The organism is Nakamurella aerolata, assembly GCF_013002705.1.
Classification (GTDB): domain Bacteria; phylum Actinomycetota; class Actinomycetes; order Mycobacteriales; family Nakamurellaceae; genus Nakamurella; species Nakamurella aerolata.
The window spans coordinates 172269-229939 of sequence record NZ_JABEND010000006.1 but is presented as its reverse complement, the minus strand read 5'-3'; the positions used below and the strand labels follow the sequence as shown (position 1 = coordinate 229939).

Sequence of the window (57671 nt, the reverse complement as noted above, 5' to 3'; positions counted from 1 at the left end):
GGTTCGTCATCCACGGCAACCCCAGCGAGTGGTAGTAGTCGCCGGCGATCAGCGTTCTCGAGTTCATCACGGTGAGACCGAAGATCGAATGGAACGGGATCGGCGCCATCAGCAGGCCGAGCCGGAACAGTGCCGGATAGCGGCGCGGCGCCGGGTCGACGCCGATCACCTGCCAGTAGTACAGATAGCCCACCAGCAGCAGGTGCAGGTTCATCGCCAGATGCCCGCCGTGGGTGGAGATCAGGAACCCGAACAGGCCGGTGAAGTAGATCGCGTAGAACGACCCGACAAACAGCGGGACGGCAAACCCCGGATGGCTGACGAACCGCACCACCCGGCTGTGCAGCAGTCGCAGCAACGCCTCCCGAAGACCGGGTACTCCGGTCCGTCCGGCCGGGGGAAGCACGCGCAGCGCCAACGTCAACGGGCCGCCCAGCACCAGCAGAATCGGAACCAGCATCCCGATCGACATGTGCAGGATCATGTGCAGCGAGAACTGGCTCAGCGCATAGCGATCCAGCCCGGACGAGGTGACCAGCAGCAACAACCCGGTGCCGCACAACCATGCGGTGGTGCGCTTGCCGGACCAGTGCACCCCGCGTCGTGCCAGCATCCGAACCCCGCGCAGGTAGAGCACCGCCGCCAGCACCGCGCCGCCGCCCAACAGCAGATCGAACCGCCAGTACCACAACAGCTTCCACAGTGTCGGCGGGCCGAACAGATCGAACCCGAGGATGCTCTGCGCCGCTGTCAGTTGGTGACCGGGGCCGGGTGGAACGATGACGCCGAGCGCGGCCGAGGCCCCGAAGGCGACCGCCAACAGGGCAACCTCGACAAGGCCGGCCCGCAGCGACCCGGCACGGCTGCGCGGCGGCGACCCCGGCGCACCGTGAAACCGCTTGCGTACCACCAGCAGTGCCGCCATGGCGACCACCGTCAGCCCGACGGTGAGCAGCAACAGCCGCCCATATGCCGACCGGAGCGGGCTGGTGCCCGACAGCCGCACCAGGGCCAACACCAGCCCGGACCCGGCCACCACCAGCGCTGCCACCGTCGCGGCGCTGCGGTACCGGCGCCACAGCGCCGCCATGACGGCGTCGGGCCCGGCCGCCGTGCCGTCGTCATGCGCCGGAGCGGTGCGGTAGGTGGACGCCGGGAGCCCTCGGTAGAGGATCGTCAGCACCGCCGCGAGCCCGCCCAGCCACACCGCGGCCGAGACCGTGTGCAGCAACGTGGCGTCGATGGCGTAGTCGCGGTTCCACGGGTCGGCGTTGTTGCCGATGAAGGCCCTCGGCACCAGCGCCCCGACCGCCGCCACCAGCATGACGACCCGCGCCGGTTCGCTGCCGCTGCCCAGCGACAGCAGCGCCACCATGGCGGCAAGACCCAGGCTGATCAGATAGCCGGTCTGAGCGCTGGCGAGATTGCCGAGTTCCGCGGCCATCCCCGGCCCCGACGGCTGCGGCAGACCACCCAGCAGCGCGATGCCGCCGGCCCGCTGCCCCCACACGTTGATCAGCAACAGCGCCGAACACGCCGCCCAACCGACCGCGGTCGCCCCGGCTGCGCGGCAGGCCCGCCGGATCGCCGGCGTCGCCGCGCCGGAATGCCGCGGCGGCAACCACAGCACGCCGACGCACAGCCAACCCACCGTCAGGGCTGCGGTCAGGTCGAAACCGAGCCGCACCAGGGCCAGCGTCAGCGCGCCGGCAGCGCCGTCGGTGGCTGCGCCAACGGACGCCCCGGCCCAGGCGCCCGCGGCCAACGCGGCGCCCCAGGCCAGTGCCGCGGCGGCGAGCACCGCAAGCAGCACCGACCAGCGACCACCTGGCCCCGTCCCGCCGGTGAGTGGTGTGCTGCCGGAGCTGCCGGCGTCGGCGGAACTCCCGGAGCCGACGCTGCTGAGATCGGCGACCCCTGGCTCGGAACCTCCGCTGGTGTGGCTGGCGAGGGTGGGGGTGCTGGGGGTTGGAGCGCTGGAGTGTCGAGCCTTGGAGGTTCGAAAGGTGCGAGTCACAGCCACCTCCCATCGGCTTGAACGTCAGCGGACCGGACTGTACCCCGCAGGCCGGTGCCATTTCGAGGCGGCGTCGGCCCGAAAGGTGTTGACAGCAAATGATTCCGGTGATCGATGTCGATACTGCTGGGGGCTACTGCTGCCGCGACTGCTGCGGCACCGGGCTCGGCACGGCGCCGGATGCGCTCGCCCGGACGACGCCGCGACGGGCCGCGGCCGCCGCGCCGGTGCCGCGCGCGGGACCGCCCCCGGCTCGGCGGGCCCGGCAACGACGCCGAGCGGCTCGGGAACTCGCCTGCGGCGCCGCCCGACTACCTGCCCGGTCGGCACAGCGGAAGTGGGTGCGGACCGGCGATGCGGTGCGCCCTGATCGATAGCCGAGCAACCGAAACATGAACACCGGTACCTGAAACACCGGTACCCGAGACCACCGATACCGAAATGAGGATCATGGCGTGAAGCGGCGCACTGTGCTGGCCCTGGCGTTGGTAGCTGTGCTGGGCGTGACCGCGGCCTGCGGTACCGACGACAGCAGTGCGACGGGATCCACCAGCGCCGCCCCGGCCACGTCGGGCCCTGGCAGCACGACGGCGAGCTCCGGCGGTACCGAAACCGGCCTCTCCGCCGGCCCGGGAAGCTCGGCCGGCGCGGGAAGCTCCGCCGGCGCGGCGAGTTCGGCGGGCCCGGCGAGTTCCGCCGGCGCGGCGAGTTCGGCCGGCGCGGCGAGTTCGGCCGGTTCCGGCGTCGCCGCGCCTGCCGGTTATCCGATGACGATCGAGAACTGCGGCCGCAGCGTCACCTTCTCGGCGGCGCCGCAACGGGTGCTGATCATGAACGGCAACTCCATGGCCGAGGCGCAGACCATGGTGCTGCTCGGGCTCGAGTCCGCGGTGTTCGCCAACGCCCAGCACTACGCGGTGAGTGACGCACCGGACATCTCGAGCAAGATCCAGGCGCTGCCGGACGGAGGCCTTACCCCGAACAAGAACCGCGACATCCCCGCCGAGCAGGTGCTCGCCGCCAAGCCCGATCTGGTGCTGGGCACATCTGCCGCCGCCTTCGACGCCAAGTTCGGCTTCGCCACCCGCGATCAGCTGGCCGCCGCCGGCATCAACAGCCTGATCAACCCGGCCAAGTGCGCGGCCGGAAACCCGGCCGCAAGCGCCGCCGAGAAGCAGGCCTACGCCGAACGGACGATCAGCAGCTCGTACCAGCTGATCACCCTGCTGGGCAACGTGTTTCAGGTACCCGACCGGGCCGCCGAGGTGATCGCCCACCTCCAAGAACCGGCTTGCCGCAGTGGCGGACAAGGTGAAGGGCCTGCCCACCAAGAACGTGCTGATCGCCTATCCCGGCATGTCGATGATGAACAGCAACGGGCTGCCGGCGGTGATGACCGGCAAGCTCTACGACGACATCCTCGCCGCCGCGGGGGCCCGCAACGTGTTCGCGGGCGCCGACACCGAGATGACCAGCAAACTGAACGCCGAGCAGTTCGCCGCCGCGGACGTGCAGCTGCTGGCCATCGGGCTGTTCACCGCGGACGACGATCTGAAAGACCTGGCCGGGCAACTGTTCTCGACATACCCACGCTGGCCCGCTGCCAGCGGGAACCAGTTCGTCCCGGTGGCCGACAGCGTTTACTTCGGCCCGCTCAACTACCTGGCGGTGGAGAAGATCGCGAAAGCCGTACACCCGGACGCCGACTGGTGACCTCGACGGTGCCGACGACCGTGGGAGCCGGTGACCCGGCGGCCCAGCCGCCGGCACCGCGGCGCCGCCCCCGGCGACCGGCGCTGCCCGCCGTCATCGTGCTGGTCGCGGTGCTGCTGGCGGCGATGGTGGCGGCCACCGCGATCGGCTCTGTTCCGTTGTCGCCGGGCACCGTGCTCGGCGTGCTGTTCGACCGGCTCACCCGGCGGCCGGCAGCCGACCCGCTGGCCGACCAGATCATCTGGGACATCAGGTTTCCCCGGGTGCTGGCCGGGGCGCTCGCCGGAGCCGGGCTGGCCGCAGCGGGGGTCTGCCTGCAGGCGTTGGTGCGCAATCCGCTGGCCGATCCGTACCTGCTGGGGGTGTCGTCGGGCGCGTCGTTGGGAGCGGTGCTGATGCCGGTCGCGGCACCGGCGGCACTGGCCGGCCTCGGGGTGACAGGGGCCGCGTTCGGCACCGCCTGCCTCACCGTCGTAGTGGTCTTCCTGCTGGCGCAGCGCGGCGGCCGGATGGCCGACCGGCGCCTCATTCTGGCCGGGGTGGCGGTGGCCTACCTGGCCAATGCCGTCACCTCGTTCGTGCAGTTGTCGATTGCCCCGGGCCAGCTGCAGGGCATCATGTTCTGGCTGATGGGAAGCCTGGCCGGGGTGCAGTGGACGGCGCTAGCGACGATGACACCGCTGGTGCTGTCCGGCATCGCGGTGCTGCTGCTGTCGGTGCGCGGACTGAACGGGATCGCGGCCGGCGACGACACGGCTTTCGGGCTGGGCATCAACGTGCACTGGTTCCGGATCCGGTTGCTGTTGGCCGGATCGCTGCTGACCGCCGCCGTGGTGTCGGCCGCCGGTGGCATCGGCTTTGTCGGGCTGGTGATTCCGCACGTCGCCAGGCTGCTGGTGGGCGGCGACCACCGGCGACTGCTACCGGTGGCGCTGCTGCTCGGCGCCGCCTTCATGGTGCTGGTCGATCTCGGGGCCCGCACCCTCGCCGCGCCCAGTGAGCTGCCGATCGGCATCATCACCGCGGTGGTCGGCGCGCCGTACTTCCTGTATCTGTTGCGCCGCAAGGAGATCGGATGAGAGCGGGGGAACCGGCGGCGCTGCGCCTCGACGGTATCGAGGTGACCTGTGAGGGCAGGCAGTTGTTGCGGCAGGTCGGGCTGTCCGTCGGTCGGGGCGAGGTGGTCGGGCTGCTCGGGCCGAACGGTGCCGGCAAGTCGACACTGCTGCGGGTGTTGTACCGGTCGCTGCGGCCGGGCGCCGGGTCGGTGCGGCTGACCGGCGACCCTGCCGCCACCGAGCCCGCTACCGACCCAGCCACCACCGACCCAGCCACCACCGACGGCGCCACCGCTGACGGCCAGCGCTCGGCCGATCTGCTGCGGCTGCCGCTGCGCCGGGTCGCGGCCCTGCGGGCCATCGTGCCGCAGCTGCCCGAGCACCCGGCATCGATGACGGTGCTGGAAACCGTTGCCACCGGACGTATCTCGATGGGCAGCCGGTTCGGTGGCCGGGCCGGAGCGGACGCCGAAGCGGCGGCAGCGACGCTGCGGCGGGTCGGACTAGACTGGGCGGTCGACCGGCAGGTCGGATCGCTGTCCGGCGGTGAGCGGCAGAAGGTGTTCATCGCCAGGGCGCTGTGTCAGGGTGCGCCGTTCCTCATCCTGGACGAGCCCACCAATCACCTTGACGTGCGATCGGCGCTGGAGGTGATGGAGCTGCTGTCCGAACTTGATGTCGGGGTGTTGGCCGCACTGCACGACCTCGACCATGCCGCCGCCTACTGCGACCGGGTGGTGGTGCTCGCCTACGGCGCCGTGGTGGCTCAAGGCGCGCCGGCGCAGGTGTTGTCGGATGCCCTGATCCGCAGGGTGTTCGGGGTGCGCGCGCAACTGCCGCCGCATCCGCTGACGGGAAGGCTGGCCGTCCAGCTGGCTCCAGTGGCCCGCGACTCGGGGCCGGACCAACCGGCAGGCGATGACCCGGCAAAAGCCCCAACGGCAACAGTTGGTACCGCAACAGCCGATACCGCAACCAGCGACACTGTGCCATCCCACCCGGCGACCTCCCACCCAGTGCCGTCCCACCCGGCGACCTCCCACCCGGCGAGAACCGCCACGGCGACGAGGATGTCGGTATGACGATCGACGTCACCGGCTCGACGCCAACCGGCGCCGGTTCGACACCACCGCAGACCGACGGCGCCACCAGCGATCCGCCGCCGCCGGCCGACCGGCGGGTGCGGCTGGCCGTCACCGGCATGACCTGCACGGCGTGCGCGGCCCGGCTGGAGCGCAAACTCGGCAAGGTGCCGGGCGTGCGGGCCTCGGTCAACTACGCCACCGGCACCGCCACCCTTGACGCGCCCGCCGAAGTACCCGACCAGCGACTGCTCGACACGGTGGCCGCCACCGGCTACGGGGCGACGGTCGCGGCACCGGGCGCGGTGGATCAGCGGTCGGTGGCCGACCGGCGCCACGCGAAGTCGTTGCTGCGCAGGCTGTTGGTGGCGCTGGTGTTGTTCTTCCCGGTGGCCGATCTGTCGCTGGTGGTGGCCCTGGTGCCCGGCGCCCGATTCCCGGGCTGGCAGTGGGTGCTGCTCGGTCTGAGCCTTCCCATCGTGACCTGGTGTGCGTGGCCGTTCCACCGGGCGGCGCTGAAGAACGGCGCACGGCTGACCGGCACCATGGACACCCTGGTATCGCTCGGGGTAGCGGTGGCGGCGGTGTGGTCGCTGGTCACGGCGTTCACCATGGACCCGAACGTGCCGGTGCCCAACGGGTTCTGGGGCGCGTTGACCCATAGCGGATCGATCTACATGGAGACCGCGGCCGGCATCACGGTGTTCGTGCTGGCCGGGCGGTACCTCGAGGCCTGGGCCAGAGCCAGGGCCGGCGACGCCGTGCGCCGGCTGTCCGAGCTGGCCACCCGCGAGGTGCGGGTGCTGCTGCCGAACGGGCAGCTGATGGAGATCCCGTCCCGAGAAGTCAAGCAGGGCCAGCGGTTCGTCTGCCTGCCGGGCGAGCGGGTGGGCACCGACGGGGTGGTACGCGATGGCACCGCCGGGGTCGACACCTCGGCGATGACGGGTGAGCACGTGCCGCGGCCGCTGCGCCCGGGTGACGACATCACCGGTGGCAGCCTGGTGGTTGACGGTCGGCTGGTGATCGAGGCCACCGCCGTCGGGTCGGACACCAGACTGGCCGCGATGATCGACCTGGTCGAGCAGGGGCAGGCCCGCAAAAGCGCCACCCAGCGGATGGTGGACCGGGTGTCTGCGGTGTTCGTGCCGGTGATCCTGGTGATCGCCGCTGCGACGCTCGCCGGCTGGTTGATCGCGGGAGAGCCGTTCAGCTGCGGGATGACGGCGGCGCTGGGAGTGCTGGTGATCGCCTGCCCGTGCGCGCTCGGGTTGGCGACCCCGGTGGCGCTGCTCGCCGCCGCCGGCCGCGGCGCCGTCAGCGGGCTGTTCGTCCGCGGACAGGACAGCCTGGAGACCGGGCGTCAGGTCGACACCGTTGTGCTGGACAAGACCGGCACGGTGACCAGCGGCCGGCTCACCGTTGTCGGTCAGGCCGAAACGGCCGACGCCCCAGGCGATTGGCTGCTGCTGGCCGCCGCGGCCGAGTCGGGATCGGAGCACAGCATCGCCGCGGCGGTGCTGGCCGCCACCGCCGAGCAGCACCCCGACGCGGAGCTGGCCGCTGCCACCGAGTTCCGCACCGTCGCCGGCCGCGGCATCAGTGCCGTGGTGGACGGGCACCAGGTGCTGGTCGGCTCGCCCGGCAGCATGGGCACCCGGTTGCCCGACGAGCTGCTGGAGGCGCTGACCCGGTACCAGGAAAGGGGTTTGACCACCTCGACCGTCTCCGTCGACGGCCGGGTGTGCGGCCTGCTGGCGTTGCAGGATTCGGTGCTGGACTCCGCGGCGCCCACCGTCGCCGCGCTGCAGGAGCAGGGCGTCCAGGTGCTGCTGGTGACCGGAGATCACCGCCGCGCCGCCGAGCGAGTGGCCAAGGCGATCGGGATCACCGACGTGCACGCCGGCGTCGGCCCCGAGCAGAAGGTGCAGCTGATCGGCGAGCTGCAGGCCGCCGGCCGCACGGTCGCGATGGTCGGCGACGGCATCAACGACGCTCCGGCGCTGGCCGCCGCCGACCTCGGTGTCGCGATCGGCACCGGCACCGATGTCGCCATCGACGCCGCCGACGTTGTGCTGCTGCGCGACGACCTGAACGGGGTTGTCGACACCCTGGTGCTGTCCGATCGCACCGTTGCCACCATTCGGCAGAACCTGTGGTGGGCCTTCGGCTACAACGTGGCCGCCGTGCCGGTGGCGGTGGCCGGATTCGCCAACCCACTGCTGGCCAGCGCGGCGATGGCGTTGTCGTCATTCCTGGTGGTGTTCAACAGTTTGCGGCTGCGCAAACTGCCGCTGCCCAGCGACAGCAGCCCGGCCAGGCCCGGCGTACCGGCGGCGCCCAGCGTTCCGGCGGCGCCGGCGCCGGTCTAGCGTCATGCCCGCCGGGTGAGCGCGGTGTCCGCGTCCTGACCCAGCATCCCCAGCGGCACCGAGCCGGCGCCGGTGGCGGGCCCGTCGTCGCGCTGACCGCGGTACCACTGCCAGCAGATCACCACGACGACGAGCAGCACCGGAAGCTGGCCGCCGACCCAGGCGATGACCCCGCCGAGCCGTTGGTCGGCCATCACCGACGGTCGCCAGCCGAGCTCCAGCGACCGGTAGAAGTCCGCCGCCAGCAACCGGTCAGAGCTCATCACGACGATCCCGAAGACGGTGTGGAACGGCATGATCAGCAGCAGCGCACCGAGCCGGGGGAGCACACCGGGGCGGCGGGGCAGCAGATCGACACCGAGCAGCGCGTTGTAAAAGAGGTAGCCGGTGGCCAGGAAGAACAGGTTCATCCCGAGGTGGCCCCAGTGGTACCGCAGAAAGGGATCGAGCACCGACGTCAGGTACAGCCCGTACAGCGCCAGCACATAGACGGCCGCGGCCACCAAGGGCTGCGACAGCCACCGCAGCACCCGGGAGCCGGCCAGCCAACCCAGCCAGCGGCGCGGGCCGCTCACCGGGCCGGGGCTCGGCCGAGAAGTCCTGGTGGCCAACCGGATCGGCTGGCCGCAAACCAGCAGAATCGGGGCGACCATGCTGAGCAGCATGTGCACCGCCATGTGCACGCTGAACAAGGCGCTACCGTAGGCCGAGGCACCGGAACTGGTGGACAGCAACCACACCGCGCAGCCGGCGAGGAAGCTCGCCGTCCGGCCCGCCGGCCAGCTCCGACCCGAGGTTCGGAGCCGCCGCACCGACACCAGGTACCAGCCGGCGGCAACGATCGCGGCCGACCCAAGTACCAGATCGAACCGCCAGAGCGTCGCCAGCGTGATCAGCGAGAAAGGCTTCGGTAGGTCGTAACCGATCAGCAACTCGTCGATGCTGGCGCCCGGATCGACGCTGGACGGCGCCGGCCGGGCGGCTGCCACCGCCGACGCGGCCACCGCCGCCAGCAGCAGCGCGGTCTGCGTCAGCAGTAACGCTCGGCCCGAGAATCGTGTTGCGGCAGCGGATCTCGACTCGGAGCGGCCATCCGGTCGCCGCAGCCACCACGCCAAGCCGCCGACACCGGCCGCCACCACCAGTCCCAGCCCGAGCCAGACCGCCCAGCGGTACTGCGCGCCCGTCGGGTCACGACCGGGCGCCAGCACGGCGATCAGCACCAGCCCGCTGACGGTGGCGGCGCCGGACGCGACCGCCGCGACCGTACCCACCCGGCGCGTCAGCGTCGCATCGAGAGCGCGGCCGGTGGCGGTGAGCTGCCGGAACGCGGCCCACAGCACCCCGATCCAGCAGCCGGCGGCCAGCACCTGCACGGTCGCCGCCGTCGTCCCCAGATCGTGCCCCGGCCCCTCGCCGGGGTTGCCGACCACCACCGACGCCACCAGCGCCAGCGCCGCCACCGCCAGCAGTCCGACCAACGCCGACCAGCCCAGCACGATGCGGGTGCCGACAGCGACTACCGCCGCCAGCAGCGCGGTGAGTAACCATGCCTTCGGCTGCTCGGAGGCCTGCACCGCCACCACCAACGATCCGCCGTCGGCGACCCGGCGGAGCGACAAACCGGATCCGGTCGCCGCGGTGAGCGGCACCATCGCCAGCGCGGTCACCGTCCAGCCCACCGACCACCGGCGCGCGCTGTCCAGCGCCCGGAAACCGTCCACCGACACTGTTGTCGCCGTTGCCGGCGCCGCCACGAACGCGGCATACAACAGCAGGCCGAGCGTCATCCCGCCGCCGGCGGCGGCGAGCGTCCGGACCGCGGCCGCGGCGCCGAGGGTGGCCGACCCCGGATCCGACAGGCCCACCGCGCGGAAGGCGTCGGTGGCGCCGGTCAGCACGAACAGCCAGCCGGTCGCCACTGCCAGGGCCGTCAGCGCAGCCAGTACCACCCATCGGCCTGCGCGCACCTGACGTCCGTCCTCTCTTGGCCCGGTTCGGCCGCTGTCGCTGCGTGTTTGCCCAGGGTGTTTGCCCGGTCGCGGTGTTTGCCCGGCCGCGTCCCGGGCCATGCTCGGGGTTGCCCGCGCCGCTGGCACGTGCCGTTGCTGGCGGCCCGGCGTCCAGCCAAGGTAGTCGCTGGACCTGAGGTGGCGGTTCCGGACCATCGGGGCTGCCCCGCCGCTGCTCGGGGACCGGCGGCGCGGCCGCATGGGCGGTGACGGCAGACTGAGCGGATGGAGATCACCGCGCTGAACCTGCACCCGGTCAAGAGCACGGCCATCCGCCCGGTGCGGGTGGCCGAGGTCGGCACCGCCGGGCTGGTGGGCGACCGGGAGTGGATGGTGGTGGATGACGCCGGCCAGGCGATCACCGCGCGGGAGTTGCCGACGCTGATGCGCATCGTCGCCGACACCCCGCAGACCGATCCGGACTGCCAGGTGCCGCTGCGGCTGTCGGCGCCCGGCATCGAAACCCTCGAGCTTGCCGCCGCCGCCGCGGCCGAACCGCTCACCGTGCGAATGTTCACCAGGCCGACCTGGCAGGCGCTGCGCGTCGCCGACGCCGCCGATGCCTGGCTCGGAGAAGTGTTGCAGCGCACCGATGTGCACCTGGTGCACTGCCATCGACCGGAGCAGCGGGAACTCGGACCCGAGCACAGCCGGCCCGGCGATCACGCGGCGTTCCAGGACGGCTACCCGGTGACGGTGATCGGCGCCGCATCGGTGCGGCAACTGGACGACTGGGTGGCCGAGCGCCGGCTGGAACTCGGCGAGGCCGAGTCGCCCGGCACCGGATCCATTCTCCCGCAACGCTTCCGGGCGAACATCGTGGTGTCAGGTGCGGAACCGTTCGACGAGGACGACTGGACCATGCTGCAGATCGGCGAGGTTCGGCTGCGCGGGGTGAAGAGCGTTGACCGCTGCGTAATGACCACCATCGACCCGACCACCCTGCAGAAGGGCAAGGAACCGATCCGCACCCTGGCCAGGTACCGGCGCTGGGACGGAAAGACGTGGATCGCACGGCATCTGATCCCTGACCGGCTCGGGCGGCTCAGCGTCGGCGATCGAGTGGAGGTGACCGAACGCGCTGCCGGTGCGGTGAGCGTCGGCTGACGCCGGCGCTCTGCACCGGCGCCGGGTCGGAGCCGGAACCGGGTGCTGCTCAGCGTCCGCCGTCCGGCCCCCTGGCGAGCCTGGCCTGCAGTGCCAGCCGGCTGGTCATCGCCTCGGGAGACATCGGCCGGCCGAAGTAAAACCCCTGGGCCCGTTCGCATCCCAGATCGAACAGCACCTCGGCCTGTTCGCGCTCCTCGACGCCCTCCACCACCGCCCGGCAGCCGACCGAATGGATCAGCTGCAACACGGCACCGACGAACACCCGCTGCCGGGGATCGTCGGTCACCTCGGTGATCAGCGAGCGGTCGACCTTCACGGTGTCGACCGGGAGCTGGCGTAGATAGGCGATCGATGAATAGCCGGTGCCGAAATCGTCGATCTCGAGGCTGACGCCCAATTCCTCGATGCCCTTCAGGGCCAACAATCCGGCGACATCCTGGCTCATCAGCGCGGTTTCCGAGATCTCAAGGGCGAGCCGGTTGGTCGGCACGCCGAACCGTTCAAGGTTGTCCCGCAGGTACTCCGACAGGCCCGGCCGGCGCAGCTCCACCGGCGATACGTTCAGGTAGACCCGGAAATCGTCATCGTCGAGCAGCGACTGCCACTCGCTCACCTGCTTGATCGCCGCCTCGGCCACCCAGTAGCCCAGATCCACCACCAGCCCGGAATCTTCCGCCACCGGGATGAAGTCGTCCGGCATGATCAGCCCGCGGTGTGGATGGTGCCAGCGCACCAGCGCCTCGACGGCAACGGTACGGCCGCTCGCCAGGTCGACGATCGGTTGGTACACCAGGCGCAACTCGCTGCTGCGAATGGCGCTGCCCAGCTCGGACACCACCCGCAGCCGCCGCTGCACCATGCTGTGCATCGATTCCTGATACACCATGGCACGGCCGCGGCCCGAGGTCTTGGCTTCGTACATCGCGGTATCGGCGTCGCGGAGCAGCATGTCGGTGGTCTCGCCGGCCGCGCCCACCCTGATGCCGATGCTGGCCAGCGCCCACACCGATCGACCGTGCACCAGCAGCGGTTCCTTGAGCGACTCCAGCGCGGCGGCCGCCACCTCTTCGGCCTGCTCGGCGGTGGTATCGGGGATCACCAGCGCGAATTCGTCGCCACCCAGCCGGGCTACCGTGTCCATCGGTCGCGCCACCGTGCTGAGCCGGCGCGCCACCTCGACCAACACCGCGTCACCCGCGGTGTGCCCGAGGCTGTCGTTGATGGTCTTGAACCCGTCGAGGTCGAGCAGCAGCACCGCGGGGAAGCGGGCGCCGCGTTCGCCCCAGGCCAGCGCCTGCGCAATCCGGTCGCCGACCAGCGAACGATTCGCCAAGCCCGTCAACGGATCTCGCAATGCCAGCCGTTCCAGCTCGGACTGGGCCTGCCGCAGCATCTGGGTCCGTTCGGCCACCCGGCTCTCCAGATCGCCGTACACCTCCTGCAGTTCCTCGGCGAGCATGTTGATGCCGGTGATCACCGCGTCCAGCTCGTCGTGCGCATGCGAGGGTTCCAGTCTGGCATCGAGCCGCCCGGTGGCCAGGTCGACGATGAGCTGCAGCACCTGCGCCATGCGCTGATCGGTGGCCTCGGTGTCTGCGGTGCCCGAAGTGCTTGCGGTGCCCGAAGTGCCTGCGGTGCTTTCGGTGTCGGGGCTGCCCTGGGTGTCGGGGGCGGTTGGGATGCCGGCAGTACCGGCAAATCCGGACGGTGCGGATGTGCCGGACGACGCGCGCTTGCGCCGGGGTTTCGGTGTTTCGGGCTGGTGGGTTTCGGGCTGGTGGGGTTCGGGCTGGTGGGGTTCGGGCTGTTGCGGTGCTGGCTGCTCGGCGTCGGGTTGCCGTTGGTCCGGCCGCTCGGCGTCGGGTGGTTCGGTGGCCGGCGGCTTGACCATTCGCCGCTTGGCCGCCGGCTGCTTCGGGATCTTCGGCTCGGCATCCGGTTGCGGCACGTCGGCCCGGCCGGCCCGATCGTGCTTCACGGCGCCCTTTTTCCGGGTGCGGCGGGGCTGATCAGAGCTCATCGGGTTCTCGTAACCAGCGCAGGGCAGCCGCCTCGTCGTCGAAATACCTGGTGGGCAGCGGCAGGTCGGTGAGACCGATGGCGAAGTTCGCTATCACCCGGTCCACCGGGCTGCGGCCCAGCAGGGCGATCTTGTTCGCCGCGGTCTGCGCGGCCCACTCGGCGTAGGTACCGCGGCCGATGCGGTGAATGCCGGCGAGGCTCACCAGCAGCGGCAGCCGCCGGTCGCCGGCGAGGTCGGATGCCTTGGCCACCGCCAACCTGGCCAGCTCCGCGGTGATCTCCTGTTGGCTCGGCCAGACGCAGTGCAGCACACCTGTGTCGTCCAGCCAGATCCGAACGCCCGCGTCCGCCAGCTGTTGGGTTGCCGACACCGCTACCGGCCGGCCGATGGCGGCGTTCACGGCGCGCTCGGGCGGCTCACCCGAAATGTTGTGCGCCACAGCCGATTCGTTTCCATAGCCGTCCGGACCCACCCGCTGGCCCAGCTGCTGAGCCACCGGTCTGCCCGGTTACCGATGCGCGTCCGGTCACCATTTGCCGGCGCTTCCCCCGCCGCCACCGCCGCCGCCGAAGCTGCCGCCGCCGCCGCGCGACCACGATCCGCCGCCACCGCCGCCGAATCCGCCGCCACCACCCCAGCCGCCGCCGCGGCTGCGGCCACTGCCCATCGAGCTGCCGATGACCCAGCCGAGCCAGCCGGCGCCGACGGACCCGCTGCGGCCGCGGCGGTAGCCGCGGGCATAGCCGTCGTCGTAGGAGCCGCCGCCACCGCCGAAGCCGCCACCGCCGTAGCGTTGGTCCCATTCCTGTTGCCGGCGTTGCCGTTCGGCCTCCTGCCTGGCCCGCTCCGCTTCGCGTTTGCGGGCGTCCTCCAGGGCGGTGAGCTGGTTGTCGGCGTTGGCCTGGGCGGCGCGCAGGTCTTTGTCGATGGTCGTCAACTGCAGCACGCCGGTGTCGGCGTCGAGCTGGCCTTCGCGGACCTGGTTCTCCAGCTGGTCTATGCGCAGTGCGATGCCGTCCGGGACGGTGGCGCTGGCCGTTGCCTTGAGCTCGCCGATCCGCCGCAGCGTGCCCTGCACCCGGTCGGCGCGGCTGCGAACCCGGTCGACCAGCCGGGCCCAGGCGACGGTCCAGTCGCGGCCCTGCGCGATGACCGTGATGCGCTCCTCGATCGACGAAACATCGGCCTGGATCTTGGTGATCTCCTTGGCCGCCGCGTACGGATCATCAACGCTGCCAACGGCATTCAGCTCGGCGTTGGCGGTGGTGAGGTCGTTCGCCAGCGTTTGGCGGACCTGCAACTCGGCATTGCTCACCGGGGTAGGCAGCGAAGGGGCTGTCAGCTTGGTGCCAGCTGCCTGATTGCTGCCGCCGCCCTGCGAGTCGCCGGCCCGGGAGTCGGCGGCCTGCGAGTCGCCGCCCTGCGAGTCGGTGGCTGCACCCGCTGCGGCCGCGGTGTCCGGCGCCGGTGTCGGAGCGTCCGACTGGGCGCCGTTACCGGCGGTGATCAGTTGGGCCTGGTTCACCCTGGCCCGCAGCGACGACACCGCGATGCCGTTCTCGGCCGCCTGGGCCTGCTTGCGGCGCTGCTGCTCCGCCTGCTCGGCCTTGGTCCTGCGGCTGTCCCGCAGCCGCGTCGCGCCGCTGTATCCCAGCAGCGCCACTCCGGCCCCGCCGAACACAAGCCAACCGGTGTAAGACTTCTCGCCGGGATCGGACGGAATGTCGGAGGTGGGCGCGGTGCCGCGCATCGCCTGCCCGACCATCTCGACCCCGTCGAGCAGACCCTTGCCGAAGTCGCCGGCCCTGAACCCGGCGGACATAGCGCCGCGGATGGCGTCCGCCGAGCTGCACGCGTTCACCGCCGAACCGCACTGCACCATGGAATCGCGTGCCGTCGGGGCGACGGCGAGGATAACCGCATCGGGCTGCCAGCCGGACCCGGTCCAGCCGACGCGGCTGCCCTGATCGCGCATCCACTGCTCGATCATGCTGCGGTTCGGGTCGCCGGAATAGCTGGCCGTCACCACGTACAGCCGTACTGCCTCCGGCAGATCCGCTGCGGCGTCCTCGATCTGGCGCTCGTCGCTACGGGAGAGCACACCGGCGTCGTCGACGATGCTGACCTGGGTACTGGTGACGGTGCCCGCGGCCGGCGCCGCCGGGTGGGGTTCGGCGTGCGGTGCCGAGATCACCGAGACACCCGCGGTCGGCGCCGCGGCCGCCGGCCCGGCGACCAGCAGCGGCACCACCGCGGCCACCCCGGCGGCAGCGGCGGCCACCGTCATCCTGGCAGCGGTACCGCGCCACCCGCGCGTGCCGCAGATGCCGGGTGCACCGGCCCGCGACGGCGCACCCGACCGGTCGCCGACAGCGGTCGGTCGCGACGCCTGACCGGGAAACTCCATGCGGAAAGGGTAGGCGACCGATGCGGGTCAACAGACTGTTTGCCGCGGGCAGTTTGACCGCACGCGAGTCGCAGCGGCCATCGAGCCCGGCCCCGGCAACCCGATCGGGTGAGCAGGTTTCGGACGGTGAACGAGTCCGCCGTCGTGTCGATCGCGCGGGTGCTCAGGGCTGGGTCGGCGCCGGTTCGGCACGGCTGGAGACCTGGTCGGGCACCGGCTATGTGCTGTTCCGGGGGCTGGGCGGTTCCGGGGGCTGGGCTGGTTCAGCGGCTGGGCGGTTTCGGGGGCGGGCTGGTTCAGGGGGTGGGCTCGACCGGGCGCTGCGGTGCAGGGTCGGCGGTGGCATCCGGAATGTCGCTGTCGGCCGGCCGGCCGGAGCGTTCGGCGTGGCAGCGCGGGCAGACACCGAACAACTCGATCTCGTGGTTGATGTCGGTGAAGCCGTGCTCCTCGGCCACCGCCCTGGCCCAGCGCTCGACGCCGGGCGCCTCGACCTCTTCGGTGCTGCCGCAGATCCGGCACACCAGGTGATGGTGGTGCTGGCTGTCGGCGCACTGCCGGTACAGCACCTCGGTGCCCTTGCGGACGGTGTCGAGGTCGCCGGAGCCGGCCAGATCCTGCACCGCGCGATAGACGGTGGCCAGGCCGATCCCCGAGCCCTGGGCGCGCAGCGTGGCGTGCAGCTCCTGCGCCGAGATGAACTCGTCGGTGCCGGTCAACGCCTGCAGGATCTCCGCGCGCTGGTTGGTGTTGCGTCGTCTGGTCGTCACGGCCCGTCCTTCCCCTCGCCGTCGAGGGTACTGCGACGGCCGCCCGCGTCGCGTTCGGCCGAGCTCGGCAGGGGTTGGGTGGGTGCGCCGGCCCTGCGCACGCGACACTGAGCGGGTGAAGACGTTGCTGAGCGGGCGCGGCGGGCCGGTCGGGTCGGCGGCGCTGGGTTGCGTGCTGGTGCTGCTGGCGTCCGGGTGCGGCTCGCGGTCGGATTCGGGAACGAGCGGGGCGGCCGGCACCACCGTCGTCGGTACCGTCACCCGCACGTCCGCGCCGATCACCATCACCCAGACGGTGGACGCTGGTTCTGAGGGCGCGGCTGGTTCTATGGGCGCTGAGTCTGTGGGCGCGGCTGGTTCCGCGCGAGTGGCGGGCGCTGGGTCGAGCGCCACCGCCGCCCAGGGCGCCACTGCCGCCCAGAGCGCCACGGCCCCGAGCACGACGCTGCCCGAGTCGGAAACCGGCACCTGCCCGTACCTGCCGGACGACGAACTGATCCTGATGACCGGCCAGCGCAACGGCCCCACCAAAGTGATCAAGACCGGTCTGGCCGCGCCCGGCGGCGAGGCGCCGATCTGCGTCTTCTACCGCACCAACGGCGACTGGATGGCCACCGTCCGACCGTTCCAGACGCCGTCGCCGGCGAGCGCGGTGGCCGCCGTTGACGCCCGGATCCCGCCGAAGTCGTCGTCCCCGGGCGACCGGCCGGCGGGCTGGGCCGGCGGCTACCAGCGGCTGCCGGACGGCGCCGACGAGTGGCCGGACGCCCGCTCGGTGTACGGGGTGAGCAAGGGCGGCCACGCGGTGATCGCCTGGACCAACCGCGATCAGACCATCAAGGCCCGGCGCATCGTCGAGGCCAGCATCGCCGCGCTGAAGTGGTGAGGCTGGGATTCATCAAACGCTGCAGCAGTGGCGCCTGGCGGGTGGATTCGGGCTGAGATCGCGCACTGATGCAGCAGGTGATGAATCCGGCTGGCTGACGGCCGGCTCAGGGCGGGGCGGGGCGGGCGTCGCGGCGGAAATTCAGCGGCGAAACACGGCGGAAATTCAGCGGCGGAAATTCAGCACTGCCGACAGAACCGGCCGATTTTCTGGCGCACCGGGCCAGTCGGGCACGGGATTGTCGGCCCAGCTGAATCCGCGGCTGTTGAAGCCCGCGGCGGCAGCGGTCGCCGAGGCGTCACGAGGCCCGACGCGGGCGTGCGGGCAGGCTCTCGACCTGCGTCGATGCGACCTTGGCCGCCGGACGTGCCAGGATTGAGGGGTGAGCCCGACATCTGCCACCCTGCACACCAACCGCGGCGACATCGTCATCGAGCTGTTTGGAAATCACGCTCCCAAGACGGTGGCCAACTTCGTCGGCCTGGCCGACGGCACTCGCCCCTACTCCACCACCAACGCCTCCGGCGGCACCTCGGGGCCGTTCTACGACGGCGTGATCTTCCACCGGGTGATCGACGGCTTCATGATCCAGGGCGGCGACCCGACCGGCACCGGTCGCGGCGGCCCCGGCTACGAGTTCGCCGACGAGTTCCACCCCGAACTGAGCTTCGACCGCCCGTACCTGCTGGCGATGGCCAACGCCGGGCCGGGCACCAACGGCTCGCAGTTCTTCATCACCACCGGGAAGACCCCGCACCTGAACTTCAAGCACACCATCTTCGGCGAGGTGAAAGACCCGGCAAGCAAAGAGGTGGTCGACAGCATCTCGTCAACCCCGACGGACCGGTTCGACCGGCCGGAGGACGACGTAGTGATCAACTCGATCTCCGTCACCGATCCGGACTCCCCGGCCGCCGACCAGTAACACCCGCCCGTCGCCTGCCGCCGGACCTCGCGCCGGCAGGGCGGACGGGGCCAGCCCGAGAGGATCCCCGTGACCACACCGCCGTACCCGCCAGGTTCACCGACACCACAGGGTGGGAACGAGCGGCAACAGAGTGGTTACGGCGGCTATGCACCCTCGGGCGGCGGCTGGCCGTCCGGCTACGGCGCGCAGGACGCCCGAGGCGCGCAGCCACTGGCCGGGCAACAGGTGTGCAGCTGGCACCCGGACCGACCCACCGGGCTGCAGTGCAGCCGCTGCGGCCGGCCCGCGTGTCCGTCGTGCCTGACCCACGGCAGCGTCGGCCAGCAGTGCCGGCAGTGTGTCGCCGAGCAGCAGCCGGCGGCGGCCAGAACCATCTCCGGTTCGAAACTCGGTGAGCAGCCACTGGTTTCGTACGTGCTGATCGGCATCAACGTTGTGGTGTTCATCATCACCGCACTGCAGGTGCGCAGGCTGTCGCTGTCGCTGTCGGACGGCAGCGCGTTCTTCTCGTCGCAGCTGTTCGACGCCGGCGCGCTGATCCCGATCAACGTCGGGGCCGGCGAGTACTGGCGAGTCTGGACCAGCGGGTTCCTGCATCTCGGCGTCGCGCACATCGCGATGAACATGCTCTCGCTGTTCTTCATCGGGCCGCCGCTGGAACGGGTGCTCGGCCGCTGGCGCTTCCTCGCCGTTTACCTGCTGTCGCTGCTGGGCGGATCGGCGCTGGCCATGGTGGCGTCTGCCCCGGTGTCGGTGTCGGCCGGTGCGTCCGGCGCCATCTTCGGCATCCTCGGCGGTCTGGCTGTTGCCTTCAAACGCATGAAGGCCAACATGCAGCAGATCCTGATGGTGCTGGTGCTCAACATCATCTTCAGCTTCTCCATCGCCGGGATCTCATGGCAGGCGCATATCGGCGGCCTGATCGTCGGTGCGGCCGCCACCGCCGCCATGGTCTACGGGCCGCCCGAGCGCCGTAAGCAGCTGCAGATCGGTGCCTGTGTCGGCCTTTTGGTGGTGTGCGCTGCCATCATCGGCGTCCGCGGAGCCAGCCTGCCCGACGGCAAATGCGTTTACCAGGACGGCCTCTCCGGCACCGGCCTGTACTGCCCCCGGCTGTGACGCCGCCCACCCTTGGGGAGATTCGCGCTTGCCTTTGAGCGCGCTCGAAGCTCTAGCGTTTCGGGCATGGCCACCGACGAGCTGATGCGCAAGGCACTGGATGCCATCGGCGAACCCGACAGTCCACTGGTGAAAGAGGTCTTCGACCGGCTACTCGCCACCGAGCCGCCGGACGGGCCGATGACGGTGCAGCAGCTCGCCGAGCTGCTGGACGTCTCGCCGCACACCCTGCGCTACTACGAGCGGATCGGCCTGGTCGAGGTCGACCGGGACGCTTCCGGGTACCGCAGTTACCGTCCGGAAGCGGTGCGGCGCATCGTCTTTCTGACCCGCATGCGGCTGTCCGGGATGCCGATCCGCGACCTGCAGCACTACGTGCAGCTGGTCGATGCCGGCGACGACACCGTGCCGGAACGGCTGGACATGCTGCTGGAGCACCGGGACACCATCCGCCGGCAGATCCGCGAGCTCACCCTGTCGCTGGCCGCCACCGAATACAAGATCGCCACCTACGGAGGTAGCACCGCGCCATGACAACCACCGACCTGACCGTTCCCCGCCGCCGCATCGCCGACCTCGACGTCTCGGCTGTCGGGCTCGGTTGCATGGGCATGAACTTCGGCTACGGCGCCACCGCCGCCGACGAGGCCGAGGCGATTGCCACCCTGAACGACGCCATCGACATCGGCGTCAACTTTCTCGACACCGCGGACATGTACGCCGCCGGCGCCAACGAGACGTTGCTCGCCCGGGTGCTGGCCGATCGGCGCGACCAGGTGGTGCTCGCCACCAAGGTCGGCATCACCCTGGGCGACGACGGATATCCGAACGGCACCAACGGTTCTGCCGAGTACGTGCGGGCGAGCATCGACGGCTCGTTGCGGCGGCTGGGGGTCGACACCGTCGACCTGTACTACCTGCACCGGGTCGACCCGCAGGTACCGGTGGAGGAAACCATCGGCGCGATGGTCGAACTGGTTGCCGCCGGGAAGGTGCGCCGGCTCGGGATCTCCGAAGCATCGGCCGGCACGCTGCGGCGGGCCAGCGCCGTGCATCCGATCGCCGCACTGCAGTCGGAGTGGTCGATCTTCAGCCGGGACATCGAGGATTCGGTGGTGCCGGCCGCGCGCGAACTGGGCATCGCGATCGTGCCGTACAGCCCGCTGGGCCGCGGCCTGCTCACCGGGTCGGCCGCCGCCGCTGCGCCCGGCGACAACGATTTCCGCACCACCCTGCCGCGGTGGCAGGGCGAGAACCTGACGGCGAATCTCGCTCTGGTGCAACGCATCAGGGAAATCGCCGACGCTCTTGACGCCACCGCCGGCCAGGTGGCCCTTGCCTGGCTGCTGGCCCAGGGCGACGACGTGATCCCGATCCCGGGCACCAAGCGGCGCCGCTACCTGCGGGAGAACGCCGCAGCCACCGCGCTGAACCTACCCGCCGACGCGCTTGCCGAGTTGTCGGCGATGCGTGCCGCCGGCGACCGGTATCCGGATATGGACTGGGTGGCCGGCGAGACCATCGCCGCGCCTTCGGCGTGAGACGGCGTGATCCGGCCGGGTGACCGCCGGGTCGCGGGGTTCACGGTGCATGGCTGCTGACGATGCGGACCTTCGGGTCGGCGGCGAGCCGCACCAGAGCCCGCTCCGTCTCGATGCGGGCAGCGCGGTCGTGCTGGGTGGCTTCCACAAACGCGGCAACCGCCGCTGGTGGCGTTGCGCCACGAAGTTGATCCTGATGGAACACGGCGTCACCCACGTGCAGCTGCGCCGGCCGGCCTGGTAGCTCCACCAGCACCCCGCTGTGTCCGGCGGCGTGGCCAGGCAGGTCCACCAGCCGCAGTGGCGCATCGAGCCCTATCGGGTGCCAGGTCGGCAGGCCGCGCCACTCCGCGCCCGGCGTCGGGCCCGGTGCCCATCGGATGCCGTGTTCCCATTGCGCGGCAACGCCTGTCAATCGTTCGTCTTGCGCTCGCTGCGGCTCACCGGTTGTTGGCGAGCCGGTCACTGCCGAGCCGGTCACTGCCGAACGGAGCAGCGGATGGGCGTGCACCCGGGCACCGGGAAAGTCGGCGAGACCACCGACGTGATCACGATGCTGGTGGGTGAGCACGATGTCCGTCACCCCCGCCGGATCGAGACCCAGAGCGGGCAGTCGGCGCACCAGCGTCTCGTCCGGGGCCAGATCGGGTTTGGCCATGCGCAGCCAGTCGGCGCCCAGCCGTCCGACCGGGTCGGCAATGTCGGCAAGGCCGATGCCGGTGTCAACAGCGACGATGCGCTCGCCCAGGTCGAGAACCCAGCAGCGACAGATGAAATGGCTGCTGCCCCAGTCGCCGTCGCCGGGTCGAAGGGTGCCGGCGTTGACCTCGAAGAGTTGCATGAAGCGCACGGTAGGGCTTCAGGTCGACCTGAAGTCAACATGGTTGGTGCGCGCCCGTGCTGGCACAATCCGGTGCTGTGTACACCGTTGGGGAAGCCGCCGAACAACTCGGCGTCCGGTCTCATGTGTTGCGGCATTGGGAAGACGTCGGTGTGCTGGTACCGCAGCGCAGCGTTTCCGGGCACCGCCGGTACGACGACGGCGCGGTCGCCAGAGGCCGCGTCGTGCAGCGCTGCCAGGCGGTCGGCATGACGCTGGAGCAGATCCGGCAGTTGCTGGACGGCGACCGCCGCTCGCGCCGGACGCTGGTCGACGCGAAACGGGCGCAGCTGCACGAACAGCAGCAGCAGATCGGCGCCGCCATCGCGTTCTTGGACCACACCCTGCAGTGCCGGCACCGACTGATCGACAATTGTCCGGAGTGTCGGGACTTCGCCGGGTTGTCCAGCGGCTCCGGCTGACCGAACTCGATGCGGGGGACGCGCCGCGAAAGCCGTTGCGGTTGAACCGGGCTCGCGGATCGGTGAGGGTGGACGGCATGAGGATCACCGATACCAGCGATCTGTGGTGGAAGAGCGCGGTGCTGTACTGCCTCGACGTCGAGACCTACTACGACGCCAACGGTGACGGCATCGGCGACCTGCAGGGACTCGGCCGGCGCATCGACTATCTGGCCGAGCTCGGCATCAACTGTCTGTGGCTGATGCCGTTCTACCCGAGTCCGGACCGCGACGACGGTTACGACATCAAGGACTACCTCGGGGTCGACCCGCGACTGGGCGATGTGGGACGGATGGTCGAGGTGCTGCGGCTGGCGCATGACCGTGGCATCAAGGTGATTGCCGACCTGGTGGTGAATCACACCTCCGACAAGCACCCGTGGTTCATCGCCTCCCGACGCAGCGCGGACCCGGAGACCAACCCGTACCGCGACTACTACATCTGGCGGTCGGACGAGCCCGGCGACACCTCGGACCAGGTGGTGTTTCCCGACCAGGAGGACTCGATCTGGGAGTTCGACGAGCGCACCGGCGAGTGGTACCTGCACCACTTCTACAAGCACCAGCCCGACCTGAATCTGGACAACCCGGCGGTGGTGGAGGAGATTCTGCGCAGCGTCGGTTTCTGGCTGCAGCTCGGCTTCGACGGCTTCCGGGTGGACGGGGTGCCGTTCATGGCACAAACGGCAAAAGAGATAGGGTCCAACGAGTTTGTGGTCGATCCGCACGATTTCATGCGGAAGCTGCGCACCTTCCTGTCCCGCCGCAAGGGCGATGCGATGATGCTCGGCGAGGTCAACCTGCCTTATGCCGAGCAACTGGACTTCTTCGGCGGCGACAATGCCGACGAGCTGCACATGCAGTTCGACTTCCTGACTATGCAGAACACCTATCTGGCGCTGGCCCGGCAGGACGTGCGGCCGCTGGTGAAGGTGCTGCAGCAGCGGCCGGCACTGGAGGACTCGTGTCAGTGGGCACTGTTCCTGCGCAATCACGACGAGCTCACCCTCGACCGGTTGACCGACAAGCAGCGCCAGGAGGTGTTCGACGCATTCGGCCCCGACCCCGAGATGCAGATCTACGACAGGGGGCTGAAACGCCGGCTGCCGCCGATGCTGTCCGGCGACCCACGCCGGGTGAAAATGGCGTACTCGCTGCTGTTTTCGCTGCCGGGAACGCCGACGCTGTACTTCGGCGAAGAGATCGGCATGGGTGAAGATCTCGCCGCCGACGGCCGGATGGCGGTGCGCACCCCCATGCAGTGGTCGCCGGGCAAGGACGGCGGCTTCTCCACCGCTGCCGCTGGCAAGCTGGTGCAGCGGGTGGTGCCGGGAGCCTACGGCCCTGAGCACGTCAGCGTCGCCGCGCAGCTGCACGACCCCGACTCGCTGCTGAGCTGGATCCGCCGGCTGATCGACCTCCGGCACGCCTGCCCGGAACTGGGCTGGGGTGAGTTCACCGTGATCGAGCACGACGGTGGGAACGGCGTGCTGGCGCACCGGCTGGACACCGGGACATCGGCAGTGCTTGCGCTGCACAACTTTTCGTCCGACCCGGTGACGGTGACCGTCCCCGTCGACCCGCTGATGCCGGACGGGGAGCGACCCGGAGCCGACCAGGACGCAGCGCCGGTGATCAACGACCTGCTGGACCATGCCGTGCTGCACCCCGATGACGACGGCAACCTTGAGGTTGGGTTGGATGGCTACGGGGTGCGCTGGTTCCGCCTGCGCCGCCCCGGTGATCTGGCCATTCCCTGAGTCTTCGCGGGCCTGAGTAACGCCGGCCGGCTCCGACTCGTTGCTGGAACCGTCGCCGAGGGGAGCTAAAACGCTGGCGCTGCCGGCGGGGCATCCGCTAGCTTTGTCGACGTTCGTGTTGCCTGCGCAAGGAGCGCCCGTGGAGCTGTGAGGTCGCGACCCCATCGAGTTGGGTCGCCACGTGATCGCTGTTCGATCCGACCCCTCGGGAGACCTCATGCCCTCACATTCCTCATCCCCGCGTACCCGCACCCACCCCGTCGACGGTGACCAGCACCCGGCGAACGCTGCGGTGGTCTGCTCCCGGCTCAGCTTTGCCTGGCCGGACGGAACCAGCCTGCTCGATCAGCTCGACGTCAGCTTCGACACCGGACGCAGCGCGCTGATCGGGCCCAACGGATCCGGCAAAACCACGCTGCTGCAACTGATCTCGGGCGAGCTGATGCCTACCTCGGGGTCGGTGACGGTGGCCGGCGGCTTCGGCGTCGTCCGCACGTTGCCGCAGCATCTGCCCCGCACCGACGACGTCACGGTGGCCGACCTGATGGGCGTCACCGAGGTGCTGGCCGCCATCGCCAGGGTGGAGCACGGGCGGGCCGGCGAGCGGCTTGCCGACGATCTCGAGCTGATCGGTGACGACTGGGACATCGCCGGCCGGGCCGTTGCCGAACTGCACCGACTCGGACTGCGCGAACCGAACGTGTTGCGGCGCACCATGAACACGCTGTCCGGCGGGCAGGCGGTGCTGGCCGGGCTGGCTCGGCTGCTGCTGCGTCCCGGCGCCGTGACACTGCTGGACGAGCCCACCAACAACCTGGACCTGGCGACCAGACAGCGGCTGTACGCCGCGGTCGACTCCTGGCCGGGGGTGCTGATACTGGTCTCGCACGACAGGGAGCTGCTGGAACACGTCGACCGGATCGTCGAACTCAGCCCGCACCTGCCCGGCTTGCGCGACAGCAGCATCCGCTCGTTCGGCGGCACCTTCAGCCAATACACCGAGCTGCTGGCCGCCGAGCAGCAGGCCGCCGACCGCGACGTCCGCGACGCGGATGCGGTGCTGCGCAAGGAGAAACAGCAACTGATCGACACCAGGGCCAAGCTGGACCGCAGGGCCCGCACAGCCCGCCGGGCCGAGGCCGAGAAACGCGTGCCGAAGATCGTCGCGCACGGCCGACGAATGCAGGCCCAGCAGTCGGCCGGCAAGCTGCGCATCGAGGCCGAGCAGAAGGTCGCGGCAGCGCAGCAGGGCTACGACGAGGCCGAGCTGGCCGCGCGGGAGCCGGACCGCATCCGGATCAGCCTGCCCGACACCGCGATTCCGGCCGGCCGCACCGTGCTGACCATGCGGGATGCCCGCTGGATCCCGGACCGGGCCGATCGGCCCGACGCCGGAGCGGGGGACGGCGATAGTGGGACGGCCCGCCCGCGCGCCGCGTCCGGCCGGGTCGCCGACCTGGTGATCCGCGGACCGGAGCGGGTGGCGCTGCTCGGCGCCAACGGCACCGGTAAGACCACCCTGCTGCGTCATCTGGTGGCAGCCGGCAACGGGAGCAACGGCGCGAGCGTGGCCGACCGTGCCGACACCGCCGGCACTGCCGGCCGTGCCGACCCTGCCGCCGCCGACGCGGCCGGTTCTGCCGGCTCTGCCGGCTCTGCCGGCACTGTCGGCACTGTCGAGAGCGCTGGCACCGCCGGCCTACCGCTGGAACCGGCTGTGCTGCAACGGATCAGCATCGGCGCCCCGGTCGGGTACCTGCCGCAGCGGCTGGACCTGCTCGACGACAGCTTCTCGGTGCTGGACAACGTCAGGGCCGTCAACCCGCAGGCCGGCCCGCAGCAGGTGCGGGCGCAGCTGGCCAGGTTCCTGATCGGCAAACGCCAGGTGGATCAACTGGCCGGCGGGCTCTCCGGCGGCGAACGGTTCCGGGTCACCTTGGCCCGGTTACTGCTCGCCGACCCGGCGCCCGGGCTGTTGCTCCTGGACGAGCCGACCAACAACCTCGACCTGACCAGCGTCACCGCGCTGGTGGATGCATTGGCCGGCTATCAGGGTGCGCTGCTGGTGGCCAGCCACGACCGGCCGTTCCTTGCCGACATCGGTGTCGAGCGGCAGTGGCAGCACACGGTGGACGGATGGGTCGATACCGCGGTGTGAGCGCGCGGATACTCTGGGGCGCATGGCGAACTGGATCGAGCTCGACGGTGTGGTCAACATGCGTGACGTCGGTGGCATCCCGACCACCGACGGCGGCGCGATCCTGCCGGGACGGCTGCTGCGGTCGGACAACCTGCAATCGCTGACCCCGGCCGACATCGCGGAGCTACGCGCCAGGGATCTCACCGACGTGATCGACATGCGGTCCGGCGTCGAGGTACGGAGCGAAGGTCCTGGGCCGCTGGTCGGCGCCGACGGGGTGCGGTTCCACCACCGCTCGGTATTCGTGGAGAAGCCGGACGTGTTCGCCGCCGGTGCCGATGGTGCCGACGGGGTTGGCAGCGCCGTCGGTGGGGACAGCGCCCGTGGTGCTGACGGTGCTGAAAGTGCTGACAGTGCCGGCGGTGCTCACAGTGCTGGCAGGCGGGAGAGTGGCGACGGGGACGTCGATCCGGTGCCAGGCTCCAGCGCGGGACCGGGCGGCCCTGAGCCGATCCGCACCGAACTTGACCATCCCGACGGCGACGGCCGCAACCCGGCGCAGACCGCGCCGCCGGAAGCGCTGCCGTGGGTGGGGAAGTCGGCCAGCGTCGCGCACGAACACGAATCCACCGCGCACTACCTGTCGTACCTGGCCGACCGGCCGGATTCCATCGTCGGGGCGCTGCGCGACATCGCGACCGCCCCGGGCGCCGCGTTGGTGCACTGCGCTGCCGGCAAGGACCGCACCGGAACCGTTGTCGCGCTGGCACTGTTGGTCGCCGGCGCCGACCCGGCCGCGGTGGTCGAGGACTACGCGGCGTCGTCGGAGCGGGTGCAGGGCATCGTCGATCGGCTGATGAGCACCAAGACCTACGCCGACAACCTGCGTGACCGGCCGCTGGAATCCCACCTGTCCCTCCCGGAGACCATGCAGGGGTTGCTGGACGAGGTGGACCGGGCCGGCGGGGTCGAAGCCTTCCTGGCGCCCTACGGTTGGACCGCCGACGACTCGGAAGCGTTGCGGCGCAAGCTGCGCGGCTGACGGCCGGCGGGCATGCGCCAACAGCAGCGACTGGAGCGGGCCGTCGCCTCCCAGCACGGTCGCTGCCTGTGGTGCGGCCGCCCGTTCGGTGAGTTGATCGCCGCCACCACCGATCACCTGGTGCCGCGCGCCAAGGGCGGACCCAGCATCGCCGAGAACGAGGTGGCAGCCTGCCGGCGCTGCAACGCTCGTCGTGGGCACCAAGGCCCGGCGCAGTGGGCGGAACAGGCGCGCGAGCTCTACGGCACTGCGCCCGAGGTGCGAAAGTTGTTGCTGCGACTGGCGGATCGGCTGGACGACGTCGGCGGTTCGCGGCGCGCCAGGACGTATCTCGATGCTCAGCTGCGGCGCTGCTGACCGGCAGCGTCGTCGAAGCGGCATTGCCGGCAGATGTCGCGAATCGGGGTCCGGTGGCCTTTTCGGGGCCGATGTCGGGGGTGTGAGGCGACGCGACCCGGATTCACGACATGGGCGGTGCGGCACCCTGCGGCTGGCGTTGGCGGGCTGCGAGCCGGCCGGCTGGGCTTTGGTGGGTTGGGCTCTGGCGGTGCTCCGTGAGGCGGAGCGTTGCCGGCGGCTGTCGTGAATCGGGGTCTGGTGGCCTTTTCGGGTCCGATGTCGGGGGGGGTGGGGGCGACGCGACCCGGATTGACGACATTGCGGTGAGTGCGGCAGCCCGGGGCTGGGTTGGCCGGGCTGCGAGCCGGCCGGCTGGGCTCTGCGGTGGGTGCGGCAGCCCGGGGCTGGGTTTGGCGGGCTGCGAGCCGGCCGGCTGTGCTCTCTGGTGGGTTGGGCACTGGCGGTGCTCCGTGAGGCGGAGCATTGCCGGCAGATGTCGCGAATCGGGGTCCGGTGGCCTTTTCGGGGCCGATGTCGGGGGTGTGAGGGCGACGCGACCCGGATTCACGACATGGGCGGTGCGGCAACTGCCGGCGCCAGTCGGAGCTGCGGGCCGAGCGCTGTTCAGCGCGGCCCGGGGAACCACTCGTGCAGGGCCGCGGCGACGTCGTCGGTGCGGGTACCCAGCTCGGTCGCCGAGAACACCAGCAAGGTGTCGTCCACCAGGTCGATGTGCAGCAGCGCCGAGCGGGTGCCCAGCCGGGTGTGCGCGACCTCGTCGATGCGCCGCACCTGGTGCCAGGGGATGTGCTGCGGGCCGGACCAGCCGGTCACCGTGAGGCCGGTGGCATCCACCGCCAGCCGGTGCCGCCAGCGCCGCGCCCACATCGCCAGCGCGATACCGGCGCCGGCCATCAGCACCGCGACGGCGCGATCACGAGCAGACGGCGTGAGGATCGCCCAGACCACCGCAACCGCAAGCACCGCGCAGCCGAGCGCGAGCAACCACGGACGGACACCCCAGCGCATTCCGCTGCGCGGCATCGCGCCGGGCGGCTGGGCGGCCGGGTCAGGGATGGTCACAGCGCGTCCCGGGGGCGTTATCCACAGCGGTAGTCCACAGTGGGGATGAATGACATCGATGTGTTTCGGTGTCCAGCAGGCGACCGGCGGATGACCGGCAGGCGAACTGCTCGGATACCGACGGGGCGTTCAGCGCCCCGTTGAGCAGCCGGGTCAGCGCCACCGCATGGTCATCAGCAGGCCGATCACCATCAGGCCGAACCCGACCAAGAAGTTCCAGCCCTGGAGGGTGTTCATCACCGGGATGTCCTGGCCCCACAGGTAGTAGATGACGATCCACAGCAGCCCGAGGATCATCAGCCCGAGCATGACGCCGATGTACAGCGGACTGGACGGGCCGGCGACCTTGACCCGGCTGGTCTGTGCTGCTGCGGAGCTGGTCGATCCGGAGCGGGCCGCCACCGAGCCGGCGGAACTACCAGCGGGCTTCTTCCGAACCTTGGACTTGGGCACCGGGTCCTCCGTACTGGCCGCGTGCGGCGGCTGTCTGCTGTTGCCCCGGCGATGGCCCGGGCCGACGGCGCTGCCGCCTTGGGTCGGTGACCATGGTAAGTGCCGCACCCATGGACGTGCGACCAGCATCGCTCGCTGCACCGCCGAGCTACCGCGCCGCAGACCCCTGGGGCGCCGCGGAGCAGGACCGCCGGACGGCTGGAGCGCCGGCTGGCATCGGCAACGCTGGCCGCTGCGTCGCTGGAGGGCAGCAACCACAGGATCTCCGCAACGCGGCGCCGCTGGATCGTCCGGCCGCCGGGTCGCCGGGGTGAGCCGCCGGGGCGAATCACCGCACCGCACGACTGCAGGGCCGGGCCGCGGCGCCGTGTCCGGTAACGGCCTCGATGGGTCACAATGTGCGAGAGCGTGTGTCGACAGGCCAAGGGGGTGCGATGAACGACCAGGACCAGGACGGCGAGCGTTGCGCGCTGCTCGCGCGGGCGATGGCCGAGCGCGCCGAACAGCGCCGGCAGGATCGCGGCGCCGCGCGGACCCGCGCCGCCGACACCCAAGGCGAACACGGCGACGACGCGGAAGCCCGTACCGGCAGCTGGTCGGGCAGCGGCGCTGCCCCAGGGTCCGCGCCGGGCTCCGCCGACACCCGCCCGCTCACCGGCTCCGAACCGCTGGCCGACACCCGCCCGCTCACCGACTCCCGCCCGCTGGCCGGCTCCGAACCGCTGGCGGGCTCCGAACCGCTGGCCGGCTCCCGCCCGCTGGCCGACTCCGAACCGCCCACCGCAACGTTGCCGGCCGTCGGCGGGGACCATGCCAACGAAGGGGACATCAACGGTGGCACCGCCGACCGGGACGCCGAGTATGCCGCGGTGATCGCCGGGGTGAAATCGGCCGACCGCGAGAGCGCCGTCGGCACGGCGGGCAGCGGCGCGGCGTCGTCCGGCGGGGGCGTTGTCGCCAGCGGGGTTGCCACCAGCGGCGTTGCCGCCAGCGGGGTTGGCACCAGCGATGACGACACCCGCGCCGGCGCCGGCGAGCACCAGGCAACGACAGCTCCCGATGCCGATCCGGAGGGCACCCCGGATTCGGCCGCAGGCACCGGCAGCGACGAACCCCCGCTGCCCCCGCGCAGCGGCCGCGCCGGCCGGTCCGGTGGCGGCGGGGTGGGGCGGATGCTCACCCGCACAGCCGGCGAAATTCTGGTGACGCTCGGCGTGGTGATGCTGCTGCTAGTGGTCTACGAGCTGTGGATCACCGACATCTTCACCGCCCGCAAGCAGGCGCAGGCGACCCAGGTGCTTGAGGAGAAGTGGGCGGCGGCCGAGCCGAACGTCGTCACCGTGACCCGCAGCGCCGGTACCGGCGGGACGACCGACGCCGGGCCGCCGCCGGCCAAGCAGTTGGAGACCGACGCCAGCAAACGCACCAAGAAATACGACACACTCACCGGCGAGGGCTTTGCCAAGCTATACATTCCCAGCTTCGGCGCCGACGAGGTGTACACCCTGATCGAGGGCACCAACGACGACGACCTCGCCACCGGCCCCGGCCACTACGCCGACAGCCAGTATCCGGGCCAGCCAGGCAATTTCGCCGTCGCCGGGCACCGGGTGACGCACGGCGCCCCGTTCAACGACGCCGGCGAGCTGCGCTCCTGCGACGCGCTGGTGGTGGAGACCCAGGACGACTGGTTCGTCTACCGGGTGCTGCCGATGCAGGACGAGGCGGCGAACTGGAACCCGGCCGCCCGCCCCGAATGTGCCGACGTCAAGAAGCAAACCGGTTCGTACGCAGGGGTTTTCGGTCGGCAGATCGTGTTGCCGCAGGCGATCGAGCAGACCTATCCGATCCCGGGGGTGCAGAGCATGACGATCCCGCCGAACGCCGAGCGGCTGATCACCCTGACCACCTGCCACCCGCAGTTCTCCGACCGCGAGCGGATGATCATCCACGGCGTGCTGACCAAGAGCTACTCCAAGGCGGCCGGGTTCCTGCCGCCGGAACTGGGAGCGTGAGCGCATGTACGGATGGCTCTGGCGGCACCTGCCCGGCAACACCGCGGCGCGCATCGGCGAGTGCCTCGTGCTGTTTCTCGCGGTGGTCGCGTTGCTGTTCTTCGTGATCTTCCCGTGGGTGGAACCGTTGCTGCCGTTCAACAATGTCGACGTCAGCCAGTAGTCGGCCGACCGGCCGTTAGCCGGCGATCGCGGCCAGCTGGCAGCATAGGGCCATGGCCCGCGTGCTCGTCATCGACAACTACGACTCGTTCGTCTACAACCTGGTGCAGTACCTCGGCCAGCTCGGCGCCGAGACCGTGGTCTGGCGCAACGACGACCGCTCGCCCGCCGATGTCGCCGCCGGGGTGATCGACGAGGTCGGTGCCGACGGCGTCCTGCTCTCGCCCGGCCCCGGCACCCCCGCAGAGGCCGGGTCGATGGCGGCCGTCATCGAGTGGGCGGCGCAGCGCCGGCTCCCGACGCTGGGGGTGTGTCTCGGGCACCAGGCCATCGCGGAGGTCTACGGCGGGGTGGTGCACCGCGCCGACCAGCTCCTGCACGGCCGGACCTCACAGATCAGCCACGACGACGCCGGGGTGTTCGCCGGGCTGCCGGATCCGTTGACTGTCACCAGGTATCACTCGCTCGCCGTGCAGGACGGCACCGTGCCCGACGAGCTGGAGATCACCGCCCGCACCGTTGCCGACGGCACCCCGGGTACCGACGCGCCGGGCGTGATCATGGGGTTGCGGCACCGGTCGCTGCCGCTGCAGAGCGTGCAGTTCCATCCGGAATCCGTGCTGACCCAGGCCGGCCACGCGCTACTGGCCAACTGGCTGGTGGAGTTGGGTGACGCCGCGGCGCCGAGCCGGGTGGCGCCGCTGGCGCAGGACGTCGAGCGGCTGCGGCTGCGCGCCGGCTGATCCACTGTTCCGCCCGACCCGCCGACCCGCCGGCCGGCCGGCGGCGGGTGGCTGCGCTGGCCCGCGCTGGCCAGGGCTCGCCCGCGCTGGCCGGCTGGCGTCACAGCTGAGTTCGCACCTCACAGCCGGATTGGTTAACCAACTGAGCTGTGTTGCGAAAACTCGGCTGTGAGGCGCCGACGGGTCCACCCGCGCCGCCGAAACTGACCGGCCGAAACTGACCGGCCGAAACTGACCGGCTGCAGCTGGCCGGCCGAAGCTGACCGGCCGAAACTGACCGGCCGAAACTGACCATAGCCAGGGTCAACACCGTCGGTTACTCTTTCTCGGGGTCGGGGACACCCATTCGAGTGAAACAGGACGGTTCTATGGCTACCCGCGTCACCCATCGTCAGCAGCAGGGTCCCCACAACTCCGGTAGCCGCAAGCCGGGCAGCCCGGGTTCTCGTCATGGCGTGCAGCGCCGGCGCCGCACCCGGCTGCTGCCGGCGGCGCTGGCCGCAGTGACGGCGGTCGCCGTCTGCCAGCCGCTGGTCTCCGCCGCCGGCGTCGGGGCGCCGGCCGCCGGGTTCCGAGCCGCGACGACCGATGCCTGCGCCGCGATGACCATGCCGGTGTACGAACGGGTCAACCCGACAACAGCGGCGTCACTGTTCACGGTGTGGGAGAGCGAGGCGCGCACCGCCGACACCAAGTACGGCTACTCGGACGACCGCGGCGTGCCGTTCACCGCCACCCGGCTGGCGGCGCCGGGGCTGACGCCGGTCTACCGCATGTACAACCCGAGCCAGGTCGACTTCATGTGGGTGGCCGGCGACGCCGCCAGGGACGAGGCGGCCGCGCAGGGGTACCGGGAGCAGGGACCGATGTCGCGGATGTACGCCCTCACCGCGCCGACGTCGTGCGCGCAACCGGTGCGGCAGTTCGTCAAGCACGCGAACAACAGGACCAAGCACCGGCTGGCGGTGTCGGCCGCCGAGCGCGAGCAGCTGACGGCCGACGGTTGGACCGAGTCGGGGGTGGCCTTCTACGCGCCGACCCAGCAGCAGGCCGCCAACGAGAGCAGCCGGTTCACCATCGCGGTGTACCCGGACACCCAGATGGAGACCGGCACCACCGACCCGCGCTTCAAGGGGCGCACGAACTGGTTGCTGAACAACAGGTCTGCGCTGAACCTGAAGTTTGTGATGCACACCGGTGACGTCGTCAACTGGGGTTGGGTGGTGCCGTCGCAGTACCAGGTGGCCAGCGACGCAATGCGCCCGCTGGAGGCCGCCGGCGTCCCGTACGCCCTGACGCTCGGCAACCACGACACCAGAGCCGTTGGCTGGAACGGGATCCCGGGCAGCCGCGGTTACGGCGGCGCCGCTTACGTCGGCAACCCCGAGTGCAAGGAACGCTTCCCGGCGTCGGAATGCGTGACCAGCAAACTGTTGCGGCACACCGAAGAATTCAACAAGGTCTTCACCGCCGAGCGGTTCGGCGCGGTGGCCGGCAGCTACGAGCCCGGCAAGGTTGACAACACCTACTCGCGATTCTCGGCTGCCGGCAAGGACTTTATGGTGCTGACGCTGGAGGCGTGGCCGCGTCCGCAGGTGGTCGACTGGGCCAAGCAGGTGGTCGCCGACCATCCCAACGACAATGTGCTGGTTCAGGTTCACGCCTACCTCGAACCGAACGGCAGTATCGGCCTGGGCAACGACAACTACGGTGCCATGACGCCGAAGTACTTGCAGGACAACCTGATCAGCAAGTACAAGAACATCAAGGCAGTGTTCTCCGGGCACGTCGGCAGCGCGGCGCACCGCACCGACACTTATGAGCAGGGCAACAAGGTGGTCTCGTACCTGAACAACCAGACCGACGTGACGGGCAACCCGGTCAGCCTGATCACCATCGACGTGGCCGCCGGCACCATGAGCCGCCGCATCGCCGATCCGGCCAAGGGCGCCGACCTCGATCAGTACGCCACCTTCGACTCCGGGATCACCTTCCAGTAGCCCGGTCAGCACCGACGGCACGGTCAGCACCGGCAGCACTGCGCCAGCCAGCACTCGGCCGCCATCGGCCGGCAACAGGCCAGCGACCGGCCGGCGCCGGCACGGGCCGGAACCGTCGTCCTGGGAACGCGAAGAGCCCGCTCGCACCGGCACCATCATGTGATGGTGGGGCGAGCGGGCTCTTGCCCTGCACCGGCGATCACGGCCAACGGGACATGGTCACCGGCAACGGCGGCTCAGCTGGAACGGGCGGTTCCGAGCGTCACCTCAACAGTTTGCGCAGAACCGTTGCGGTCAAAGGTGATGTTCACCTTGCCGCCGGGGACCTGCGAACGGATCGCGGCGATCAACGCGTCGGACGAGTCGATCGGGATGTCACCGATCTTCGTCACCACATCGCCTTCCTGCAGGCCGGCCTGCTGCGCGGCGCCACCGTCGGTGGTCCCGCGGATCACCGCCCCGGTGGACGGCGAGGTGCGGTCGGCGCTGTTGTCGGAGACCGTGGCGCCGAGCACCGCGCGGTTGGCGTAACCGTTCTCGATGATCTCGTTGGCGATGCGCTTGGCCTGGTCGATCGGGATCGCGAAACCGACCCCGATGTTGCCGGCCTGCGACGCGCTGGACTGTCCCGGCATGCCGGCGATCGCCGAGTTGATGCCGATCACCTGACCGGACATGTTGACCAGTGGGCCACCGGAGTTGCCGGGGTTGATGGCGGCGTCGGTCTGGATCGCGTTCAGTACGGTGCCGTCGCTCTGCACGGCCTGGTTCGAGCTGTTCGGGTCCTGCTGCTGCCCGTTGGGATCCTGCTGGCCGTAAGGGTTCTGCTGGCCGAACGGGTTTTGCTGCTGCGGGGTCTGCTGCTCGGCGGCGGCCGTCCTCACCGGGCGATTGAGCGCCGACACGATGCCGGTGGTGACGGTGGAGGTCAGCCCCAGCGGCGAGCCGATCGCCACCACCTGCTGGCCGACGGCCAGATCAGCCGACGACCCGAGCGCGGCCGGCGTCAGGTTGGAAACACCCTCGGCCTGCAGCACGGCGAGATCGTCGGTGGCGTCGCCACCGATCAGCTTGGCGGTGGCGGTGGTGCCGTCGCTGAACTGCACGGTGATCTTTTCGCTACCGGCGACGACGTGGTTGTTGGTGAGGATCTTGCCGTCCGCCGACAGGATGACGCCGGAGCCCTCACCCTCACCCTCGTTGGTCACCGACATGATCGAGACCACCGACGGCAGCAGCTTTTTCGCCACCGCCTGCACGTCGGCGCTGGCCGGCGGGGCGGACGGGGTGAGCGCCACCGGGTTCTGCGGGCTGCTCTGCGTCAGCGACGAGTCCTGGACGGCGGCCGTGGTGCTCGGCGAGCCGACCTGCGAGCCGAGGTAGCCGGCCCCGAACGCGGCGGCCAGCGCCAACACGGTGACGCCGCCGATCGCCGCGACCTTGCCGCGCTTGCGCGGCGGCTCGGCCACCGCGGTGCTGCTGCCGTAGCCGGAGCTCTGGTAGCCGGTGTACTGCCGGTAACCGGACGGGCCGGTCTGGCTGTGCTGCTGGGCCCCGAACGCCGTCCAGTCGTTGTATCCGCGGGACGCCGAGTCCTGCCGGTAGCCGGCCCGGTCAGCTGCCGGGTAGCTGGCGGTGTGCGGCGGGGTCTGCTCGTACCCGCTGCCCTGCTGGCCGTATCCGGTGCCGAGGCCGGCGCGGTCCGGGCGATCGGTGGAGGCGCCACCCGCGTCGGGAACGGGTGGCGCCGACGTGGCAGCCGACGATCCCGCTGGGGACGCCGACTGAGTCTGTTGGGTATCTGGAGTATCAGCCGCCGACTCTGAGGTTTCTGGCCGCGGGCTGGTGGGGGTGGGTGAGGTCGATGGGGTGGATGCTGACGGGGAAGACTGGTGCGCGTCCGAACCCTCGGACTCCCAGTCGCGGGGCGGTGTCTGACTCATAGCTACCAACATGGACCGTCATCGTGGGAACGCGCTGAGTTGGCAGTGAGCCCGGTTCGAGAATCGGTACAGGTTCGGCTGTGCAATTTCCGGCCAACCTGTGAACCAGCTGTATGCCGGTCCCGGGACGGGCGGGACCGCCCAGTCGCGCCGGTGGTGCAGTGATCGTCCTGCGCGGAGGGCTGTCCACCAGCACGCTGGTGATCCGGCGCAACCGCTGATCAGCCGCCCGGTCGGCCGATGCCGCCGCCGTTCCCGTTGCCATTCCCGTTCCCGTTCCCGTTGCCGTTACCGGGGCCCGGCCGCGGGCCCTGGTTGCCGCCGGCGGGAGGCTGGGCGGCCGGCGGCTGGGTGGTGGGCTGAACGGGCGGCTGGGTGGGCCGGGTCGGCTGGGCCGGCGGGTTGGTGGGCTGGGTGGCCGGAGGCTGGGTGGCCGGAGGTTGGGTGGCCGGCGGCTGGACCGGCGGCGGGGGTTGGGGCTTGGGGGCCGCGTCGTAGTAGCCACAACTGATGGTCTGGTTGACCCGGATGGTGGCGCTCTGGGTTGGCACGCAGTCCCGCACCTGGAAATCGACGGTGGGGTCGGAGTTGCCGTTCGCCGTCCAGTTGATCTGGGTGCGCAGCCCCAGCCCGGCCAGCTCCGCCGCGAACGCGTCCTTGTTCTTACCGACGTACGGCGGGATGGTGATGCTGGGGGCCACCCCGACCGTCAGCGAAGGACGGGCGAGGATCCCGAACGCGGTGCCGGCGGCCGGGCCCTGCCCGATCACGTTGCCCCAGCCGGCGTCGTCGTTGGTCTCCTGCTCCTTGATCTCGACGGTGTCGGGGCTGCCCTGCCAACCAGAGGCGGTGAGCTGCTGGATGGCGGCGTCGCTGGACAGGCCCTGATTGCTGACGTTCGGCATCTTGAACTGGCTCTGGTCCGAGGTCTGCAGCTGCAGCACGGTGCCCTCGGGCACCTTCTGGCCGGCCTGCCGGTCCACCAGCTTGATGACGGTGTCCTTGCGCTCCGTCGACGGCACGCTCTGTGCGACCGCCTTCAGCTTCAACTTGTCCAGCTCAGCCTGCACATCGGAGAGCGGCTTGCCGACCAGGTCGCCGGGAATGGCCACCAGGTTGGGGCCGCCGGACACCACGACGGTGACCGTCGAGCCGGTCTTCAGCTGGGCGCCGGTGGCCGGGTCCTGCCGGATGACCTTGTCCTTGGCCACCGTGCCCGACGCCTCGGTCTGCACCTTCATCTGCAGGTTCGCGTCGGTCAGCGTGGTCTTGGCCTCGGCCTGGGAGAAACCGGTCAGGTTCGGCACCGCGACCATCGGCACCCCGGTGCCGACGGTGATGGTCACCGCCGAGTCGGGCTGCACCGGCTGGTGCGGTGACGGGTTCTGGTCGATCACCTTGCCCTTGTCGGCGTCGCTGGACTGCTGCTGCTGAACCGGGCTGGCCAACTTGAGCTTCATCGAGGTGAGCTCGGCCCTGGCCTGCTCCTCCGTCATCCCGGCCAGCGCCGGCACCGCCACGTTCTGCGGCTTCGGCTTTTGCGAGGTGATCTTGACGGTCAGGAAGATGGCGCCGGCCAGCAGCGCAAGGCACAGCGCGCCGATGCCGACATAACCCCAGACCTTCTTGGCCCGTGACGACTCGCGCTCGTCGTCGTCCCAGCGCTGCGGGGCGATCCGCTGCGGCGGCGCCAGGATCGGCGGGGTGCCGTCGTTGCCCGAGCCAGAGCCGCCGTTACCGGCTCCGGCGCCACCGGCGGCGACCGCGGTGGGCGTGGCGCCGAGCAGCTCGGTGCGTTCGGCGTCGTCCATCACCCGCGGCGCCTGCACGGCCTGGCCGGACAGCGCCCGCACCAGATCGGCGCGCATCTCGGCGGCAGTCTGGTAGCGGTTCAGCGGGTTCTTGTTGAGGGCCTTCAGGGTGATCGCGTCCAGCTCGCGGGGCAGCCCTGGACGCAGCGCCGACGGCGGCTTCGGGTCTTCCCGTACGTGCTGGTAGGCCACCGCGACGGGGGAGTCACCGGTGAACGGCGGCTGCCCGGTGAGCAGCTCGTACAGCACGCAGCCGGTGGAGTAGACGTCGCTGCGGGCGTCCACCGGTTCGCCGCGGGCCTGCTCCGGCGAAAGGTACTGGGCGGTGCCGATGACGGCGGCGGTGGCCGTCATGGTGGATTGACCGTCGGCCACGGCGCGGGCGATGCCGAAGTCCATCACCTTCACCGCGCCGGCGCGGGTCAGCATGATGTTCGCGGGCTTGACGTCGCGGTGCACGATGCCGTGCCGGTGCGAGAAATCCAGCGCGGCGCAGACGTCGGCGATGATCTCCATCGCCCGGCGCGGCTCCAGCGGACCCTCGCGTTTGAGCAGGTCGCGCAGCGTCTCGCCGTCGACGTACTCCATCACGATGTACGGCACCGAGCTGGGCGGCGAGTTCGGGTCTTTGGTGTCGGTGGGACCGGTGGTCTCGCCGGTGTCGTAGACCGCGACGATGGCTGGGTGGTTCAGCGAAGCGGCGTTCTGCGCCTCGCGCCGGAACCTGGTCTGGAACGACGGGTCGCGGGCCAGGTCGGCGCGCAGCACCTTGATCGCGACGTCGCGGCCCAGCCGCAGGTCGCGACCGCGGTGTACCTCGGACATGCCGCCGAAGCCCAGGGTGTCACCGACCTGGTAGCGGCCGCCGAAGAGTTGTCCGGTCATCGCCTTCCTCGCCTTGGAGCACTGCGGCACGGCCGTCCGTCACCCACGGGTGACCAGGCCGGACCGCGCGGAGCCGCAACGGGCCCGCGGTGCTGTTGTTGGGCCCATTGTCGCAGGTTCGGTGATCCCACCAGGTCGCTTGCTGACCGAACGTGACCAATGCGGTACCTAGCTGCGGCGGTCAGGGCGGATGACGCGGTCGGGGCGAACATCCTGATGGTGCAGCCAACCGACGCCGTGCCGCCGCTGCACGTCCGGTCGTAGCGTACTGGCGCGCGGAAGGCGGGACGGGCACAAGCGGTGGTCCGGTGCTTGGTCTGGTCGGACATCTGATTCCGCACCTCAATTCCAGGGCTGGGTGGCCAGCAGCAGCATCGCCAGGGCGGCGAGCGCGACGATCAGCAGGGTGAGCAGCCAGCTCACCGCCGAGTGCCGCTGCGGTTTCGGGGCGACCAGGACGTCGATCGCCGAGTAGCCGGCGCCCGCGCGCTGCTGCGCCTCGCGCACCGCGACCGCCGCCTCGGCGGCCTGGGTGGCGTGCAGCGTGGGGGCGCCGTGCTGGGCCGGGGCCGCCATGCCGCGCCCGGCCCGGACCGCCGAGACGGCGGTGGCCAGCGAGGCGCCGTCGTCGAAGCGCTGCTGCGGGTCTTTGGCGAGCATCCGCATCACCAGGTCCGTCACCGGCGGGGGAATGTCCGCGGGCAACGGCGGCGGCGGGTTGTTGACCTGCTGCATGGCAACGGCGATCGGCGTCTCGGCGTTGAACGGGCGCTTACCGGCCAGGCATTCGTAGGCCACAACGCCCAGCGCGTACACGTCGGAGGCGGGCACCGCCTCGTGCCCGGCGGCCTGCTCCGGCGACAGATACTGCGCGGTGCCCATCACCATGCCGCCCTTGGTGATCGGAACCTGGAAGGCGACCTTGGCGATGCCGAAGTCGGTGATCTTGACCTGACCGGCCGGGGTCACCATCAGGTTGCCCGGCTTGATGTCGCGGTGCACCAGCTGGTGGTTGTGCGCCACCTGCAGTGCCCTGCCGGTCTGCTCGATGACGTCGAGCACCCGGGGGACGGCGATCCGCGGCTGCCGGGCCAGCACCGCGCTGAGCGGTTCGCCGCTCACCAACTCCATCACCAGGAACGCGGTGTCCTCGGGGCCGCCGGCGATGGAGGCGACCTCGCCGTAGTCGTACACCGCGGCGATACCGGGATGGTTGAGCGCCGCGGTGATCCTGGCCTCGGTGCGGAACCGGTCGACGAACTCGGGGTCGGAGGTGAGCTCGGACTTGAGGATCTTCACCGCGACGGTGCGCGCCAGCCGCTGGTCCTCGGCGCGCCACACCTCGCCCATCCCGCCCTCGGCGATCCGCGAGGTGAGCCGGTACCGATCGGACAGCAGCAGTCCAGGGGTCAGTGCCATGCCGTCACCTCCGCACCGTGCAGCGGCCACCTATGGCGTTCGGTGGCACCCGCTCGCGCGGGGCTCAGACGGTGCTCCGCGAGGCGGAGCATTGCCGGAGCGGGGCCGATGCGCGCGGGGCTTTGACGGTGCTCCGCGAGACGGAGCATTGCCAGAGGCGCGCGCGACCAGCCGTCAGCTCGCGCGAAACGCGCGGCATCGGTGCAGGTCAGAGCGTTGCGACGGGCGTCGGGCACGATCATCCACCCCCCAGTGCTGCGGCGATGACGGCGTGCCCCACCGGCCCGGCGACGCTGGCGCCGGTGGCCGAGAGCCCGCGGTCGCCGCCGTTGGCGACGAAAACCGCCACCGCGATCTGCGGGTCGGTGGCCGGCGCGAACGCGACGTACCAGGCGTGCGGCGGGGTGGTCTTCGGGTTGCTGCCGTGTTCGGCGGTGCCGGTCTTGGAGGCGATGTCGTACTGCGCGAACTGCTGCTGCCCGAGGGAGGATTGCAGGCTCTTCTCGGACTCCCGCATCATGTCGCGGATCTGCCCGGCGATCTCGGTGGGCACCGCCTGGCCCATTGACGTCGGCTCGGTGGACGACAGCAGCGACAGGTCCGGTTTGGTCACCCGCGACACCAGGTACGGCTGCATCCGCTGCCCGGCGTTGGCGATGCTGGCGACCACCTCGGCGTTCTGCATCGGGCTGAACGCCACGTCACGCTGGCCGATGCCGGACTGGGCGACGGCGGCCTGGTCGGGCATGTCGCCGACCCTGGACGCCGCGCCGGGCAGCCCGGCGATGCTGGCCGACTCGCCGACCCCGAACGACGCCGCCTGCTCCTTCAGCTTCGCCGCGCCGACCTTCATCGCGACCTCGGCGAACGCGGTGTTGCAGGAGTGGGCGAGCGCCTGGGTCAGCGTCACGTCGCTGCCGCCGCGGTTAGCGCAGGTCTCGCCGCCGTAGTTGGACAGCGTGGCGCCGCCGGTGCCGGGCAGGGTGATCCGGTTGACGCCGGTGACGGCGCTGTTCGGGGTGAACCCGTTCTGCAGCGCGGCCGCCGACACCACCAACTTGAAGGTCGACCCCGGCGGGTACACCGACTCGATGGCCCGGTTCACCGTCGGGTCGGGCGCGGTGGTGGTGAGTGCCTCACGGAGCTTGTTGTAGGCCTCCCGCTGGGTGTCGGTGGAGTGACTGGCCAGCGGGTTCGGATTGAACGACGGGCTGGTCACCATCGCCAGCACCGCCCCGGTCTTCGGCTGCAGCGCCACCACGGCGCCGGTGAGGTTCTTGGACGCCAGCTGGTCGTAGGCCACCTGCTGCAGCTTGGGCACAACGGTCAGCTCGACGTTGGCGCCGCGCGGATCGCGCCCGGTGACCAGGTCGGACAGGTTGGTCACGGTCAGCTCGGGGTCGTCACCGGACAGCAACGCGTTCTGGCTGGATTCCAGCCCGGTCTTGCCGTAGCGCAGCGACAGGTAGCCGGTGAGGTTGGCGAACGCCGCGCCGCGCGGGTAGCTGCGCTGGTACCTGAACTGATCGTCGGACGGGACGCTGGAGGCCAGCACCACGCCGCCGGCGGCGCTGATCTGCCCGCGCTGCCGGTTGAAATCGGCCAGCTGGGTGCGCCGGTTCAGCGGGTTGGACGAGTAGTCGGACGCCTTGATCACCTGGGTGTACGCCAGGTTGACCAGCAGCAGGCACAACAGCACCAGCATCGCGGTGCCGATCTTGCGCAGCGGCCGCTGCAGCGATCCCAACGGCCGGCTCATCGCTCGCTGCCCCTTCCGTTACCCGTCCCGCGACCCGCGTCCTTCCCTTTGCCAGCACTTGCCTGCCCGCCGTCACGTCCGCGGCGGCCCGGCACGGTCAGCATCTGGGTGTGCACCTCGCCGAGTTGCTGCGGCTTGCCCAACCGCACCCGGCCGGTCTCGCCGGAACTGCCCGGCCCGGACCCGTCCGGCCCGCTTCCGCCCGGGCCACCAGTGCCACCAGCACCGGCCGCATCGTCGGCGCTGGACGCGCCCAGCACGGGTGGCGGCGGCGGTGGCCGCCGCGACGAGTCCGAGATCCGCACCAGCAACGCCAGAATCATGTAGTTGGCCAGCAGCGACGACCCGCCGTACGACAGGAACGGCGTTGTCAGCCCGGTCAGCGGGATCAGCCGGGTGACACCGCCGACGATGATGAACACCTGCAGCGCGATCGAGAAGGCCAGCCCGCCGGCCAGCAACGCCCCGAACTTGTCGCGGGCGGCGATGCCGGTGCGGATGCCGCGGCTGGTGAGCAGCATGTACAGCACGATGATCACCGTCAGGCCGACAAGGCCGAGCTCCTCGCCGAACGCGGCGGTGATGAAGTCGGTGGAGGCGAACGGCACCAGATCGGGTCGGCCGGCGCCGAGCCCGGTGCCGAAGATGCCGCCGGTGCCCAGCCCGAACAGCGACTGCACCAGCTGGTACGAGCTGCCGGACGGATCGGCGAACGGGTGCAGCCAGATGTCCACCCGCACCTTGAAGTGCGGGAACAGCTGATACATCAGCACGCACCCGGCACCGAACGCGAGCAGACAGATGATGACCCAGCTGATCCGCGACGTCGCCAGGTACAGCATCACCAGCACGATGCCGAACAGCAGCAGCGAGGTGCCGAGATCGTTGCCGCGCACCAGGATGCCCAGCGCGATCACCAGCACCAGCGCCAGCGGACCGAGGTCGCGCATCCGCGGCAGCGTCAGGCCGAGGAAGCGTTTGCCGGCCTGCCCGAGCACCCCGACCCGGCTGGACAGGAACGCCGCGCAGAAGATGATCAAGGCGATCTTGGCGAACTCGGACGGCTGGATGGAGAACAGCCCGGGGATCTTGATCCAGATCTTGGCGCCGTTCACCGCCGAGTACCTGGCCGGCAGGATCGCCGGGATCGCCAGGAACACAACACCGGCCAGCGCCAGGGTGTAGGCGTAGTTCTGCAGTTTGGTGTGGTCCCTGACCACCAGCAGCACCAGCAGGAAAAGGCCGAGCGCCACCGCCGTCCACATCAGCTGCAGCGGCGCCTCCAGCGCCCCGGTGGGATCGCCGCCCGCCTTGGCCCTGGCGACGTCGGCCAGGTCGAGTCGGTGGATCATCACCAGGCCCAGCCCGTTCAGCAGCGCGGCCACCGGCATCAGTACCGGGTCGGCGTACGGCGCCAGCCAACGCACCAGCAGGTGGGTGATCAGCAGCGCCAGCAGGTAGCCGCCGCCGTACCACGCCAGGTCCCAGCTCAGCTGCTGGTCCTGGTTCAGCTCCACGATGATCAGCGCGCACGAGACGATGACGGCGGCGAAGGTCAACAGGCCGATCTCGGCGGCCCGTCCGGTGCGTTGCTTCACTTCACCACCCGGCAGTTGCCATTGGCGACGGCGGCGTCAAGAGCGGACGCGCCGACCCGAGCGGAACCGGGCGTCGGCGCCGCCCCGGATTCGGCGGGCACCGATGCGGCCGGGTCCGCTACGGACGTCGGTGCCGCTCCGGACGCCGATGCGGCTCCGGAAGCAGGCGCGGCTCCGGACGCAGGCGCGGCTCCCGAAGCAGGCGCGGCAGGGGCGGCACTGGCCGGTGCGGCGCCGCCGGTGCGGTCGGCGCCATCCGCGCCCGGCGTCAGCACGGCGCTGGCCGCGGCGTTCAGCGGCTCGTCGTTGACCCGGAGTTGGTCGGCAGGACGGGACGCGACGGCGGCGGTGCCGCGCGCCGTCGGCCGAGCGGTGCCGGCCGCCGGAGTGCCGGCGGTCGGGTTGCTCCGGGCGCCGGTCTGGCCCGCGGTGCCGCTGGCCGGGCTGCCCGGCCGGACGTCGGTGCGGTCGGTCGGTCCGGGTGCCGGCCGGGCCGGGTTGGCGCCGCGGGTCGGTTCCGGTGACGGCCGTCCGACGGTGCGGGACGGCACGCCGGTGGCGGAGCTGGCGGCGCTGCTGCCGGACGTCGGTGGCGCCGGTGGCGGGCAGATCGGCAGCAGTTCGCCGCCGAGCTGCGTCATCACGGTGCGGGCGGCGGTCAGATCGCCGGCCGGGATGCCGCCGCTGAGCTGGTCGCGGGCGGCCTGCACCAGGTCGTCGGCGCGCAGCGGCACACAGTTGTCCGGCGCGCCGGTGGCCTGCACCTGGCCGGTCGCGGTGACGCCGGAGGCGCTGGATTCGCCCAGCCCGACCGCGCAGGAGTCCTCCTCCTCCGACGCCAGCTTGATGCCGAAGATGGATCCGTCGACGCCGCGGTAGACCACCACCCGGTCGCCGGCCAGCCCGACGTAGTACTGGGTGCGGGTCCAGCCCACCACCGCGCCGATGATGACGCCGACCAGCGCAAGGATCCCGACGGCCAACGCCGACCTGCGGTACCAGCGGCTGGACCGCGGCGCCGCCGAGACCGGCCGACGCCGGGCCGGAACCGGTGAACCGGTGCCCCGCGCGGTGCCGCGCCGCTCGCCGCTGGCGCCCGCGCCGGACCGGCGGGCACCGCCCTGACCGCCGGCACCGACGCGGCCATCGGCGTCCGGGTCGTCATCGGGATCAAAGTCGGGACCATCGACGTCGGGATCGAACCCATCGAGCTCATCGAAGTCGGCAGCGTCGGCGCGATCGGGATCGACGCCGGCGGCGCCCCCGGACCGGCCACCGCCACCGCGCCCACTGCCACCGCGCCCACCGCCGCCCGAGCCCGAAGCACCGGTGGCTGTGTCGTCATCGGTCAGGTAGTCGGGACGGCTGCCCGGCTCCTCGGGGATCGGCGGCAGCGGCACCCGCGGCATCCGCTGGGTGACGTGGATCGGCTGGATCGGGCCGGTGGCGTCCAGATCGGTCTCCGCCGGATCGGCGTCCGCCCCGGCGCGGGCCCGCTCGCCGACCTGGGTGACGTCGGCGACCACAACGGTGACGTTGTCGGGACCGCCGGCCACCAGCGCCAGCTCCACCAGCTGATCGGCGGCGGAATCCGGGTCGGTGCCGGCCAACGCGTCGGCGATGGCCTCGGCGCCGACCACCGAACTCAACCCGTCCGAACAGATCAGGTAGCGGTCGCCGACGCTGATCGACCTGGTGCTGAGCCACGGTTCGGCGTCGGTGCCGTTCAGCGCGCGCAGCAGCAGGTTCCGCTGCGGGTGGTGGCTGGCCTCTTCTTCGGTGATGCGACCCTCGTCGACCAGCGACTGCACGAAGGTGTCGTCGTGCGAGAGCTGCTGCAGCCGGTTGTCGCGGTACAGGTAGCAGCGGGAGTCGCCGACGTGCGCGATGCCGACCCGGTCGCCGTCGAACAGCAGCGCGGTGCAGGTGGTGCCCATGCCGTCCAGCTCGGGATCGGACTCGACCAGCTCGGCGATCGCGTCGTTGCCGTCGTAGATGGCGCGGCGCAGCGGTGCCAGCAGATCTTCGCCGGGCGGTCGCGCGTCCAGCGGCGCGAACGCGGCCACCACCACCCGGGACGCCAGGTCACCGGCGGCGTGACCGCCCATGCCGTCGGCGACGATCAGCAGCCGGTCGCCGGCGTAGACCGAGTCCTGGTTGTTGGCCCGCAGCAGACCACGGTCGCTGCGGGCGGCGAAGTGCAGGCGATGCGTCATGGGCATCGACACCGGCGCGCGGCCGGCCGGCTCTCCGGCGCCGGCCGCAGCGTCGGTGCGGGGCGGAGGGAAACGGTCATGGGCGCAGCTCGATCACGGTGCGGCCGATGCGGATCGGGGTACCGGTGGGCACTGCCACCGGTGAGGTGATCCTGGCGCGGTCGAGGTAGGTGCCGTTGGTGGAGCCAAGATCTTCCAGGTAGTAGCCGTTGGCCTCCTTGACCAGCCGGGCGTGCCGGGACGAGACGTAGTCGTCGTCCAGCACCAGCGTCGAGTCGTCGGCGCGGCCGATCAGGATGGGCCCGTCACCGAGCCGCAGCCGGGTACCGGCCAGCGCCCCGGCGGTCACCACCAGCATGGTCGGCGGCAGCGGTCCCGACGACGCCACCGCCGCTCCGCCCGCCCGCGCGCCCCTGGCCGGACGGTCGCCGCCGCCCGCAGGTACCGGAGTGGCGGCGGCCCGCAGATCGGCCCTGATCACCCGGATCGCCGCCCAGACGAACAGGCACAAGAGAATGAGCAGCCCCACTCGGGTGAGCTGCAAGATCAATGCCGGCATGGTTGCGCTGCGCCGTTCTTCTCTCGGTGCCTGGTGGCTGGTCGGTTGACCGCGGGTTGACTAGGGGGTTCTCGCGGGGGCTCCGCTGGGGCGGCGGGCGTCAGGCCAGATGGAACACCACCGTGGAGTGCCCGATGCGGATCACGTCGCCCTCGGCCAGCTGCCAGGTCTGCACCGAGCTGCCGTTGACGGTGGAGCCGTTGGTGGAGCCGAGGTCGTGCATCACCGCGGTCTGCCCGTCGAAGTAGATGTCGATGTGCCGGCGGGACACCGAGGTGTCCGGCAGCCGGAACGCTGCGTCCTGCCCGCGCCCGACGATGTTGGAGCCGCGCTGCAGCTGGTAGCTGCGCTGGGAACCGTCGTCGACGGTGAGGGTGGCGGTGACGTCCTGCTCGGGCTGCGCCGGGGCGTAACCGGATTGGCCGTAGTCCTGCTGACCCTGCTGCTGGTAGCCGCCCTGCTGGCCGTAATCCTGCTGCTGGTAGTCCTGGCCGTAGCCCTGCTGTCCGTAGCCCTGTTGCTGGTAGTCCTGTTGCTGGTAGCCGCCCTGGCCGTAGTCCTGCTGACCCTGCTGGTAGCCGCCCTGCTGGGGCTGCCCGTACTCGGCCTGCGGCTGATAGCCCTGGTCGTACCCGCCAGGGGCGCCGTAGCCGCCGGGAGCGCCGGGATACCCGCCACCGGCGCCGTAGCCCTGCTGATCGGGCTGGTAGCCGCCCTGCTGGTAGCCCTGCTGATCCTGCTGATAACCCTGCTGGTCCTGGCCGTAGCCGGCCTGGCCCTGCTGGTAATCGGGATACCCGCCCTGTTGTTGGTAACCCTGCTGCTCTTGGCCATAGCCGCTCTGGCCCTGCTGGTAATCGGGGTAGCCGCCCTGCTGGTAGCCCTGTTGGTCCTGGCCGTAGCCGGCCTGGCCCTGCTGGTAATCCGGGTAGCCGCCTTGTTGTTGGTAACCCTGCTGGTAGCCCTGCTGCTCCTGGCCGTAGCCGCCCTGGCCCTGCTGGTAATCCGGGTAGCCGCCCTGGCTCTGCTGATATTCGGGGTAGCCGCCCTGCTGGTCCTGACCGTAGCCGCCCTGACCCTGCTGGCCGTAGCCGCTGGGCTGGTAGCCGGGCCCGTCCGGTCCGTACTGACCGCCGGGTCCGTACGGGCTGCCGTAGCCGTGCTGGTTGTCGTAGCCGTGCTGGTTGTCGTCCCCGGCCCGGCCGTAGTCGCCGTAGCCGTCCTGACCCTGCTGGTCGGCCGGGCTGGCCCCGCCCCGCGCTGGCTGCTGGCCCTGCGGGCCGTCGGCGCTCTGACTCATCTGTCGCACTCCTGTCGAATCCGAGGGGGGCGGGGCTGCCTGTGTCCTTCCGACATCAGGATCGACCGCCGAGGAGATCCGGAACTGCCCGGTGTGCAGCGACGCCGACTCCTCCAACGTCACCTGCACGTCGCCGAAGGTGTGCCAGCCCTGCTGTACCAGATACTGGCCCACCGTCCCGGCCAGCGCTTGGGACACGCGCCGGGTGTCGTCGCCGATCTGCGAGCTGTCCGATGGTCCCATCCGCACCACGAAATGGTTCGGCGCGACGGTCTTGTCACCCTGCCGTTGCAGGTGCCCGGCAGCCTCGTGCTGCAGGGCATCGGTCACCTCGCCGGGGTGGACGTTGCCGCCGAAGACCCGGGCGAAGGTGCCGTCGACCACCCGATGCAGGCGCTGCTCGAAGTTCTGCAGCACTCCCATCGACGTCACCTCCCTGTTGTCCCTTGTTGCTCGTTACCTGTGCTTGTGGCTCGTTGCTTGTGCTCGTTGCTGAGCCGTCGTTGCTCTGTTCTTTGACCCGGGCGGTGCCCAGGAAGTTGCCACCCCCAGCCACCGGGTGGCTACCAGTGTCCATGCTCGACCCGTGCAGTGGTGCCGTTCCAGTGTCCCCGCCACCGATTTGTCCGCTCAACCTGGTGCGGGTACCGCCGTCCGCGACGCCGACCGCCGGCTGAAATGACCGAAAGTGGCTTCTCGTCGCGCATCCTCCGCGGCGCGCCGCGGAAGATGCGCGACGAGAAGCCACTTTCGGCGCTTTGCCCGCCGCAAGCACGTCCTCGCCCGGTACACCTGGACGCACGAGGCCGGCCGGAGGATGCGCGGCGCTGCACAATTCCTCGCGTACGGCTTGTGTCATCCGGCACGGTCGGGCGCCGAGCAGGACCGGCCGGGCGAGTAGGTGCCCTTCGGACCAGACGTCGATGGTAGTGCCGCGGCATTCGGTCAAAGCCCAGTTCAGAGCGGCACAACGGCACAACGGCACAACGGCAGAACCGCACAACGGCAGAACGGCAGAATCGCAGAACAGCGGTCAGCGCAGCAGCGTGGTGGCCGGCTGCGGCTCGCCGTAGAACGGCCCCTGCCCGCGGCGCAGCCCGGCTTCGGCCAGCGCCAGATGCTGGAACTCGTTGCTGACTCCGTCGGCGTCCACCCAGATGCCGCGGTCGGCGGCGGCCACCACCAGCCCGCGCAGCAGCGCCACCGATGCGGAGCGCTGCAGATCGACGGTCTGGATCAGCTGATGGCTCACCTTCATCCCACGCACCGGCTGCTGCAGCAGGTACAGCAGCGAGGCGTAACCGCCGCCGAACCGGTCGATCACCAGCGCCACCCCGTCGTCGGCCAGCGCCTGCAGCCGGTGCAGCGCGGCCGGTTGCGCCGAGCGCCAATGCTGCTCGCTGAGCTCAAGGTGCAGCCGGGACGGCGCCACCTCATGCTCGTCCAGCAGGCCGCGGACCCGGTCGACGAAGCCGCTCTGCAGCGGCAGCTGACCGGCCATGTCGACGCAGAGCGCCTCGATGCCGGGGACAGCCGCCAACAGCTGCACGGTCTGCTCCAGCGTCCACCAGCTGATCCGCTCGCCCAGGTCGCGCTGCAGCTCGTGCTGAGCGCCGTTGGCGATCCGGAGTTCGCCGTCCTCGTCGACCCAATAGAGCACTGTCTCGGTCGGGACCCGGTGCCCCTCGGGCGGCCCGCCCGGCGCAGTCCCGAGCCCGGCTGCATCAAATCGGAGCCGGTCGAGTCCCGATGCGTCCGGCGGCGCCGGAACGGCTGCCGCATGACGCGGCGATGCGTCCAGCGGCGATCCGTCCAGCCGGGATGCGTCCGGCGGCGATCCGTCCTGCCACGGCACCGGGTTCAACACCACGGCCGGTGCCACGAACAGCCGCAGCCGACCGTCGTCCAGCGCCGCGGTGAGCCGCTGGTGCAGGTTCAGCTCGGCGCCGGAGTGCTGATACACCCGCAGCGACACGTTGGAACGCTTGGCGCGGTACATCGCGACGTCGGCCAGCTCCAGCAGTTGCTCCGGCGTGAGGTCGGCGTTGGACTGCGCGATGCCGATGGTGGCGCCGAGCTGGTAGCCGCTGCCGGCGGCCATCACCGGCGGGTCCAGCGAGGTGACCAGCCGCTCACTGATCCTGCGGGTGCTCTCGGACACGGCCGCGGCGCCGCGGATCACCGCGACGAACTCGTCACCGGCCAGCCGCCCGAGGAAGGCGTCGGTGCCGCGCAGGGCATCCTGCAACCGGCGCGCCACTTCGGCCAACACCTCGTCGCCGACGGCGTGCCCGGCCAAGTCGTTGACCTGCTTGAAGCGGTCGAGGTCGACGAACAGCACGCTGAACAGCGGGTCGGGCTGCGCCAGCAGCTGCCGGATCTGTTCCAGCACGCTGGCCCGGTTGGGCAGCCCGGTGAGCTGGTCGTTGTAGGCCAGGTACTGCAGCTGCTCGCGCAGCGCCTCCCGTTCGGTGACGTCGCGGATGGTGACGATCAGAAACGGGTTCTGTTCGCCGCCGGTCAACTCGCCGCTCTCGTCCGGGCCGGCCAGCGCGATCAGTGCCTCGAGCACCCGGCCGGCGCGCCGGCCGTCCACCCGCACCACGGTCTCCCGGCTGGCCGGATTGCGGCTCAAACTGCCTGCGGCGTCAGCGATCCGGGCCGGATCGATGTCCAGAACCTCGGCCAGCGGAGTGCCCAGCGGCACGTCGTTGCCGAGCACGGTGCGGGCGGTCGGGCTGACGTAGCGGACCGCGTTGCCGCCGTCGGTCAGCATGATCACGTCGGACGAGTTGTGCACCAACCGCCGGAAGTAGGCCTCCTGGCGGCGGGCGCTGGCGGCCAACTCGCGCACCTCCTGCAGGGTCACCAGCTGCCGCAGGATCACGCTGCCGGCCGCGAAGAACCACAGCGTGTACAGCGCCACCCGGCCGTTGTCCGGATCCCGGCCGACGGCGGCGAAGCTGAGCACCGCCGCCAGCGACACCAGCAGGTAGTTGTAGCGGGGCAACTGCGCCAGCGCGTACCGGCGGTTCGGCACGTGGAAGGGCTGCAGCGTCACCAACACCCCGAACAGCAGGTTCACCCCGAGCGTGACGGTCAACATGGCCAGCGCCAGCGGCCGGACCACCGCAAGATCGTTGATCGACCGGGTGGCGAACAGCACCCAGGTCAGCACCAGGCAGGCCTGCTGGACGATCCAGGTGGTCTGCGCCGGCTCCGGCAGCCGGGTGGTGTGCCGCATGCGCAGCGTCAGGTACCAGAACGTCAAGGTGGCGGCGACGGTGAACAGATCGACCGCCTCGCGGGTACGGATCTGCACGTCCGACACCAGCATCAGCAGCGTCAGCGCGACCAGCACCAGGCAGGACGCCGACACGATCGCGTCCAGCATCAGCGCCCGCCAGTTCGGGAACTGCGCCGAGATGATCAGCGCCCAGCCCACCAGCGCGACCAACGCTCCGACACCCTGCAGCCACGGGGTGCCCACCAGCATGGCGCGGGACAGCCCAGCGGCGAACATGCCGGTCAGGAACTGCGCGTGCCCGACCCACCAGTAGCTGGCCGCGGGAATGTCGGACAGCCCGCCGGACGCCAGGGCACGCCGAAAGCTGCGCAGGTAGGCGCCATTGACGGCTACCACCGCCGCGCCCGCGAGGGCGACCGCAAGCCATCCCACCGTTGCTCCCCAACTGGCCCTTCTCCCGCCCGGCAGTGGCGGAACCGTGCCCTTAGACCTTTCCTGTGGCGCCCTGCTCCGGGCCAGTCCTCCTTATGACGTCGATTTTGCGTTGTCATCACGCGGAATCCGCGGGTTCTGGGTGATCGTGCACGATTTCGTGACCTGTCACCATCGGTCGTCGACAGCTGGGATACGTCGGCGGGTCGTCCATCGGTTCACCGCCGGTGCACTCCGTGGAGCCTGGGCGGTCGGTCCTTCTTGTCGCAATTGTCGCTGTGTCGATGGCGACGCACGGTGCCCCGGGTCGCGGTGGCCGCCGGGTTTTCAGCACCAGCGACAGGAGCGGGCTGTTGTCGGCCGGTTCGGCCGGCTTCTGGCTCACTTCTGCTGCTGGTGCTGAATTTCGCGCTGGACCCCGTCCCCACCGCCTCCTGCCGCCATCGCCCCATGTCGCCACCGCCCCATGTCGCCGCGGACTCGGCGTTGGCCCGGTGCCTGGTCGGGCCAGCCGGAGTCCGGCCGGATCCGGGTCGGCAGGCAGCCAGGGCCAGGTTGGCAGCCGCTCGGTGGGCGGATTTTCGGCGGTGCGGTGCGTGATAATCTGGTCCGCGCCAGGGCAAGTGGCGAAATGGCAGACGCGCACGGTTCAGGTCCGTGTGTCCGAAAGGACGTGGGGGTTCAACTCCCCCCTTGCCCACCAAGGGTGGTTCACGAAAGAACTGCCCGTAGGTTCAGGAAACTCCCGGTCAGGCTCGTCCTGGCTGGGAGTTTCGCGTTGTTGCGCAGGTGGGCAGTAGCTGTGGCTGCCGAGGTCGGGCCCAGATCGGGGATCAAGCCTAACGAGGGCTTCGCCAGTGGCGGCGTGGTGACACGGTTGGTGGGAGACCCCGAGTGACACGGAAGACTAGGCGCCGCACCCAAGCACCCCAGCCCATACCATCAGTCACAAGTTTGACGGTCCCCGCGTTCATCGGGGCGATGGCGCGGCAGGAGACCCGGTGGCAGCACGAGGAACAAAGACGAGCGCGCTAGGACTGGAAGACGCGCTCTGGGAGTCAGCCAACCGGCTTCGCTCCTCAATGGACGCCGCCGAATACAAGCATGTGGTTCTCGGCCTGCTCTTCCTGAAGTACGTCTCGGACAAGTTCGAGTTCCGTCAGCAGCGGCTCGCGAAGTTGGTCACCGACGAGTCGAGCGACTACTTCATGCCGACCGAGGACGCGCGGCAAGCCGTTCTGGAGGACCGCGACGAGTACACCGCAGAAGGTGTGTTCTGGGTTCCTGCCGGTCATCGCTGGTCTGATCTGCGCAAGGTCGCGAAGCAGACTGACATCGGCCAGCGCATCGACGCGGCGATGGAGGCCATTGAGAAGGAGAACCCTTCGCTGAAGGGTGTTCTCCCCAAGAACTACGCACGCCGCGAACTCACCGCCGCCACGCTGGGCGGGCTGATCGACACCTTCTCCCGCGACGACCTCGCCGCCGCCGAGCACTCGGGTCTGGATGTGCTGGGCCGGGTGTATGAGTACTTCCTCGCCCAGTTCGCCTCCAATGAAGGCAAGAACGCGGGCGAGTTCTACACGCCCCGGTCGGTCGTGTCGCTGCTGGCCGACATGCTGCGCCCCTACAACGGCAGGGTGTTCGACCCGTGCTGTGGCTCGGGTGGCATGTTCGTGCAGGCCGAGTACTTCGTGGAGACCCACGGCGGCAACCGCAATGACATCTCCGTTTTCGGTCAGGAGAGCAACCCCACCACCTGGCGGCTGGCGAAGATGAACCTCGCCATTCGCGGCATCGAGGCCAACCTCGGCGCGGAGTGGGCCGACTCGTTCCACGACGACCAACATCCGGACCTGCGGGCCGACTTCATCATGGCGAACCCGCCGTTCAACATCTCCAACTGGGGCGGCGAACGACTGGCCGACGACCCGCGCTGGGTGTACGGCACCCCACCACCCAGCAACGCCAACTACGCCTGGCTACAGCACATGCTGGCGCACCTATCCCCGACCGGCACGATGGGCGTAGTCCTCGCCAACGGGTCGCTCACGGTGAACTCGTCGGGACAGGGCGAGATCAGGCAGCGGATGATCGACGCCGACGTGGTGGAGTGCATCGTCGCGATGCCCTCGCAGTTGTTCTACGGGGTGCAGATTCCCGTGTCCCTGTGGTTGTGCACCAAGGACAAGTCCGGCAAGAAGACCAAGAGCGGGCAGATTCGTCGGCCCCGGTTCGGTGAAGTGCTGTTCATCGACACCCGTGAGATGGGCTTCATGGAGAACCGCACCCACCGCAACCTCTCACCCGAGGACACCGCGCGGATCGCGGACACCTACAACGCCTGGCGCGGCGACCCCGACCTGCCCCCCTACGAGGACGTGCCAGGCTTCTGCGCTTCGGTGACCAAGGAGCAGGTTGCGGAGGCGGGCTACGCGCTCAGCCCTGGTCGCTATGTCGGGACTGAAGAAGCAGAGGACGACGGCGAACCTGTCGAAGAGAAGATCGCCCGGCTCAGCGACGAGATTCGGGAGGGCTTCGCGGAGCGGTCCGACCTCCAGGCTGAAGTCGAGAAGGCACTTCTGAGTCTTCGGTCTGAGACATGAACGCGTGGCCTTGGACCGACCTTGCGAGCGTCGCGATGGTCAACCCGCCCGAGAGGATCGCCCGGGGAGCGCATGCGTCCTTCATTGACATGGCGAGTGTTGCGCCGAACTGCGGTGGAGTGCAACACGTGTCTGCGAAGGTGTTCACCGGCGGCGGTGCCCGCTTCCGCAGTGGTGACACCCTTGTCGCGCGCATAACTCCGTGCCTGGAGAACGGCAAGATCGCCGCCGTGCCGTACCTAGAGACAGAAGTTGGCTTCGGGTCCACCGAGTTCGTCGTGCTGCGCGGAGACGGCATCGCCACTGATTCCCGATTTGTGCGCTATCTGGCGATGACACCCGAATTTCGAGACCATGCCGTGCGGAATCTGATCGGGTCATCCGGGCGGCAGCGAGTTTCAGCAGACGTCCTGAGCCAGTACACGTTTCCCGTTCCGCCGCTGGAGGAGCAGGAGCGGATCGCGGGGGTGCTCGGGGCCTTCGATGACCTGATCGAGACGAACCGCCGCCTCATCGAGAGTCTCCTGGACCTAGCCGAGTCCGCCTATGTGCGTACCGCCTCCAGCCTTCCACGTGTGCGTTTGGGAGACCTTGTCCGACTGAACTACGGGAAAGCACTTCCGGCTCGGGATCGCGTACCCGGTGTAGTCCCAGTTGTGAGTAGCGCAGGAATCACTGGGACGCATGACATGGCGCTCGTGAACGGCCCGGGCGTGGTCGTCGGGCGGAAGGGCACAGTGGGCACCGTGACCTGGGTGCGCGACGACTTTTACCCCATCGACACAGCGTTCTACGCCGTTAGTGAACTACCAGTGGAGTTGACCTTCCAGACGCTTACTGCCGCGGGCCTGGACACACTGAACAGTGATTCGGCAGTGCCTGGTCTCAATCGCGATAGAGCGCTGGCCCAACTTGTGCCGGATGTTCGCGGCGAGCCTTCAGTCCGATTAGGTGAAGCCCTGTCGTCGGTGATGAGCGCGAGTGACGACCTGGCTGTCGAAACTGCCGACCTCACCCGCCAGCGCGACGAACTGCTGCCGCTGCTCATGTCCGGCAAGGTCCGGGTCCGTGATGTGGAGGCAACGGTCTGATGAGCGTCGCGGAGTCGGAGTTCGAGACATGGGTGCTGGAGTTGCTGGCCGAGCAGGGCTGGCACACGGTGCACGGGCCGGACATCGCTCCGGGCCTGCTCGATGCCGAGCGCTCCGACTACCGCGAGGTCGTCCTCGAAGGACGTCTCCGGGACGCTATCTATCGACTGAACCCTGACCTGCCAGACGATGCGGTCGAGGAGGCGATCAAGACCGCCGTCCGCCCCGAGTCGTCCGTCATCCAGTCGGAGAACTGGCGAGCGTACGAACTGCTGACCCAGGGCGTTCCGGTCGAGTACCGCGATGGCGAGGGCAGGCTACGGAACGTCCGGGCGCGGCTGATCGACTGGGACGACCCGCTCAGCAACGACTTGATCGCGGTCAATCAGTTCACCATCCAGGGGCCGAAGAAGGAGCGCCGCCCGGACGTGGTGCTGTTCGTCAACGGTCTGCCACTCGGCCTTCTGGAGTTGAAGAAGCCCGGGGCGCAGAACGCGACGATTGCCAGCGCTTACGCCCAGGTGCAGACCTACAAGGCCCAGATTCCTGACCTTTTCACCTGGAACGCGGGCGTCGTCATCTCGGATGGGTTGCTGGCTCGGATGGGCACGCTGACCGCGCAGGCCAACCACTTCCAGGCGTGGAAGACCATCGACGGGCAGAACCTCGCGACCAAGTACCGCCCGGAGATCGAGGTCATCGTCGCGGGCTTCCTCAACCCCGAGGTGTTCCTCGACTGGACGCGCAACTTCCTCGCTTACTCCGGCGACGGCGCGAAGATGACCAAGATCGGCGCGAAGTACCACCAGTACTGGGCCGTCCGTAAGGCCGTTCACCAGACCATCGAAGCGGTCGAAACCGATGGCCGAGCAGGGATCGTCTGGCACACCCAAGGCTCCGGCAAGTCATTCGAGATGGCCTGGACTGCGGGTGCGCTGATGCGCCACCCGGCCATGGACAACCCGACACTGCTCGTACTCACTGACCGTAACGACCTCGATGACCAGTTGTTCGAGGACACCTTTGCCGCAACCAAAATCGGCGCACCGTTGCCCGAGGCCCCTATCCAGGCGGAGACCCGAGCGGAGTTGAAAACCCTCCTGTCCGGGCGACAGTCGGGCGGCATCGTGTTCACCACGATCCAAAAGTTCGGACTGTCCAAGGACGAGCGAGACGCCGGCATCGCGTTCCCCACCCTGTCCGAGCGGATGAACATCGTCGTGATGGTCGATGAGGCCCACCGCTCCAACTACGACTTCATCGACGGATTCGCCCGTCACCTGCGCGACGGTCTGCCGAACGCCACCTTCATCGGCTTCACCGGCACGCCCATCGAGGCCAAGGACCGCTCCACGACGGCGGTCTTCGGAGACGTGATCGACACCTACGACCTCACCCAGGCCGTCGAGGACGGGGCCACGGTCAAGGTCCTGTACGAGGCTCGCCTGGCGAAGGTGCGCCTGCCGGAGGACGCCCTCACCCAGATCGACAACGCCTTCACCGAGGCTGTCTCGGGCAGCGAGGACGAGGCTCAGGATCGGTTGAAGTCTCGCTGGTCCCGGGTGGAAGCCATCGTCGGCTCGGATGAGCGGCTAACGGAGTTGGCAGCCGACATCGTGGCCCACTGGGACAAGCGCAAGGAGGTCATGCCCGAGGCCAAATGCATGATCGTCACGATGTCGCGGCGCATCGCAGTCGATCTGCACGACAAGATCGCTTCGCTTCGACCCGACTGGGCCACCCACGACGACACGACCGGGCGGATGAAGGTCATCATGACCGGCTCTGCCACCGACCCGGAGCACTGGCAGGACCACATCCGCAACAAGGCCCAGATGCGCGCCTTGAAGGCCCGCGCCTCGGACCCAGACGACCCCCTTGACGTGGTGATCGTGCGCGACATGTGGCTGACCGGTTTTGACTCGCCCGCCATGACGACCATGTACGTGGACAAGCCCATGCGCGGCGTCTCCCTAATGCAGGCGATCACCCGGGTCAACCGGACCTTCCGCGACAAGCCTGCTGGGCTGATCGTGGACTACATCGGCATCGCTGAAGACCTCAAGACGGCCCTGGGCGACTACACGCAGCGTGACCGCGACAACGCCCAGGTGGGTGCCGACATTGAGGCAACCGCGATCCCGGAGATGGAAAACGAGCACGACATCGTGTGCTCAATCCTGTCCGGCTTCGACTGGCGTCCACTGGTCGCGGAGAAGACCCCCAAGGCGTACATCAACGCCGTCATGGCGACGGTCGAATGGCTGCTGGAGCAGGAACACGTCGAGGACGCCTTCGAGGGGCTCGATGGCGACGAGACCGAGAAGCGCAAGGAACTGACGGTCAAGCAGCGGTTCATCGCCCACGTGGCGCGGCTGAGGTCGTTCTTCTCTCTCGTCCCTGCGTCAGACGCAGCCACCGCCATCCGCGATGACGTGGCGTTCTTCGACGCGGTGCGTGCCGCCATCGCCAAGATCGAGGGCGCGGGACGGGGCGCGACGGACGCGGGTGCGGAGTTGGATACGGCGATCCGGCAGATCGTGTCCGAGAACATGACCGGGACCGGCGTGGTGGACATCTACGCCGAGGCGGGGATCGCCAATCCAGACATCTCGCTCATCGACGATGCGTTCGTGAAGAAGATCAGCGAGTCTGACCGGCCCAACATCCAGATGGAAGCGCTAAAGCG

The 57671-nt window shown here is 70.0% G+C and carries 40 protein-coding genes, 1 tRNA gene and 2 pseudogenes (2 of these 43 cut by a window edge); 23 read left to right on the top strand and 20 right to left on the bottom strand.

All coding sequences use genetic code 11. From position 1 onward, the window contains the following. Together HKD39_RS20570 and HKD39_RS12190 are read right to left on the bottom strand one after the other, a co-directional pair. Positions 1-2017 carry the 5' portion of a cytochrome c oxidase assembly protein gene (locus HKD39_RS20570; RefSeq protein ID WP_171200141.1) on the bottom strand. The gene continues 245 nt to the left of window position 1, outside the view, so only the first 2017 of its 2262 coding nucleotides appear in the window; its start codon is at positions 2015-2017; its stop codon lies beyond the left edge, outside the window. Between the two features lie 760 nt (positions 2018-2777). Beyond that, complete coding sequence (locus tag HKD39_RS12190) at positions 2778-2918, bottom strand: hypothetical protein (protein ID WP_171200140.1); 141 nt, start codon at positions 2916-2918, stop codon at positions 2778-2780. Between the two features lie 398 nt (positions 2919-3316). Here HKD39_RS12190 and HKD39_RS12185 point away from each other — a divergent pair, with 398 nt between their 5' ends. Genes HKD39_RS12185 through HKD39_RS12170 form a run of 4 tightly spaced genes read left to right on the top strand, consistent with a single transcriptional unit; the run spans position 3317 to position 8242 of the window. Further along, on the top strand, positions 3317-3730 hold the full coding sequence (locus HKD39_RS12185; RefSeq protein ID WP_171200139.1) for an ABC transporter substrate-binding protein: 414 nt from the start codon (positions 3317-3319) through the stop codon (positions 3728-3730). A gap of 8 nt (positions 3731-3738) precedes the next feature. Continuing rightward, a complete protein-coding gene (locus tag HKD39_RS12180; RefSeq protein WP_212754487.1) occupies positions 3739-4809 on the top strand; it encodes a FecCD family ABC transporter permease in 1071 nt (356 codons plus the stop codon). After that, complete coding sequence (locus tag HKD39_RS12175; protein WP_171200138.1) at positions 4806-5870, top strand: ABC transporter ATP-binding protein; 1065 nt, start codon at positions 4806-4808, stop codon at positions 5868-5870. The genes HKD39_RS12180 and HKD39_RS12175 overlap by 4 nt, the downstream gene beginning before the upstream one ends. Then, positions 5867-8242, top strand: a complete 2376-nt coding sequence (locus tag HKD39_RS12170) for a heavy metal translocating P-type ATPase (protein ID WP_171200137.1) — start codon at positions 5867-5869, stop codon at positions 8240-8242. Before HKD39_RS12175 ends, HKD39_RS12170 begins: the two co-directional genes overlap by 4 nt. A gap of 2 nt (positions 8243-8244) precedes the next feature. Here HKD39_RS12170 and HKD39_RS12165 read toward each other — a convergent pair whose 3' ends face one another. Continuing rightward, positions 8245-10212, bottom strand: coding sequence for a cytochrome c oxidase assembly protein (locus tag HKD39_RS12165; RefSeq protein WP_171200136.1), 1968 nt, complete (start codon positions 10210-10212; stop codon positions 8245-8247). A gap of 267 nt (positions 10213-10479) precedes the next feature. Between HKD39_RS12165 and HKD39_RS12160 the strand changes: the two genes are divergently transcribed. Further along, positions 10480-11361, top strand: coding sequence for an MOSC domain-containing protein (locus HKD39_RS12160; RefSeq protein WP_171200135.1), 882 nt, complete (start codon positions 10480-10482; stop codon positions 11359-11361). Positions 11362-11410: 49 nt separating this feature from the next. Here the strand turns inward: HKD39_RS12160 and HKD39_RS12155 are convergent, their stop codons facing one another. The 4 genes and pseudogenes from HKD39_RS12155 to HKD39_RS19655 all read right to left on the bottom strand — a co-directional run. Beyond that, positions 11411-13342 carry a putative bifunctional diguanylate cyclase/phosphodiesterase gene (locus HKD39_RS12155; protein WP_212754486.1) on the bottom strand — a complete coding sequence of 644 codons (1932 nt, stop codon included), beginning with the start codon at positions 13340-13342 and terminating at the stop codon, positions 11411-11413. 31 nt (positions 13343-13373) lie between these two features. Next, positions 13374-13826, bottom strand: coding sequence for a DUF7793 family protein (locus HKD39_RS12150; protein ID WP_171200134.1), 453 nt, complete (start codon positions 13824-13826; stop codon positions 13374-13376). An 87-nt stretch (positions 13827-13913) separates the two neighbouring features. Then, complete coding sequence (locus HKD39_RS18855; RefSeq protein ID WP_212754485.1) at positions 13914-15794, bottom strand: TPM domain-containing protein; 1881 nt, start codon at positions 15792-15794, stop codon at positions 13914-13916. A 377-nt stretch (positions 15795-16171) separates the two neighbouring features. Further along, a pseudogene (locus HKD39_RS19655) lies at positions 16172-16564 on the bottom strand (Fur family transcriptional regulator); the annotation flags it as partial. Between the two features lie 115 nt (positions 16565-16679). On the opposite strand from HKD39_RS19655, the gene HKD39_RS12135 reads away from it, so the two are divergent. From HKD39_RS12135 to HKD39_RS12115, 5 genes are all read left to right on the top strand, one after another. Next, positions 16680-17450 carry a DUF2020 domain-containing protein gene (locus HKD39_RS12135; RefSeq protein WP_343074695.1) on the top strand — a complete coding sequence of 257 codons (771 nt, stop codon included), beginning with the start codon at positions 16680-16682 and terminating at the stop codon, positions 17448-17450. A 382-nt stretch (positions 17451-17832) separates the two neighbouring features. Beyond that, positions 17833-18375, top strand: coding sequence for a peptidylprolyl isomerase (locus tag HKD39_RS12130; RefSeq protein WP_171200131.1), 543 nt, complete (start codon positions 17833-17835; stop codon positions 18373-18375). Between the two features lie 69 nt (positions 18376-18444). Further along, complete coding sequence (locus HKD39_RS20565; RefSeq protein ID WP_171200130.1) at positions 18445-19497, top strand: rhomboid family intramembrane serine protease; 1053 nt, start codon at positions 18445-18447, stop codon at positions 19495-19497. Between the two features lie 66 nt (positions 19498-19563). Next, entirely contained in the window at positions 19564-20031 is a 468-nt protein-coding gene (locus HKD39_RS12120) for a MerR family transcriptional regulator (RefSeq protein WP_171200129.1), read from the top strand. Then, positions 20028-21038 (top strand): aldo/keto reductase, encoded by a 1011-nt coding sequence (locus HKD39_RS12115; RefSeq protein ID WP_171200128.1) that lies wholly within the window; start codon positions 20028-20030, stop codon positions 21036-21038. The genes HKD39_RS12120 and HKD39_RS12115 overlap by 4 nt, the downstream gene beginning before the upstream one ends. Positions 21039-21078: 40 nt before the next feature. Here the strand turns inward: HKD39_RS12115 and HKD39_RS12110 are convergent, their stop codons facing one another. Next, on the bottom strand, positions 21079-21879 hold the full coding sequence (locus tag HKD39_RS12110; RefSeq protein WP_171200127.1) for an MBL fold metallo-hydrolase: 801 nt from the start codon (positions 21877-21879) through the stop codon (positions 21079-21081). A 77-nt stretch (positions 21880-21956) separates the two neighbouring features. On the opposite strand from HKD39_RS12110, the gene HKD39_RS12105 reads away from it, so the two are divergent. The 5 genes from HKD39_RS12105 (at position 21957) to HKD39_RS12085 (ending at position 27678) form a co-directional block, all read left to right on the top strand. After that, positions 21957-22340 carry a MerR family transcriptional regulator gene (locus tag HKD39_RS12105; RefSeq protein ID WP_171200126.1) on the top strand — a complete coding sequence of 128 codons (384 nt, stop codon included), beginning with the start codon at positions 21957-21959 and terminating at the stop codon, positions 22338-22340. Between the two features lie 77 nt (positions 22341-22417). Then, on the top strand, positions 22418-24139 hold the full coding sequence (locus HKD39_RS12100; RefSeq protein WP_171200125.1) for an alpha-amylase family protein: 1722 nt from the start codon (positions 22418-22420) through the stop codon (positions 24137-24139). Between the two features lie 217 nt (positions 24140-24356). Then, the gene (locus HKD39_RS12095; RefSeq protein ID WP_212754484.1) at positions 24357-26297 is read left to right on the top strand and encodes an ATP-binding cassette domain-containing protein; all 1941 of its coding nucleotides are present in this window, start codon (positions 24357-24359) and stop codon (positions 26295-26297) included. 22 nt (positions 26298-26319) lie between these two features. Then, the gene (locus tag HKD39_RS12090) at positions 26320-27321 is read left to right on the top strand and encodes a tyrosine-protein phosphatase (RefSeq protein ID WP_171200124.1); all 1002 of its coding nucleotides are present in this window, start codon (positions 26320-26322) and stop codon (positions 27319-27321) included. Positions 27322-27333: 12 nt separating this feature from the next. Then, on the top strand, positions 27334-27678 hold the full coding sequence (locus HKD39_RS12085; RefSeq protein WP_171200123.1) for an HNH endonuclease: 345 nt from the start codon (positions 27334-27336) through the stop codon (positions 27676-27678). Between the two features lie 606 nt (positions 27679-28284). On the opposite strand, the gene HKD39_RS20560 is transcribed toward HKD39_RS12085, so the two are convergent. Both HKD39_RS20560 and HKD39_RS12075 read right to left on the bottom strand, forming a co-directional pair. Continuing rightward, entirely contained in the window at positions 28285-28743 is a 459-nt protein-coding gene (locus HKD39_RS20560; RefSeq protein WP_171200122.1) for a PH domain-containing protein, read from the bottom strand. 153 nt (positions 28744-28896) lie between these two features. Then, positions 28897-29196 (bottom strand): cell division protein CrgA, encoded by a 300-nt coding sequence (locus HKD39_RS12075; RefSeq protein ID WP_343074694.1) that lies wholly within the window; start codon positions 29194-29196, stop codon positions 28897-28899. A 434-nt stretch (positions 29197-29630) separates the two neighbouring features. Between HKD39_RS12075 and HKD39_RS19640 the strand changes: the two genes are divergently transcribed. The 4 genes from HKD39_RS19640 (at position 29631) to HKD39_RS12055 (ending at position 34116) form a co-directional block, all read left to right on the top strand. After that, on the top strand, positions 29631-31211 hold the full coding sequence (locus HKD39_RS19640) for a class E sortase (RefSeq protein WP_246232519.1): 1581 nt from the start codon (positions 29631-29633) through the stop codon (positions 31209-31211). 4 nt (positions 31212-31215) lie between these two features. Then, positions 31216-31374 carry a hypothetical protein gene (locus HKD39_RS12065; protein WP_171200120.1) on the top strand — a complete coding sequence of 53 codons (159 nt, stop codon included), beginning with the start codon at positions 31216-31218 and terminating at the stop codon, positions 31372-31374. A 52-nt stretch (positions 31375-31426) separates the two neighbouring features. After that, on the top strand, positions 31427-32116 hold the full coding sequence (locus HKD39_RS12060; RefSeq protein WP_171200119.1) for an anthranilate synthase component II: 690 nt from the start codon (positions 31427-31429) through the stop codon (positions 32114-32116). Between the two features lie 368 nt (positions 32117-32484). Then, positions 32485-34116: a metallophosphoesterase gene (locus HKD39_RS12055; RefSeq protein ID WP_171200118.1), complete on the top strand. Its 1632-nt coding sequence runs from the start codon at positions 32485-32487 to the stop codon at positions 34114-34116. A gap of 236 nt (positions 34117-34352) precedes the next feature. On the opposite strand, the gene HKD39_RS12050 is transcribed toward HKD39_RS12055, so the two are convergent. The 10 genes and pseudogenes from HKD39_RS12050 to HKD39_RS12010 all read right to left on the bottom strand — a co-directional run bounded on the left by HKD39_RS12050 (position 34353) and on the right by HKD39_RS12010 (position 51285). Continuing rightward, positions 34353-36059 carry a S1C family serine protease gene (locus HKD39_RS12050; RefSeq protein ID WP_171200117.1) on the bottom strand — a complete coding sequence of 569 codons (1707 nt, stop codon included), beginning with the start codon at positions 36057-36059 and terminating at the stop codon, positions 34353-34355. Between the two features lie 221 nt (positions 36060-36280). Beyond that, positions 36281-36964, bottom strand: a complete 684-nt coding sequence (locus tag HKD39_RS20795) for a PASTA domain-containing protein (protein WP_425488452.1) — start codon at positions 36962-36964, stop codon at positions 36281-36283. Between the two features lie 81 nt (positions 36965-37045). After that, positions 37046-38755 (bottom strand): annotated as a pseudogene (gene pknB / locus HKD39_RS12045) (Stk1 family PASTA domain-containing Ser/Thr kinase); the annotation flags it as partial. A gap of 342 nt (positions 38756-39097) precedes the next feature. Next, positions 39098-40174 carry a serine/threonine-protein kinase gene (locus HKD39_RS12040; protein ID WP_171200116.1) on the bottom strand — a complete coding sequence of 359 codons (1077 nt, stop codon included), beginning with the start codon at positions 40172-40174 and terminating at the stop codon, positions 39098-39100. A gap of 238 nt (positions 40175-40412) precedes the next feature. After that, positions 40413-41933 (bottom strand): peptidoglycan D,D-transpeptidase FtsI family protein, encoded by a 1521-nt coding sequence (locus tag HKD39_RS12035; protein WP_246232517.1) that lies wholly within the window; start codon positions 41931-41933, stop codon positions 40413-40415. Next, positions 41930-43531, bottom strand: a complete 1602-nt coding sequence (locus tag HKD39_RS12030; RefSeq protein WP_343074693.1) for an FtsW/RodA/SpoVE family cell cycle protein — start codon at positions 43529-43531, stop codon at positions 41930-41932. Before HKD39_RS12030 ends, HKD39_RS12035 begins: the two co-directional genes overlap by 4 nt. Continuing rightward, complete coding sequence (locus HKD39_RS20790; RefSeq protein WP_212754482.1) at positions 43528-45747, bottom strand: PP2C family protein-serine/threonine phosphatase; 2220 nt, start codon at positions 45745-45747, stop codon at positions 43528-43530. The genes HKD39_RS12030 and HKD39_RS20790 overlap by 4 nt, the downstream gene beginning before the upstream one ends. A 76-nt stretch (positions 45748-45823) precedes the next feature. Further along, complete coding sequence (locus HKD39_RS12020) at positions 45824-46306, bottom strand: FHA domain-containing protein FhaB/FipA (protein WP_171200115.1); 483 nt, start codon at positions 46304-46306, stop codon at positions 45824-45826. Positions 46307-46406: 100 nt separating this feature from the next. After that, the gene (locus HKD39_RS12015; protein ID WP_171200190.1) at positions 46407-48029 is read right to left on the bottom strand and encodes an FhaA domain-containing protein; all 1623 of its coding nucleotides are present in this window, start codon (positions 48027-48029) and stop codon (positions 46407-46409) included. A gap of 610 nt (positions 48030-48639) precedes the next feature. Continuing rightward, the gene (locus HKD39_RS12010; RefSeq protein WP_171200114.1) at positions 48640-51285 is read right to left on the bottom strand and encodes a diguanylate cyclase domain-containing protein; all 2646 of its coding nucleotides are present in this window, start codon (positions 51283-51285) and stop codon (positions 48640-48642) included. 617 nt (positions 51286-51902) lie between these two features. Here HKD39_RS12010 and HKD39_RS12005 point away from each other — a divergent pair. The 4 genes from HKD39_RS12005 to HKD39_RS11990 all read left to right on the top strand — a co-directional run. After that, positions 51903-51988, top strand: a tRNA-Leu gene (locus HKD39_RS12005). Positions 51989-52286: 298 nt separating this feature from the next. Then, entirely contained in the window at positions 52287-53891 is a 1605-nt protein-coding gene (locus HKD39_RS12000) for an N-6 DNA methylase (RefSeq protein WP_171200113.1), read from the top strand. Positions 53892-54019: 128 nt separating this feature from the next. Next, positions 54020-54982: a restriction endonuclease subunit S gene (locus HKD39_RS11995; protein WP_171200112.1), complete on the top strand. Its 963-nt coding sequence runs from the start codon at positions 54020-54022 to the stop codon at positions 54980-54982. Continuing rightward, positions 54979-57671: the 5' portion of a type I restriction endonuclease subunit R gene (locus HKD39_RS11990; protein WP_425488451.1), read on the top strand. Its footprint extends 487 nt past the window's final position; 2693 of the gene's 3180 nt are visible here — the first part of the coding sequence; the start codon lies at positions 54979-54981; its stop codon lies off the right edge, out of view. The genes HKD39_RS11995 and HKD39_RS11990 overlap by 4 nt, the downstream gene beginning before the upstream one ends.

Excerpts from the sequence above, each read along its gene's own strand:
- HKD39_RS12175 (WP_171200138.1), top strand. The coding sequence starts at position 4,806 with ATGAGAGCGGGGGAACCGGCGGCGCTGCGCCTCGACGGTATCGAGGTG.
- HKD39_RS12170 (WP_171200137.1), top strand. The coding sequence starts at position 5,867 with ATGACGATCGACGTCACCGGCTCGACGCCAACCGGCGCCGGTTCGACA.
- HKD39_RS12160 (WP_171200135.1), top strand. The coding sequence starts at position 10,480 with ATGGAGATCACCGCGCTGAACCTGCACCCGGTCAAGAGCACGGCCATC.
- HKD39_RS18855 (WP_212754485.1), bottom strand. The coding sequence starts at position 15,794 with ATGGAGTTTCCCGGTCAGGCGTCGCGACCGACCGCTGTCGGCGACCGG.
- HKD39_RS12120 (WP_171200129.1), top strand. The coding sequence starts at position 19,564 with ATGGCCACCGACGAGCTGATGCGCAAGGCACTGGATGCCATCGGCGAA.
- HKD39_RS12115 (WP_171200128.1), top strand. The coding sequence starts at position 20,028 with ATGACAACCACCGACCTGACCGTTCCCCGCCGCCGCATCGCCGACCTC.
- HKD39_RS12110 (WP_171200127.1), bottom strand. The coding sequence starts at position 21,879 with ATGCAACTCTTCGAGGTCAACGCCGGCACCCTTCGACCCGGCGACGGC.
- HKD39_RS12100 (WP_171200125.1), top strand. The coding sequence starts at position 22,418 with ATGAGGATCACCGATACCAGCGATCTGTGGTGGAAGAGCGCGGTGCTG.
- HKD39_RS12095 (WP_212754484.1), top strand. The coding sequence starts at position 24,357 with ATGCCCTCACATTCCTCATCCCCGCGTACCCGCACCCACCCCGTCGAC.
- HKD39_RS12090 (WP_171200124.1), top strand. The coding sequence starts at position 26,320 with ATGGCGAACTGGATCGAGCTCGACGGTGTGGTCAACATGCGTGACGTC.
- HKD39_RS12085 (WP_171200123.1), top strand. The coding sequence starts at position 27,334 with ATGCGCCAACAGCAGCGACTGGAGCGGGCCGTCGCCTCCCAGCACGGT.
- HKD39_RS19640 (WP_246232519.1), top strand. The coding sequence starts at position 29,631 with ATGAACGACCAGGACCAGGACGGCGAGCGTTGCGCGCTGCTCGCGCGG.
- HKD39_RS12065 (WP_171200120.1), top strand. The coding sequence starts at position 31,216 with ATGTACGGATGGCTCTGGCGGCACCTGCCCGGCAACACCGCGGCGCGC.
- HKD39_RS12060 (WP_171200119.1), top strand. The coding sequence starts at position 31,427 with ATGGCCCGCGTGCTCGTCATCGACAACTACGACTCGTTCGTCTACAAC.
- HKD39_RS12055 (WP_171200118.1), top strand. The coding sequence starts at position 32,485 with ATGGCTACCCGCGTCACCCATCGTCAGCAGCAGGGTCCCCACAACTCC.
- HKD39_RS12050 (WP_171200117.1), bottom strand. The coding sequence starts at position 36,059 with ATGAGTCAGACACCGCCCCGCGACTGGGAGTCCGAGGGTTCGGACGCG.
- HKD39_RS20795 (WP_425488452.1), bottom strand. The coding sequence starts at position 36,964 with ATGCCGAACGTCAGCAATCAGGGCCTGTCCAGCGACGCCGCCATCCAG.
- HKD39_RS12040 (WP_171200116.1), bottom strand. The coding sequence starts at position 40,174 with ATGGCACTGACCCCTGGACTGCTGCTGTCCGATCGGTACCGGCTCACC.
- HKD39_RS12035 (WP_246232517.1), bottom strand. The coding sequence starts at position 41,933 with ATGAGCCGGCCGTTGGGATCGCTGCAGCGGCCGCTGCGCAAGATCGGC.
- HKD39_RS20790 (WP_212754482.1), bottom strand. The coding sequence starts at position 45,747 with ATGACGCATCGCCTGCACTTCGCCGCCCGCAGCGACCGTGGTCTGCTG.
- HKD39_RS12020 (WP_171200115.1), bottom strand. The coding sequence starts at position 46,306 with ATGCCGGCATTGATCTTGCAGCTCACCCGAGTGGGGCTGCTCATTCTC.
- HKD39_RS12015 (WP_171200190.1), bottom strand. The coding sequence starts at position 48,029 with ATGGGAGTGCTGCAGAACTTCGAGCAGCGCCTGCATCGGGTGGTCGAC.